This is a genomic window from Mameliella sp. CS4, from assembly GCF_019392335.1.
Lineage (GTDB): Bacteria > Pseudomonadota > Alphaproteobacteria > Rhodobacterales > Rhodobacteraceae > Antarctobacter.
On sequence record NZ_JAHXRQ010000002.1, the window covers coordinates 1 to 56,186 of the forward strand.

Below are 56,186 nucleotides of genomic sequence, written 5' to 3' on the forward strand. Positions count from 1 at the left end.
CCGCCCGCGAGACGATGTTCTCGGAGGCGATCAGCTCGATCTCGTCGCGCTGCCGGCCAAGCTCGCCGGTGATCGAGGCAAAGAGCTCTGGGTCGCGGGAGGCGAGCGACTCGGTGAAGAAACCGTCGTCGCGATGGGGGGCGTTCATGGCGCTGCTCCTTTGGATTCGAATTGCGGGGTTTCGTATCGGAAACCGCGGCTGACTCAAAGTAGGTAAAGCGACGCGCTGCGACATACCAGCGGCATGGAGGCCCGGGCACTGGTCCCTGCCGGAAGTTTGTGCTTCCATCCGCCCCGGATGGAGACGACAGGAAACCCCCGATGAGCTTAAGGATCGCCTTTTGTGCGTCCAACGCACCGATCGCGCAATCGGCGCGCGCCGGTCTGACGCGGCGTTACGGCGACCATGCCGAACGTGGCGCCGATGTGATCGTCGCCCTGGGCGGGGACGGTTTCATGCTGCACACGTTGCACCGGACACAGGAATTGGCGGTTCCGGTCTACGGTATGAACCGGGGCACTGTGGGGTTCCTGATGAACGAATATTCCGAACACGGGCTGGTTGAACGGCTGAAATCAGCCGAAGAGGCGGTGATCAACCCGCTGGCCATGCGCGCGACCTGCACCGACGGCGAGGAACACGAGGCGCTGGCGATCAACGAGGTCTCGCTGCACCGTTCGGGCAGCCAGGCGGCGCGGCTGCGGATCAGCGTCGACGGCCAGGTGCGTATGGCGGAACTGGTCTGCGATGGCGCGCTGGTGTCGACGCCGGCCGGATCGACGGCCTACAACTACTCGGCCCACGGGCCGATCCTGCCGATCGGGGCGGATGTGCTGGCCCTGACCCCGGTGGCGGCCTTTCGCCCCCGGCGCTGGCGCGGCGCGCTGCTGCCCAAGGCGGCAGAGGTCAGTTTCGAAGTGCTGGAGGCCGAGAAACGCCCGGTCATGGCCGAGGCGGACGGAGCGGAGGTGCGCGACGTTCTGGCGGTGCAAATCCGCTCGGAACCCGGGGTGGCGCACCGGGTGCTGTTCGACCCGGGGCACGGGTTGGAGGAACGGCTGATCCGCGAGCAGTTCGTCTGAGGGCGCCCCCCTCTAGGCGCCTCAGGGTTGCTGTTCCTTGAGCTCGAACTCGTCGAGTTCATAGCGCTTGCCGCAGGGGCCGGCCTCGTCCCCGTCACCGCATTGCGATCCCTTGAAGATCAGGGTCAGGACGCCGGGCTGTCCGGTGATGGCCGCATCCTGGATCGCGTTCAGGAACACGCGGCGATAGCGGCCGTCCTCCATCCCCAGCCAGAAGGACGTCAGGCAGCCGGCAGGGCCGCAGACCATGTCCGTCGTGCTGTCGCAAAGCATCGCTCCGTGGTTGATCCGCAGGTCCATCGGCTGCTTGCCGTCAATGTCGATCTGCTGCGAGAAACCATCGCTGACGCTCAGCTGACCATCCAGAACCGTGCACGCCTCGCGCATGTCACCCAGGATCTGCGCCGCAGGATCGGCCAGGGTGCGCCGTTCCAGCTCGCGCTGGTCGAAATCCGGCAGCGGGCAGTACTTCTGGACTTCGGTGATCGCCGCGTTCGACCCGATCAGGGTGAACCGGTGAATGACCGGTGCGCTGTCGGCGTTGTCCCAGACATGCAGTTGCGCTCGTATGCCGGCCTTGAGCCGGTTGATGCCGCGCAGGTGCGTTTCTTCCAGCGGGGCGTGGAAGCTTTCCAGTCCGCTGTGGCTGAAATCAAGCGACCCGGCCAGTTGGGACCCGACGAAAAGAAGACTGTCCAGGCGCGGCGCGGCCACCATGCCGGGCATGTTCTGTGTTGTCAGACGGTAGGCCAGGGGCTCTCCGGTTGAGCACCCAAGTTCAAAGCAGATCACTTCGTCGTTGCCATTGCAGACGCGGGCGGTGTGAACGGTTGCCTCTTCGCCGCCGACAAACTCCCAGTTGGCCCAGGCGGCACCGGTCCAGGCGCAGAGGCCGGCAATGGCCAGGATCAGTGCCTTGAAGGCCTTGCTTTGCATGAAGAATCTCCTTTCGCGACGTCAGGGGATGAGTCCATGCCCCGACCGGCAGGTCAAGTCACCCTTCAGATCACTTCTGCGCAAGCGGCACCCGCGCCATAGTTCGACCGGAGCGGGCGGGCACGGGGGTGAGTCGCTATTCAACTTTGCAAAATTGAACAATCATTAAAGATCACAGCAAGTATTTCGGTGGTTTGCAAATATTTGCAGGAAAAATTCGCAAACCTTCTGCGATAATCTGTCCTGACCGCCGGTAACAGACTTGCCCGTTTGGCGGTGCAGCGCCTAAGCGGATTGTCAGGGAAAAGAGGAGGCACTCTCATGGGCTATCAAGACGTATATGACGGCGCGCAGGCCGATCCGGAAGGCTTCTGGATGTCGGCGGCCGAGGCGATCGACTGGGAGAAGAAACCTTCGAAGGCCCTCTTTGACCGGGGCGATCACATGTACGAGTGGTTTGCCGACGGGATGGTCAACACCTGCTGGAACGCGGTGGACCGGCATGTCGAGGCGGGGCGTGGCGAACAGACCGCCATCATCTACGACAGCCCGATCACCCATACCAAGCGCGAGATTTCCTACGTCGAGCTGCGCAACCGCGTGGCCAACCTGGCGGGCGCGCTGCGCGCCAAGGGCGTGGAAAAGGGTGACCGCGTCATCATCTACATGCCGATGATCCCCGAGGCGCTGGAGGCCATGCTGGCCTGCGCGCGCCTGGGGGCTGTGCATTCGGTCGTCTTTGGCGGTTTTGCCGCGAACGAGCTGGCGGTGCGGATCGACGATGCCCAGCCCAAGTGCATCATCGCTGCCTCCTGCGGGATGGAGCCGGGCCGTGTCGTCCACTACAAGCCGCTTCTGGACGGGGCCATAGACCAGGCAAATCACAAACCCGAGTTCTGCGTGATCTTCCAGCGCGAGCAGGAAGTGGCGCACCTGGAAGAGGGGCGCGACTACAACTGGCACGGGTTCCAGTACGGCGTCGAGCCGGCGGACTGCGAGCCGGTCGAGGGCAACCACCCGGCCTATATCCTCTATACCTCGGGCACCACCGGCCAGCCCAAGGGGGTCGTGCGCCCGACTGGCGGACACCTGGTTGCGCTGAACTGGAGCATGAAGAACCTCTACAACGTCGATCCCGGCGACGTGTTCTGGGCGGCCTCGGACGTGGGCTGGGTCGTGGGCCATTCCTATATCTGCTACGGGCCGCTGATCCACGGCAACACCACCATCGTCTTCGAGGGCAAGCCCGTGGGCACCCCCGATGCGGGGACGTTCTGGCGCGTGATTTCCGAGCATAAGGTCAAGTCGTTCTTTACCGCGCCCACCGCCTTCCGCGCGGTGAAACGCGAGGACCCCAAGGGCGAATTCGTCGGCAAGTACGACCTGAGCGGCCTGAATGCGGTCTACCTCGCGGGCGAACGCGCCGATCCGGACACGATTCAATGGGCGCAGAACCAGCTGAAGGTGCCGGTGATCGACCACTGGTGGCAGACCGAGACCGGCTGGTGCATCGCGGGCAACCCGCTGGGCATCGAGGAGCTGCCGACCAAGCTGGGGTCTCCGGCGAAGCCGATGCCGGGCTACGATATCCAGATCCTGGATGAGGGCGGCCACCCGCTGCCGCAGGGCGAACTGGGCGCCATCGCGGTCAAGCTGCCGCTGCCGCCGGGCACCCTGCCGACGCTGTGGAATGCCGAGGCGCGGTTCAAGAAGAGCTATCTGGAGCATTTCCCCGGCTACTACGAGACCGGCGATGCGGGGATGATCGACGAGGACGGCTACGTCTATATCATGGCGCGCACCGATGACGTCATCAACGTGGCCGGTCACCGCCTGTCGACGGGTGGAATGGAAGAAGTTCTGGCCAGCCATCCGGACGTGGCCGAATGCGCCGTGATCGGCGTGACCGACCAGCTGAAGGGCCAATTGCCGCTGGGCTTTCTCTGTCTGTCGTCGGGGGTGAACCGCCCGCACGAAGAGATCGTGGCGGAGAGCGTCAAGCTGGTGCGGGACAAGATCGGGCCGGTCGCCGCCTTCAAGCTGGCCTGCGTGGTGGACCGTCTGCCCAAGACCCGGTCGGGCAAGATCCTGCGCGGCACGATGGTTTCGATCGCTGACGGCAAGGCGTTCAAGATGCCCGCCACGATCGACGATCCGGCGATCCTGGATGAGATCAAGGAAGCGCTGCAGGGGCTGGGTTACGCCAAGGACTGAGCCCGTCTGGCCGAAGAGAGTGTCGCCGCCTTCGGCGGCGATCCGCGGGGGGCGTTGCCCCCCGCTTTGCATTGTGGGGCTGCGCCCCGCAGGGTTTCCGGTGGGGGCTTTGCCCCCGCGTCTTCGACGCTCCCCCAGAGGTATTTGACGCCCAAAGAAACACGGGGTCGGGGGTGCAAACTGCGGGCGGTCCGTGAGTTTGCCGTGGAAGACAGGACGCCCGCCACAGGGAGCGACGGGCGTCCTGTCGTCTTGGCGAGGTCAGCTGTAGTGGTCGACCGGCGTGCCGGCGATGGCGGCCATGTTCAACAGGCCGCGCGCGGTGATCGAAGGCGTGACGATATGGGCGCGGTTGCCCATGCCCATCAGGATCGGGCCGACCTCGAGCCCGCCGCCTTTCATCTTGAGGATGTTGCGCGTGGCCGAGGCCGCGTCCGCGTGCCCGAAGATCAACACGTTGGCCGCGCCCTGCATCCGGTTGCCGGGGAAGAGGCGCGCGCGCAAATCGGGGTCGAGCGCGGCATCGACGTTCATCTCGCCCTCGTAGCAGAAGTCACAGCCGCGATCGTCGAGGATCTCCAGCGCGGCGCGCAGCCGCTGGCCCGAGCCTTCGGACTGGTTGCCGAACTGCGATTGCGAGCAGAAGGCGATATTGGGTTCGATGCCGAAGCGGCGGACGTGGCGTGCGGCGCCGACGGCGCTTTGCGCGATTTCCTCGGGCGTCGGCAACAGCCGAACATGGGTGTCGGCGATGAAGAGCGGCCCGTCTTCGAGGATCATCAGCGAGAGCGCCCCATGCGGGTGCAGCTTGGCCGAGCCAAGGATCTGGCGGATGTAGTTCAGGTGCCAACGGTATTCGCCGAAGGTGCCGCAGATCAGGCTGTCGGCCTCGTTGCGCTGTACCATGATGGCGCCGATGGCGGTGGTGTTGGTGCGCATGATCGCGCGGGCGAGGTCGGGCGTGACGCCGCGCCGGGCCATGATCTGGTGGTAGGTTTCCCAGTAGTCGCGATAGCGCGGATCGTTTTCCGGGTTCACGATGTTGAAATCTCGGTCGGGGCGGATTTCCAGCCCCATGCGCTCGCAGCGGGTCTCAATCACCTCGGGACGGCCGATCAGGATCGGCGTCTCGGTTGTTTCTTCCAGAATGGCCTGGGCGGCGCGCAGAACGCGCTCGTCCTCGCCTTCGGCAAAGACGATGCGGCGGCTGGCGGTGGCGGCGGCCTGGAAGACCGGCCGCATCAGCAGGGCGGATTTGTAGACCGAGGCATCGAGCCGCTGCTTGTAGGCCTCGATGTCCTCGAGCGGGCGCTGCGCGACACCGCTTTCCATCGCCGCGCGGGCCACGGCGGTCGACACGACACCGGACAGGCGCGGGTCGAAGGGTTTGGGGATCAGGTAGTCGGCGCCGAAGGTCAGCTGTTCGCCCCGGTAGGCGGCGGCGGCCTCCGCCGATGTCGTGGCCCGGGCGAGCGCCGCGATGCCCTCGACACAGGCGACCTGCATGGCATCGTTGATCTCTGTCGCACCCACGTCCAGCGCGCCGCGGAAGATGAAGGGGAAACACAGGACGTTGTTGACCTGGTTGGGGAAATCGCTGCGCCCGGTAGCGATGATCGCGTCCGGTGCCGCCTCGCGCGCGAGGTCGGGCATGATCTCGGGCGTGGGGTTCGCAAGGGCAAAGATGATCGGGCGCGGGGACATGCGCTTGACCAGTTCGGGTTTCAGAACGCCGGGCCCGGAGAGGCCGAGGAAGAGGTCGGCGCCGTCGATCACCTCGTCCAGCGTGCGCTTGTCGGACGCCTGGGCAAAGGCGGCCTTTTGCGGGTTCATGTCTTCTGCCCGGCCTTCGTAGACCAGTCCGTGAATGTCGCAGAGCCAGACGTTCTCGCGCTTGACGCCCAGTTTCAGCAGCATGTTCAGGCAGGCGATGCCCGCAGCACCACCCCCGGTCGAGACGACCTTGATATCGCCCCAGGCCTTGCCCGCGACGTGCAGGGCGTTGGTGGCAGCGGCGCCGACGACGATGGCCGTGCCATGCTGGTCATCGTGGAAGACGGGGATGTTCATCCGCTCGCGGCAGATTTTTTCGACGATGAAACAGTCGGGGGCCTTGATGTCTTCGAGGTTGATGGCGCCGAAGGTCGGTTCCAGCGCGCAGACGATCTCGGCCAGCTTCTCTGGGTCGGGTTCGTTCACCTCGATGTCGAAACAGTCGATGTCGGCGAATTTCTTGAACAGGACGGCCTTGCCTTCCATCACCGGCTTAGAGGCCAGCGCGCCGATGTTGCCCAACCCCAGCACGGCGGTGCCGTTGGTGACCACGGCCACGAGGTTGCCGCGGATGGTGTAGCGGGCGGCGGCGCTTTCGTCGGCCTTGATCTCCATGCAGGCCTCGGCGACGCCGGGGGAATAGGCGCGGCTAAGGTCGCGGCCATTGGCCAAGGGTTTGGTCGCGCGGACCTCGAGTTTCCCGGGCTTGGGGTTCTCGTGGTAGAACAGGGCCGCCTGGCGCATGGTTTCGTTGCTGGTTTCAGTCATGGGCAGGCCTTTCGGACAGAGGTAGTTCAACGGTAAACAATCGTGAACTCCGGGTGAAGACTCGTCTTTGGCGGTACAGTTTTCGGCTATTGTTGTAAATCACGAGAGAGGCCCGGGGCCGGGGTCGGCGGATTTTCTGTCCCGGGCGACCCGGCGTTCACGCTTGCAATCGGGGCGCGCCAGTTTCACGATGAAAGCCCCGAAGTCCCGGAGGTTCCATGTCCCTTGCCGATGCGGCCCGCGCCGTTCGCGAAAACGCCTACACGCCCTATTCCAATTTCAAGGTAGGGGCGGCGCTGCGCACGCCCTCGGGCGCCGTCTATGTCGGATGCAATGTCGAGAACGTCGCCTATCCCGAAGGCACCTGCGCCGAGGCAGGGGCCATCGCGGCGATGGTGGCGGCGGGCGAGACCGAGATCGCCGAGGCCTATGTCATCGCCGATAGCGCACATCCGGTGCCGCCCTGTGGCGGCTGCCGACAGAAATTGTTCGAATTTGCCAAGGGGCATACCCCGGTGACACTGGCCACGCTGGACGGGGTCGAGGAGAAGGTGACCGTGGCGGATCTGCTGCCCGGCGCCTTTGCCAACGACCACATGGACCGCGCGTGATGGACGCAAGGCGGGTCATTGCCGAGCTGCGTCGGGGCGAGGACCCGTCACCGCGCGACCTGGCCTGGTTCGCGCAGGGCCTGGCCGATGGCACGGTCAGCGCGGCCCAGGGCGGGGCCTTCGCGATGGGGGTTTGCCTGCGCGGCCTGTCCGAGGCCGGGCGCGTGGCCCTGACGCTGGCGATGCGGGATTCGGGCCATGTGCTGGACTGGGATCTGGACGCGCCGGTGGTGGACAAACATTCGACCGGCGGCGTGGGCGATTGCGTCTCGCTGGTGCTTGCGCCCGCTCTGGCCGCTTGCGGGGTCTATGTGCCGATGATTTCCGGCCGGGGGCTGGGCCATACCGGTGGCACGCTGGACAAGCTGGAGGCGATCCCGGGCTATTCGGTCGGCGTGGACGAGGCCATGTTGCGGCACGTGGTGGGGGATGTGGGCTGTGCCATCGTCAGCGCCTCTGCCGATATCGCGCCCGCGGACAAGCGGCTCTATGCGATCCGCGACGTGACGGCGACGGTCGAGAGCCTCGACCTGATCACCGCGTCCATCCTGTCCAAAAAGCTGGCCGCCGGGCTGCAGTCGCTGGTGCTGGACGTCAAGACCGGCTCTGGCGCCTTCATGAAATCGCCGGGAGAGGCGCGGGCGCTGGCCGAGGCGCTGGTGAGCACCGCCAATGCGGCGGGCTGTCCGACAACCGCGCTGATGACGGACATGTCGCAGCCGCTTGCGCCCGCGCTTGGCAACGCGCTGGAGGTCGATGTCTCGATGGCGGTTCTGACCGGAGAGGCGAAGGGGCCGCTTCTGGACCTGAGCGTGGCCTTGGGGGCGGAACTGCTGACCACCGCCGGGATCGAGGGCGGCGAGGAGAAACTGCGCAAGGCGATTGCCAGCGGCGCGGCGGCAGAACGGTTCGGGCGCATGGTCTATGCACTGGGCGGGCCGCTGTCCTTTGTCGAGGATTGGCGGCGCTTCCTGCCCGAGGCGACGGTGATCCTGGAGGTTTCCGCCCCAGCCGACGGTGTGGTGACGGCGATGGACGGCGAGGCTCTGGGTCTTGCCGTGGTCGACCTTGGCGGCGGTCGCCGGGTCGAGACTGACGTGGTTGACCCGGCTGTGGGCCTGTCGGACATGGTGCGCCTGGGCGACAAGGTGCGCCGGGGGCAGCCGCTGTGCCGTGTACACGCGGCGCGTGAGGGACAGGCGGCAGCGGCGGCTCAGGCGGTGTTGGACGCCATCACACTGGGCGAGACCGCCCCCGCCGAGATCCCGCTGGTGCTGGAACGGATAAGCTGATGCGGGCCTTTCTCGTCGTCATGGATTCGGTGGGCATCGGCGGTGCGCCGGATGCCGCCGGCTATTTCAACGACGGCGTGCCGGATACGGGGGCCGATACGTTGGGCCATATCCATGACGCCTGCGCGCGGGGCGCGGCAGAGGAGGGTCGCAGCGGGCCGTTGCACCTGCCGACCCTGGCCGGCCTGGGGCTGTATCATGCCGCCGACCTGGCCTCTGGCGGGCAGCGCGCGGGGGATCAGCCCGTGACGGGCCTCTGGGGGGCGGCCACCGAAGTCTCGAAAGGCAAGGACACGCCCTCGGGGCACTGGGAACTTTCCGGTCTGCCGGTGCCCTGGGACTGGCACTATTTTCCGGACACGGTTCCGGCGTTCCCCGAGGACCTGACGGCGCAGGTTTGCCGACTGGCAGGCACGGAGGGCGTACTGGCCAATTGCCACGGCTCTGGCACCGTGATGCTGGAGGACTACGGCGAAGAGCACATCCGCACCGGCAAACCGATCTGCTACACCTCCGCCGACAGCGTCTTTCAGATCGCCGCGCATGAAGAGCACTTCGGTCTCGACCGCCTGTTGACCCTCTGCGAGGATCTTGCGCCGACCCTGCACGCGATGAAGGTGGGCCGGGTGATCGCGCGCCCCTTTGTCGGGAAGCCCGGGAATTTCACCCGCACCGGCAACCGGCATGACTATGCCATCAAGCCGCCAAAACCGATCCTCACCAACTGGGTGCAGGAGGCGGGACGCCGTGTCCACGCGGTGGGCAAGATCGGCGATATCTTTTCCATGAGCGGCATCGACGAGGTCCGCAAGGGTGACGATGCCAGGCTGATGCGCCACCTGTCGGACCTGGTGGACGAGGCCGAGGACGGCTCGCTCAGTTTTGCCAATTTCGTCGAGTTCGACAGCCTTTACGGCCACAGGCGCATTGTCTCGGGCTATGCGCGGCACCTGGAATGGTTCGACGCTGAACTGGGCCGACTTCTGCCGCGACTGCGTGAGGGCGATCTGCTGCTGATCACTGCTGACCACGGCAACGATCCGACCTGGACCGGCACGGACCACACGCGCGAACGGGTGCCGGTGCTGATCGCGGGGCGGGGTGCCGGGACAATCGGACAGGTGGGATTTGCGGATGTGGCCGCCAGCCTGGCCGCGCATCTGAATGTACCGGCGCAAGGGCCGGGAAGGAGTTTCCTGTGACAGAAGACGAGCGTCGCCCGATCACGGACGAGGAACAGCTGGATCGCATCGCGCGCCTGCCCAAGGTCGAACTGCACCTGCATTTCGAAGGTGGCGCGCCGCCGGGCTTCATCCGTGGATTGGCCAAGCAGAAGAAGATCGACATCGCGCGGATCTTTAACGAGGACGGGTCGTACGCCTACCGCGATTTCTGGCACTTCCTAGAGGTTTACGAGGCGGCGACCTCTGTCGTGAAGACGCCCGAGGATTTCGCCCGCCTCTGCACCGCCGTGCTGGAGGAAAGCGCCAAGAACGGCGTCGTCTATTCGGAAACCTTCCTCAGCCCGGATTTCTGTGGCGGTGGCGATGTCGGGGCCTGGCGCGAATATCTGCATGCCATCCGAGAGGCGGCCGAGGCGGCAGAGCGCGACATGGGCGTGACCCTGCGCGGGGTCGTCACCTGCATCCGCCATTTCGGCCCGGAAAAAGCCAAGCGCGCCGCGCTTTGTGCGGCGGAAACCGCCGATGACTGGCTGGTGGGCTTTGGTATGGCGGGGGATGAGAAACAGGGAAAGCAACGCGACTTTGCCTACAGTTTCGACATGGCGCGCGAGGCTGGATTGCGGCTGACCAGCCACGCGGGCGAATGGAACGGCCCGCAAGAGGTGCGCGAGGCGGTCGAGGATCTGCGCGTGGAACGTATCGGCCACGGGGTGCGCGCCGCGCCCGACCTGGCGGTGGTCGACATGCTGGCCGAACGGGAAATCACGCTGGAGGTCTGTCCGGGGTCCAACGTTTTCCTGGGGGTCTATCCCTCGCTTGGAAAGCATCCGATCGACATGCTGCGCAAACGGGGGGTGAAGGTCAGTGTTTCCACCGACGACCCGCCCTTCTTTCACACCACCATGCGGAAAGAATACCTTGGCCTTGCGCGCGCTTTCGGTTGGGACGAAGAGGTATTCGCAGAGATCAACCGCACCGCCCTTGATGCCGCCTTCTGCGACGCGGCCACGAAAGAGGCGGTCCTCAAGAAACTGGAGCAGGCATGAGCGAGACCCTTACGATCGTCAAACACCCGCTGGTTCAGCACAAGCTGACCCTGATGCGCGAAAAGGATACCTCGACCGCCAGTTTCCGGCGGCTGTTGCGGGAAATCAGCCTTCTGCTGGCCTATGAGATCACCCGCGACCTGCCGCTGTCGGAACGGCGCATCGAGACGCCTCTGTGCGAGATGGACGCGCCGGTGATCGAGGGCAAGAAGCTGGCCCTCATTTCGATCCTGCGGGCGGGCAACGGTCTGCTGGATGGCATCCTGGAGCTGGTTCCTGCGGCGCGGGTCGGTTTTGTCGGGCTGTACCGTGACGAGGAAACCCTGCAGCCGGTCCAGTATTACAACAAGCTGCCGACGCAGATGAATTCCCGCCTTGCGATTGTGGTGGACCCGATGCTGGCCACCGGCAATTCCTCGGCCGCTGCCGTCGATCTGGTGAAACAGGCGGGTGCGACCGACATCCGCTTTCTCTGCCTGCTGGCGGCGCCCGAAGGCGTGCAACGCATGGCAGAGGCGCATCCGGACGTGCCGGTCGTGACCGCTGCGCTGGACGAGCGGCTGAACGAAAAGGGCTATATCGTTCCGGGGCTGGGCGACGCGGGAGACCGGATGTTCGGCACCAAATAGGGTGACACGCGGTGGGGCGGGCGCAACCCTTGGGACGGGCGTTCCGCCAGCCATGACAATCCCCGGGAAATCCTTCCCTTGTCGGCAGCCTTTGCTGTGGACAACTCTGGCAGACCAAGGTTTTCAAGGCTTTACAGGTCGTGTTTCGGCGCGGTACTCTGTCGGTTATCATCTGTGGGGACAGACATGACCTTGAAAACGCTCTCTTTTATTGCGCTTGCCGTTTCCGGATTCGGAATTTTTTCTCTGCCAGTGGCGGCGCAAACCTCGGCTCGGGACGTTCCGGCCAACTTTCCACCGGCCTCTTATACGGGACGCCAGTTCGTCGACAACAGGGGCTGTGTCTATGTGCGCGCCGGTTATGACGGGGCGGTGACCTGGGTGCCACGGGTCACGCGTCAACGCGAACAGATCTGCGGCCAGACGCCGACCTTCGGGGCGAAAAAGGTGGCCGCACCGGCCCCGCCCGCGCCAAGAACGACCAAGCCGGTCCAGATCACCGCGACACCGCCTGCCACCGCCAAGGCCCCGGTGCGCACCACCACCTCGGCGCCCGCGGTCAAGCCGCGCGCCACCGTGCGCGCCGCCAAACCGGTGACGGCGCAACCGCCGCGCGTTATCCGTCGCGTGCCCAAATCCGCCGCGCCGGTGGCGAAGAAACCCGCGCCGCAGGCGGCCCCGGGCGGTTTTGCCTGTGTGAATGGACAGACCTTCCGCGTCGTGAACGGAATGAAGCTGCGCGCCAGCTGCGGTCCGCAGACGGCCCCCCATGCCACCATCATCCGCCGTGGTGAGGCGCCCGCACCGGGCAAGAACGTCTACTACAACAAGAACAGCTGGGAGGGCAGCAGCCTGACCCTGCCGCCGGAAACGCGCATCGTGCCCAAGCACGTCTTCGAAGAGCAGGACACCCAGGTGGCGCATGTCCCGTCGGGTTATCGCCCCGCGTGGAGCGACGACCGGCTGAATCCCTACCGCGCCTGGCAGACCGTCAAGGGCCACCAGGACACGCAGAAGGTCTGGACCAACACCGTCCCGCGCAAGCTGGTCGTCCAGGCGCGCCGCCACGAGGTCAAGCCGCCGGTCATCGTCGGTCAGGCGAAGTCGCCGCTGCCGCTGACTGCCATTGTCGCCTCCAACGGCCACGCGCCCAAGGCGGCTGGCGAGCCGGAGGTCAAGGTGGGCCGCTGGATCGAGATCGGCGCCTTTACCACGTCGGACAAGGCCCGCCACGCGGCACACCGCCTGCAATCCGCGGGCCTCAGCGTGCGCATGGCAAATGCGTCTCGCAACGGTCAGGACCTGGCGCTCTTGCGGGTCGGGCCCTATGCCTCTTTCGACGAGTTGAAGATGGCGCTGCGCCGGGTTCACGGCACCGGGTATACCCAGGCCTACATCCGCTGACCGTCCCTGCACTGGCCCCATCAGCGCCCGCGTGCCATAGGCGCGCGGGCGGTTTCATGTCGTCCCGGTCTCAGGCGCCGCAGATGCCTTGCAAGCGGACCCAGTCCGCATCGCTCAGAACCTGACGGCTGCCTTCGCCGGCGCGTGGATCGGCCTCGATCAGCGCCAGCGTCCGCTCTCCGGTGATGTCCAGCGCATAGGCAAAGGGCGTGCTGCGGATCTCGGCGCGGTCAAAGGCGGCGATCAGGGGGTCGACCGGCGGCAGCGCGGGGGTGTCGGCCATGAGGTATTCGGCATAGGACGACAGGGCGCCATCGGGCAGGGCGCCCGTGGTCAAGAGCCGCAGGCTCGCCACCAGCCCCGCGTGATCCAGCAACGCGGCCAGCGGATCGGTTTCCGAGGCCCGCACCGCCTCTGCCAGCACAAAACCCGCCGCCACGTCGGGGTCTTCGAAATCCTCGACAACGCTGTGGTTCAACAGGACGATCCCGCCGGGCAGATGCGCACTGACCCGTGCGCCGCCGGGCAGCACCACGATCCTGCCGCGGTTGAGAAGCCGGCTGGCGAGCCGGTCCAGCGGTTGCTGCGCGTCGCGTGTTGTGCAGGGTTTGCCCGCCACCCGCTCGATATGGTGCAACAGGTTGTTACCGATCTCGACCCGCTTGACCGGCGGCACCACGGTCACCGCGTAGCGTTCCAGCGCATCCGGCAGCCAGAAGACCGCCGCCGCCGCGATCGCGGCCAGACTGCCGCCCGTCAGGAGGAACCGCAGCTTGCCGGGGCGCGGGCGGCGCCGGTCTATGGCGCGCAACAACCTGTCGATCCCGTTGATCATCTCGCTCTCCGACGCGGCCAGTTCCAGCGTTTCCTCGGGTGCGTTGTCGGGGTGGTAGATGGCCGGGACGTCCTTGCCGTTGGCCCGGTTGATCGCGCCCAGAGACCAATGCGCCAGCGCGGTGCCATTGATGTCCGAAAGCGTCAGCGTCGCCTCGCCCAGGGACACGATCACCTCGCGCCGCTGCTCGTCCGGCGACGGACGCCAGAGGCCTGTCGCTTCGAGACGGGAAAACTGTTTCAGGGCGGTCATCGGGGCCTGCTCTGCCTCGCGTTTTCGCGACGCTAGCACGGGGCGCGGGGCTGGGCAATCTGGCCCGCGCCGCCGATGGAAAGATCAAATTCCACTATGGCACGGATGGCAGTGGCAAAGTGGGCGCTGGGTCAGCCCAGCGACTTGGCGGCCTCCCTCAGGGCGAATTTCTGGATCTTGCCGGTCGAGGTCTTGGGCAGCTCCTGGAAGACCACGGCCTTGGGCGTCTTGAACCCGGCCAGACGTTCGCGGGCATAGGCGACCAGATCGGCCTCCGTGACCTCGTGGCCGTCCTTCAACTCGACGAAAGCGCAGGGCACTTCGCCCCATTTCTCGTCCGGCTTGGCCACCACGGCGCAGAGCAGCACCGAGTCATGGCCCATCAGAACGCCCTCGACCTCGACAGACGAAATATTCTCGCCGCCCGAGATGATGATGTCCTTGGCCCGGTCGGCGATCTGCAGGTAGTTGTCGGGATGCATCACGGCGATGTCGCCGGAATGGAAATAGCCGCCCGCAAAGCTCTCTGCCGTGGCCTTGGGGTTCTTGTAGTAGCCCTTCATCACGCCGTTGCCGCGGAACTTGATCTCGCCCTTGGTTTCGCCGTCGCGGGTCACATCCGTCCCGGCCTCGTCATGGACGGTGATATCCTCCATGAAGGGCATGGCCACGCCCTGGCGGGCCTTGATGGCGGCGCGGTCGGCGCCTTTTGTCGGTTCCCATTCGGGTTTCCAGGTGCATTCGGTGGCCGGGCCGTAGGTCTCGGTCAGTCCGTAGACCTGGGTCACGTTGAACCCCATCGGCTCGATCTTGGCCAGCGTGGCGGGGGCGGGCGGGGCGCCAGCGGTGAAGACCTCGACGATATGGTCAAAGTCGCGCCGCTCGGACTCGGGGGCATTGATGAGCGTGTTCAACACGATCGGCGCGCCACCGAAATGGGTCGCGCCCTCGTCCGCGATGGCGTCGTAGATCGCCTGGGCGCGGATCTCGCGGCAGCAGACGATGGTGCCTCCCAGCGCGGGCATCATCCAAGTGTGGCACCAGCCGTTGCAATGGAACAGCGGCACGATGGTCAGGTAGACCGGGTGCAGCGTCATTCGCCAGGACAGCACCTGTCCCATCGCGTTCAGATAGGCGCCGCGGTGGTGATAGACCACGCCCTTGGGCCGCCCGGTGGTGCCCGAGGTATAGTTGAGCGCGATGCTCTCCCATTCGTCTGCGGGCATGATCCATTCGAAACCGGGATCGCCGGTTTCCAGGAAGGCCTCGTAGTTGGTGTAATGGCCCTGGGCGTGCACACCGGCGTGGTCGTCGGGCACCTCGACGATCATCGGCGGCTCACCTTCCATGACCTCGGTTGCTTCGGCCAGCACCGGCAGGAACTGGGGATCACACAGCACGACCTTGGCGCCGCCGTGATCGAGGATATAGGCGACGGTGGTCACGTCCAGCCGCGTGTTGATCGCGTTCAGGATGGCGCCGCAGGCAGGCACTCCGAAATGCGCCTCGGCCTGGGCGGGAATGTTGGGCAGCATGGTCGCCACCACGTCGCCGGGGCGGACACCGGATTGCGCCAGGGCAGAGGCCAGCCGCGTAATGCGGTTGATGTACTGGGCATAGGTCTTGCGGTGCGGGCCATAGACCACGGCCAGGTGATCCGGCCAGATCGTGCCCGCGCGGCGCAGGAAGCTCAGCGGGGTCAGGGGAACGAAATTCGCCGTGTTCCTGCCCAGTCCGGTTTCGTCAGCGAGCCAGCCCATGAGATCCTCCGTTGCCAAGTGTCCGGCGGACTATGCGCAAGAAAGTTGCGCAAGAAAAGCCCTGTTCGGAGGAGCATTTCGCCACGGTGATCGTCCGGAACGGGGGCCGTGCAATCGCCTTCCCTCCGGATCGGATCCTGTTCTAACCTGCCACCATGATCCTCTCGCCCGGGCGCCGGTACATCTTTGTCCATATTCCCAAGACCGGCGGCACCTCGATGGCGCTGGCGCTGGAGGCGCGCGCCCATCGCGACGACATCCCCATAGGCGATACCCCCAAGGCACGCAGGAGACGCGCGCGGGCCAAGGCCTTGGCAGAGCGCGCGCGCGGAAGGATCTGGAAACATTCGACGCTGGCCGACCTCGACGGCGCGCTGACTGCGGATGAGATCGCGGGCATGTTCTGTTTCTGCCTTGTCCGCAATCCCTGGGACCGGGTGGTCAGCTATTATCACTGGCTGCGCGAGCAGGGGTTCGACCATCCCGCCGTGACCCTGGCCAAGGCGCAGGATTTCGCGGGCTTCCTGCGCGAGGGACATACGCAGGCCACGCTGCGCGCCTGGCCTTACGCACGGTACATGCGCGATGCCCAGGGACGCGAGCACGGGCATTTCCTGCGTCTGGAGCATCTCGATACCGACATGGCGCCGCTCGCCGCGCATCTTGGGTTCCGGCCCGAGGTGCCGCATGAGAACAGCTCGGACCGACAGCCGGACCATGCCGACTATTACGATGACGAGACCCGCGCCATCGTGGCCGAGGTCTGCGCAGAGGATATCGCGCGCTTTGGCTATCGGTTCGGGGCAGAGAGCTGATCCGGCCCGGAATCAGGGGCAGACACCGCCGATGTTGAGATATTTGCCATAGACCCAGCCGTTCGGGTTGGCCGTGCCCCAGAGCGGGTTCAGGCAGCGGCCCGACATGCATTGCACCTGGTACCAGTTGCCCGAACGGTTCCAGACCGAGATTTCATCGCCGAGGTACAGCTCGCCGATTTGCTGGTAGTTCGAACTGGGGCCGGTGCGCACCGCCAGGAACCCGTTTCCGGTGGCATGGTTGTACTGGCTGATCGGGCGCAGGCCGACGACCCAGCCGGTGCAATCCCCGGCCCGGGCCTGCGGGGCGGCAAAGGCCAACAAGGCCGCAGCCGCAAGGGGCAGAAAACGTGTCATATCATGACCTCCTGTCGCAGGGGCGCGCCGGAGTTGGCGCATGTGAGATCATGCACCGATTCCGGGATGTGTCCTTGACCTGCGTCAGAGAGCGGGGGCGCCCTAGCGGATCGGTTCGAACCGCGCGTCCGTCATCTTGCAGTCGCGCACAACGTCACGGCCGCAGGGCACAGGGTCCAGGTCCTTGGACAGGCAGATACGGACCTCCTGGATGTGGCCGTCCTCGCAGGTGATGGTGATCATGTCCGGTTCTAGCTGGGGGTTGGCCTTGATGAAGGCCTTTTCGACCAGAGAGGCGGGCAGGGTCACGGTCTTGTCCAGCTTGCGAAAGGCCTCGGGGCGGGTGATCCTGCCATAGGCCTCACGCGAGAGGGCATAGTATTGCGGTGCCGAAAGGCCGGAACAGACGCCGTGTTTCTTCCACTGGTGCCAGGCCAGCCCACCGGACCCCATGATATCGGTCATCTCGCCGGTCATCCGGCGCGAGGGCGCGCGTTCCACCGTCGGGCAGAAATCGGGCCAACCACGGTGATACTGCGGCCAGAGCCCGTGCAGCAGCCAGCCGGCGTCGCTCTCGCATTGATCGGCGTCGCGGGCGTCGCCCTCCAGCGCGCACCAGTTCGGGGACCAGCTGAGCGCCATGACGTAATAGTCGAATTCCCCCGCCCGGTCGCCCTCTGCACGCAAACCGGTGCCGATGGACAGGGCGGCCAGCAGCAGAACACTCATCAATCGCATTTTTACTTCCCCTTTGACTGCGAGATCACTATATAGACGCCGAGTTTCCCGACAACGGTAACCCGCTCCGCCCGCCGGAGCCGCCCTTGGCCCCAGACCGGCCTCGGGCCGCGCAGGAGGCATGCCAGCGGGTCCCGCAGACCAAGGAGTATTGAAATGTCCAAGCTGCTGCACCCCAAGGCGACTGCCGTCTGGCTGGTGGACAACACCACCATGACCTTCAAGCAGATCGCCGATTTCACCGGATTCCACGAGCTGGAGATCCAGGGTATCGCCGACGGTGACGTGGCGGCGGGGGTCAAGGGGTTTGACCCGGTCGCCAACAACCAGCTGGAGCAGGATGAGATCGGCAAGGCCGAAAACAACCCGCTGCACAAGCTGAAGCTGAAGCACAACCCGGCGGCCCGGGACGAGGAAAAGCGGCGCGGCCCGCGTTACACCCCGCTGTCCAAGCGGCAGGACCGGCCGAACGCGATTCTCTGGCTGGTGAAATTCCACCCGGAACTGGCCGACAGCCAGATCGCCAAGCTGGTCGGCACCACCAAGCCGACGATCCAGACGATCCGTGAGCGCACCCACTGGAACATCCAGAACATGCAGCCCATCGACCCGGTTGCCCTGGGCCTGTGCAAACAGTCCGAACTGGACGCAGCTGTGGCCAAGGCATCCAAGGACCTGGCCAAGGTCATGACCGACGATGAGCGTCGCAAGCTGGTCTCCACCGAGCAGAGCCTTGAAATGGAGCCGGAACCGCGCCTGCCCTCGGCCATCGAGGGGCTGGAGACTTTCAGCCTGTCCGATCCGCGTGGCGAGGAGGACGACGAGGAAGAAGACCGCAAGAGCGACAGCGACTACCTCGACGCGGACAGCTTCTTCAACCTGCCGGGCGGCGGCAAGGACGAGGACGACGAGGAAGAGGACCGCTGAGGTCCGGCAGGGCGCCGCTCCTGGCCCTATGGGCCAGATCGCCCCGCCCGCCGTCCCACCAAGGGCGCCCTCCTAGGGGCGCCTTTTTTCTTTGCGGGGTCCGTGTCAGTGGGTTTGCCCCGGGCAGCGCCTCAGAACTGCATGCCCAGCTTGATCCCCCAAGAGGTGTTGTCGTCACCGTCGCGTGAGACCTCGACGCGCCCTTTCAGACCATTGCCGCCGGTGGCAAAACTGGCCCCCAGGGCCAGGGCGTTGCCGCCGCTGACGTCGGCCGCGTCGAAGGTCGTGCTGGCGCCGCCGAGCGAAAAGGTGATTTCGTCGGGATTGCCGCCGAAGCTGGTCAGGGCCAGGTAGGGCCGCATGGACATGTCGTTCATCTGCATCGGCAGGCCCATTTCGACGCGCAGCGCGGTGGTGGTCGTCGTCCGTTCGCTGATCTTGCCGCCGGCCAGTCCGGACAGGTCGTGGCGCTCTGTCGTGTGGCGCAGATAGTCCCCCTGCATCACCAGGTCGATGCCATAACCGGCGGTCGGGTTTTGCCACAGCAAGCCGCCGCCACGCAGGCTGACGCCCAGAAGTTGGCCGTCGAAATCGGCGCTGCCGGTATGGGTGTCCGGGCTGTTGATCTTGTTGTGGGTCCGCCCGGCATAGATCGCGGCGTCATAGCTGAACCGCCCGCGCTCTCCGGTCAGGCCGAGGCCCACGAAATATGACCTGATCCGCGTTTCGGTCACGCCATCGTCCAGGTCGCTGGCGCCCTGGCCGTAGCCCACGAAGGGCGAGACCCCGTGCCAGCCGGTGCCAAAGCCGACCGCGATACCGCGTGTCGCGTAATCCGCCCCCTGGGACCTGTCCGGCGCGATGGTGCCTGCATTGGCGAAGGTGCCCAGCCACGGCCCCCGCGCCACCTGGAAATCCAGCACGCTGCCGCCGATCCCCATGCCCAGTTCCCGCGACAGCCGGTCGGGTGAGGACACCGGCGCCTCGTCGACGACGATCAGCGTCGGCGCGGTGATCACGGCGGCAGGTTTCGCCGCGGGCGCGGGGGCGGCGTTCAGCAGGACAAAGCCGCCGCCCCGAACGGTGATCGTTTCGGGCACGGTGGTGCCGAAGGTCAGCACCTGCGCCCGACGGGTCAGGACGGCCAGCGTGTCGTTGCCCGCCCCCATCTCGATGGCGCCGGAAACCGCGCTGCCGTCCAGCAGCCGCAGGATGTCGTCGCCGCCACCCAGGTTCACCGCGACACCGCCACGCCCGATCAGCGTGCCTTTGTTCACGATCTCCTGCACCGCGAGGTCGGCGGCATCGGTGTTGATGGCGATAGTGCCCTCGATGCGGCCGGTGTTCAGGACAAAGGACGGACCGGCGGCAGGCGCGTCGAAATCGATGCCGTCCTGGGCGCCCAGGCTGATCAGCCTGCCGTGATTGGTGATCTTGCCGCTGTCGAGGTCGATGGCGTCCTGGTTGCCGGTCGACTGGATCAGGCCCGAGTTGAAGATGTCGGCGAAATTGCCCGCGTTCACGCCGTCGTCGCCGGCGATCACGGTGCCGGTGTTGGTGACCTGCGCGAAATCGACGTTGACGTTGATCCCCTCGTCGGGGGCGGTGATGGTGCCGTTGTTGATGACCAGCGGGCGCTCTTCAAGCTGCAACCCATCGTCGTCAAGGCTGGTGATCACGCCGTTGTTGATCACCACGCCATCGTCGTCGATGTTGATGCCGTCGCCGCCGACACCGATCACGGTGCCGTTGTTGGTGACATGCACATCGTTGTCGCCCTGGATGCCGTGATCGCCCGGGCCGCGCACCGAGCCGTCATTGACGATGACCACATCGTCATCCACCCGCAGCCCCCGGTCGCCGCCATCGATCACGCCCGTCGAGGTGACGGTGATGGTGCCATCGTCGAAACTGCCATCCTCGATGCCAAGGCCGGTGCCGGCGCAGATGACATCGTCACCGTCCGCGGGATTGGACGGTACGCAGGCGGATTGGGCAAAGGCGCCGGCAGGCAGGAGCGCCATCAGCGCGGCAACAAGGGCGAGGGGGGAAACGCGATTCATGGAAATACCTGGACTCACTTGGTGAAAATCGGAACGGGGCCAAGACCCCTTTTCGGTCCGGCGGCTACGCGGCCAGTGTAACAGTTTCATGTGCGCACTCATGGACCCTGTGACCCTGTTGTCCGGTGCGGCAAACGGGCAACGTGGGCGGCCATGTTACAACCGCTTGCGCGCGTTCAGGGCGGCGGTGATCGTGCCGTCGTCCAGGTAGTCCAGTTCGCCCCCGATCGGCACGCCCTGCGCCAGAGAGCTCAGCTGGATGCCCCGGTCTTCCAGCTGGTCGGCGATGTAATGCGAGGTGGTCTGACCGTCGATCGTGGCGTTCAGGGCCAGAATCACCTCTGTCACGCCCTCGGCCTCGATCCGTTGCAGCAGTTGCGGGATACGCAGGTCCTCGGGGCCGACGCCGTCCAGCGCCGAGAGCGTGCCGCCCAGAACGTGATAGCGCCCCTTGTAGGTGCCGCCGCGTTCCATCGCCCAGAGGTCGGCGACCTCTTCGACGACGCAGAGCAGCCCGTTGGCCCGTCCCTCGTCGGCGCAGATCGGGCAGATGTCGGAGGTGCCGACATTGCCGCAATTCAGGCATTCGCGGGCGCGTTCGGCCACATCCGCCATCGCCTTGGCCAGAGGGGCCAGCAGGATCGCGCGCTTGCGGATCAGGTGCAGCACCGCGCGGCGGGCAGAGCGGGGCCCAAGGCCGGGCAGGCGCGCCATCAAGTCGATCAGGTGTTCGATCGGGTTGGCATCGCGGGCCATGTCAGGGCGCCTCGCCCGGCAGCGGGACACGGGTCACGTCAAAACCCTCGGCCCGCAGCAGTTCGATCATGCCGTTTTCGCCGGGCAGGTGGAAATTGCCGACCCCGATGAAGACCCCGCCGCGGGTCAGCGCATCGCGGGCGGCGTTCACGAAATCCTCGTTGCGTTCATTCACCAGGTAGTCGGTCATCCGGGCATAGAGCGCGGGCCCCTCGTTGCCGAGCGCGGCGGTGACCTGTGCCTTGTCCCAGGCCATCATCAGCCCGACCTGGCCGGTCCGGTACAACGCCAGCGCAGAGGCGCGGGCCTCTGGCGTGGCGCCGGGCAACAGGTAGACGGCGTAGGTGCCGATGATCGCTCGGGCCAGATCCTCGTTTCCGGGGGTGTTCAGCTTGGCCGACAGGCGGTCGCTGTTTTCCAGCGGCAGGACGGGGATGCCCTCGATATGGGCGAGCGTCTGCAGATAGCTGTCCTGAGAGGGCAGGACCCCGGCAGAGAAATCCTCGCAAGGGTCATAGAGCAGAAGTTCGGCCAGGGTGCCCAGCTTGAGTTCCGGCAGGGCGTCGCGCGACCAGCCCAGAGCGCCCAGTCGGGTCACAAGATGCTGTTCGAACCGTTCCGGCAGCTCCAGATCGCGGTAGGCCGTGACCGAGCCGTCGGCGCGATAGACATCGTCGCCGCGCATGTAGGCGTCATGGCTTTCACGGTCCGGAAAGGTCGGGTCGATCTCCAGGCCCAGTTGGTCCGCGCCGGTCAGCGCCTTGCGCACCGTATCGGGCAGGTCCAGCACGCTGCGGTGGCTGCTGTGCATCGTCCCCCAGAGGTAAGAGACAGCGCCATCCGGCGCCATGATGCGCCAGAACCGCCCGGTGGCATTGGGGATCGCGGCGGCGCGCGCCTCCAGTTCGGCCCGGCCCTCGGGGGCAAAGACCTCGTCGTGGATCTCGATCCAGGGCGGAAAGCAGAGATCGCGCGTGGCCCAGTCCTGCGCCACGGCCGGGGCCGCGGCGGCAAGCAGGCCAAGGCAGGCGAGCCCGCCGCGCAGCAGATCCCGAACCCGCCCCGTCATGGATCAGAACGGCAGTTTCATGTCGGCGGGCAGGCCCATTTCCTGGGTCAGTTTCTGCATCTCGGACTGGGCGCGCTCACTGGCGCGGGCCTGTGCGTCCTTGATCGCGGCCAGGATCAGGTCCTCGGCCACTTCCTTTTCCGAGGGCACAAAGATGCTGGGGTCGATTTCAAGGCCCGTCAGCTCGCCCTTGGCGGTGGCGGTCGCCTTGACCAGGCCGGCACCGGATTCGCCGGTCACGGTCATGCTGGCCAGCTCTTCCTGCATCTCGGCCATCTTGGCCTGCATTTCCTGCGCCTGTTTCATCATCTTGGCCATGTCGCCAAGCCCGCCCAAACCTTTCAGCATGTTCTGTCTCCCGAGTAGATGGACCGCCGACCTGATGGCGCGGTGAAAAGAATGCTTGGTCTACATATCGCAGCCACGGCGCCAATGAACAAGCCGCTGGCGCGTCGTCAGGCGGTGTGAGCGGCGAATAGGTGCGTCATTCCTCGAAGGGATCCCATTCGTCCTCGACCTCTGGCAGGGCTTCTTCCAATGCCTCGGTCGCCGCCTCCTGCGCGGTGCGGATGTTCGTGATTTTCGCAGAGGGAAAGGCCGCCAGCGCGGCTTGCACCAGGGGGTGTTCCTGCGCCTCGGCCTTGAGCGCCAATTCGGCGGCATCGCGGCGTTCGACCACCGTTGGCGTCTCGCAACCGTTGACCAGGATCACCGCCCAGCGGTTGCCCGTCCAGCGTTGCAGCGCCGCGCCAAGCCGTTGGGCCAGATCGGGGGTGGCATTGTCCGTCGGGGTGAACTCGATCCGGCCAGGCTGATAGGCGGCGAGCCGCACCGACCCTTCGACCTCGACCAGAAGTTTGACGTCGCGATTGGCGCGGATCAGTTCAAGCACATGGTCGAAGGTGGGGTAGCGGGCCAGCGCCTCGACGGCCTCGGCGGCAAGGGCGGTCACCGTGCCACCACCGGGGGCGCCGCCACCACGCGGTGCATGGGCCTGCGGTGCATGCGTCATGCCGCCAGCGGGACCGGCGGGCGCGCCGCCGGGGCCGCCGTTCGGCGCGGGCGGTGGTGGGCTGTCCTGCAGCCTGCGCATCAGTTCCTCGGGCGAGGGGCCCTCGGCCACATGGGTCAGCCGGATCACCGCCATCTCGGCGGCCATCATCGCAGAAGGCGCGTTCGCGACCTCCTCGATCGCCTTCAGAAGCATCTGCCAGGCGCGGGCCAAGGCGCGCATCCCCAGGCCATCGGCAAAGGCTTGTCCGCGCCCGCGCTCATCGGGCGAGACGGTGGGATCGTCGGCGGCCTCCGGCGTGATCTTGACCACGGAGATCCAGTGCGTCAGCTCGGCCAGGTCGCGCAGGACCGCCAGCGGGTCGGCGCCATCGGCATATTGCGCCGACAATTCCTCCAAAGCGCCCGCCGCGTCGCCGCGCATGATGCGTTCGAACAGGTCCATGACCCGTCCCCGGTCGGCCAGGCCCAGCATGGCGCGCACCTGCTCGGCGGTGGTCTCTCCGGCGCCGTGGGAAATCGCCTGGTCCAGCAGTGAGGTCGCATCGCGGGCCGAGCCTTCGGCGGCGCGGGTAATCAGCGCCAGCGCCTCCTCGGTGATCTCGGCCTCTTCGGCCTTGGCGATCTTGCGCAAGAGGCCGATCATGTCCTCGGGTTCGATCCGGCGCAGGTCGAACCGCTGGCAGCGGGATAGCACCGTGACGGGCACCTGCCGGATCTCTGTCGTGGCGAAGATGAATTTCACATGGGCCGGCGGTTCTTCCAGCGTCTTCAAGAGCGCGTTGAACGCGCTCTTGGACAGCATGTGCACCTCGTCGATGATGTAGATCTTGTAGCGCGCGCTGGCCGCCCGGTAGTGCACGCTGTCGATGATCTCGCGGATGTCGCCCACGCCGGTCCGGCTGGCGGCGTCCATTTCCAGGATGTCGACATGGCGGCCTTCCATGATCGCCACGCAATGTTCGCATTTCCCGCAGGGCTCGGTCGTCGGCCCGCCGTTGCCGTCCTCACCGATGCAGTTCATGCCCTTGGCGATGATCCGCGCGGTGGTCGTTTTCCCGGTGCCGCGGATGCCGGTCATGATAAAGGCCTGGGCGATACGGTCGGCGGCAAAGGCGTTTTTCAGCGTGCGCACCATCGCGTCCTGCCCGACGAGATCGGCAAAGGTCTCGGGGCGGTACTTGCGGGCGAGCACCTGGTAGGCGGGGGCGTCGGTCATGGGGGTCCTGTCTGGTCTCGCGGCCAAGGTAAGCGCTGCGCGCCGGGCCGTCCACCGCCCTCTGACCGCAAGAGCGCAGGAGTGGCTTGATTTCCGCGCGGTGACGCGGCACATCTTGGACAGGCCGCTTGCCGGGGGCCTCCTGATCCGCGGAAAGCACCTGCGCCGGCCGATACGGAAGACCACCGATCATATGGTTTTCTCTGGCCCGACTTGGCGGATCGCGGGCCGTGACGGAGGAACCCGATCATGACCGAGCTTTCGCTCGATTGCCTTCGCTTTGAGGCCAAGCGCCTGCACCGTGCCTATATCGCACGTGAGGTCTGGGCCGTGCAGCGCGTGCAACAGCACCCGCCAATGCGCGATCCCGACAGCCTGCGGCGGGCCGATTTCCTGCATGTGATCGCGCAGGAAAACGGTTTTGCCAGCTGGCCGCGCCTGAAACTCGCCGCCGAGACGACGGGGCTGGACCGCGCCGCGAAACTGCAGCGGCTGAAGATCGCGCTGTTTCACGGCCAGACCCCGGTTGCCGAGGCGCTGTTGACCGATACGCCGGACCTTGCCGATGGGGCCTTTGGCCTGGAATGCGCGCTTTACCGGCGTCAGGCGGTGGCTGCGGCACTGGCCCGCGATCCGGGCCTTGCCACGCGGACCCTGGGCCCGCGCCGCCCGATCCTGCACCTGGCCTATTCTCGCTGGATCAAGGCCCGCCCCGAGTTGGAAACCGACATGCTGGCGGTGGCGGACCTGTTGCTGGCGCATGGGGCCGATGTGAACGACGGCTTTCCCGCCGCCGAGGGCGAGGATCACCTGCTGTCGGCGCTTTACGGGGCAATCGGTCACGCGGACAACATGGTTCTGGCCCGCTGGCTGCTGGATCACGGCGCCGACCCGAACGACAACGAGTCGCTCTATCACGCCACCGAACTGGGCCATCATGACGGCTTGCGGATGTTGCTGGAGGCCGGGGCCGATCCGCGTGGCACCAACGCGCTGCTGCGGGCAATGGATTTCCATGATCGCGAAGCGGTCGATATGCTGCTGGCGCATGGCGCGCGGCCGGATGACTTCAACCCCGAAGAGGTGGGTGGCGAAGCGCCCTGGGTCGTGCCTGCCTTGCACCAGGCGGCCCGTCGTGGATGCGACCGGCGCATGGTGGACATGCTGCTTGAGGCGGGTGCCGACCCGAGCCACAGATACCTGGGCGCCACGGCCTATGCCTTTGCCCGCGTGCATGGCAACCGCGCCGTGGCCGAGGCGATCGAGGCGCGCGGAGCGGCGACCCCGCTCAGCCGCGAGGAGAGCCTGTTGGCCCGCGCCGCCGAGGGGCAGGACAGCCCGGGCGAATACATCGACCCGGCGCGCCTACCCGCCGCATATGCCAACATCCTGCGCGAGACGCTGCACCTGCCGGACCGGCTGCCGGTGCTGGAACGGCTTGTGGCGCTGGGTCTGCCCTGGGATCTGCCGGATGGCCTGGGGATCACCCCGGTGCAGGCGGCGGGCTGGGAGGGGCTGCCCGATGTGATGGGGTTCTTTCTGCGGCTGAAACCCGACCTGTCCCACGTCAATGGCTATGGCGGCACGCTGCTGTCCACCATCCTGCACGGGGCCGAGAATGCGCCTGACCGCGACAGCCGCGATCACATCGGTTGTCTCGAAATGGCGCTGGCTCACGGCGTCGCCCTGCCTCGGCGCGAGATCGGCTTTGCCGGACGCGAGGACATTCGCGCCTTCCTGGAGGACTGGGCCGAGTCGCATCCCGGGCAGGTGGTCTGAGCCGGGCTGCGCCTTCGGGCGCGGGCCTTTCCGTGGCATTCTGAACGCACTACGTGAAAAATTGGCCGCAAGTGCCCGACTCTGGTGGGGATTGCCCGGGTTGGCCTGTCCGAATCGCTAGGCCGGTCCGGACAGGCGTGTATTATCCCCGGTGGCGGAAATCCGCGACCGTGGGGGCGGTCGTCGGCACCGTCGCTGCCGATTGGGGAGACATCGCATGGTCGAGGATGAGCAGAAAGCAGCCGGCACCGCCGGACCTGTCGTTCTGCATGTCCTGCCCGTGGGGGGCGGCATCGTCGCCTTTTCCCAGCTGCCCGGCGCCGGGGGCGACTATCGCGGCGATCTCGAACACCTGTCCAGCTGGCGTCCGGCGATGGTGATCTCGCTCGTCAGCCATGTCGAGATGCTGGAGGCCGGGGCCAAGACCCTGGGCCAGGACGTTCAGGACAAGGGCACGCGCTGGGTGCATATGCCGATCAAGCGCGGCGAGGCGCCCAATGCCACTGTCGAAGAGGCCTGGCCAAAGGTCAGCACCCAGGTGCGCAAGGCGCTTTTGGGCGGTGGGCGCGTCATGCTCCATAGCCGTGACGGCAAGGGCCGGTCGGGCATGATGGCCTTGAGGCTGATGATCGAGGCGGGCGAGGCCCCGGACGAGGCCGAGGCGCGTCTGCACTCGGTCCAGCGGGGGGCCTTTCTCGAATCCTGGCAGCGCAACTGGTCGCTCAAGGCCGAGCGTGAGCCGGTGCCCTTCGTGAGACACGCCCGGTCGGGCTGATTTTCCTGTTTTCGGTCGGGTTGGAAAGGCAACGGCCCGGCGCTTGCGCACCGGGCCGATTGAGGTGAGAGATTGTAACGACCCAAGCGGGGCTCGTTACGGCTGCTTCCTTCCGGACCTGACCGGGTTGGCGAGGCGCTTGCCCGCACAACCTCTCGACCGTCTATCTAAGACCCCGGCGCGGATTTTGCAATGGGGTGCGATGCACTCTCCCGTTTGCCGCGCGCTGCGTTTATGAGGGCGGGATGGATGAGACATTCGAGATTTTCGCAAGCGTGCCGCCGGGGCTGGAACCGCTCCTGCTGGACGAGGTCCGCGCGGCGGGATTCGCGCAGCCTGCGCAGGTGCCGGGCGGCGTGACCTTTCAGGGCGGCTGGGCCGAGGTTGCGCGGGCCAACCGGGAATTGCGTGGCGCCGGGCGTGTCTTGGCGCGCTTTGCCAGCTTCCGGGCGATGCATCTGGCGCAACTGGACAAACGGGCGCGGAAACTGGACTGGGGCGCGGTCTTGCGGGCCGATGTCCCGGTGCGTGTCGAAGTGACCTGCCGGAATTCCAAGATCTATCACGACCGTGCCGCACGGCAGCGCGTCGAAGGCGCCATCGCCGAGACGGTGGGGGCGCCAGTTCTGAAAGAGGCCTCGGACGAGGCGGTGCGGATCATGCTGCGGATCGAGGACGACCTGGCGGTTTTCTCGGTCGATACCTCGGGAGAGCCGCTGCACCGGCGGGGCCTGAAGCAGCAGGTGGGCAAGGCCCCGATGCGCGAGACGCTGGCGGCGCTGTTCCTGCGCGCCTGCGGCTATGACGGGACAGGGCCGGTGGTGGACCCGATGTGCGGCTCTGGCACCTTTGTCATCGAGGCGGCGGAAATCGCCGCCGGGCTGGCGCCGGGCCGGGCGCGGAGCTTTGCCCTCGACCGTCTGGCGATCCCTGTGCCGGAGGCGCCGCAGCAGGTGCGGCGCGAGGTCGGCGCCCGGTTCTTCGGGTCGGATCGGGATGACGGGGCGATCCGGATGAGCCAGGCCAATGCGGACCGGGCCGGGGTGGCCGACCTCTGCACCTTTACCCGCGCGGCGATCAGCGATCTACAGCGGCCCGAGGGGCCGCCGGGGCTGGTCATGGTGAACCCGCCCTATGGCGCGCGGATCGGCAACCGCAAGCTGCTGTTTGCGCTCTATGGCAGTCTTGGCGCCGTCTTGCGGGACCGGTTTGCGGGCTGGCGGCTGGGCATGGTGACCTCTGACGGCGGGCTGGCCAAGGCCACGGGCCTTGACCTGACAGCCGGCCCGCCGGTGAGTTTCGGCGGGCTCAAGGTCAAGCTTTACCAGGCGTATCTGTAACGGCGCGGACCCGGCCTCACTCGACCTTGTCGAAGGCCTGGGTAAAGGCGGATGTGACCATCTCGATCATCTGCGCGTGCAGGTCAGCGCGGGGCTGGCCGGTGCCGTCGGGACAGATCGGGTCCTCGATGCCCTGCGCCAGTGCCGTTTCGGCGGCGCCCGGCTTGCACGCGGGGAACATGTCGGCGTGGGTGGCGCCCTCGATCACCGCGTAATCGGCCCCGGGGATGCCCTGTGCCAGCGGTGCCGCCCGCAGCGTCGCGGGAATGTCGGCTTCCTGGCCCAGGTTCACCAGCGCGACCGGCACCGCCACCTCTGCCAGGCTGTCCGCCGCAAAGACATCCGCCGGGGCCGGGTCTATCGCCATGACGAAGCCGATCCGATCGTCCGAGTTGTCGCGGCCCGCCACCGACATGTCCATCGCGTGCAGGTCGACGCCGCTCATCCGGACCCAGGCGCAAAGCGAGGGGTTGCGGTCCTCGGCGTCGCAATACCCGGCCAACAGTTCCGGGTCGAGCCGGGGACCGGCCAGCCCCAGGGCGCTGTTGCCGCCCATCGACAGGCCCAGGGCACCGATCCTGTCCGGATCGGCATGGGCCTGCAGATCCGGCGCCGCTTGCAACGCGTCCAGCGCGCGCGACAGGTCTGCCGGGCGTTGCCACAGCTTCATTGTCTGTTCCGCCGACCGCTCTGGCCCGGTGTTGCCGGGATGGGTGGGGGCGGCGACGATGAACCCGGCCTCGGCCAGCGGGGCGGCAAGCCAGCTTGCCGCCGAAGGGCGTCCGCCCAGGCCCGCGCCATGCGACAGCAGGATCACCGGATGTTGGCCGGGCGCAATCGGCGCGCCTTGCAGGGAGGCGGTGCCCTGGAAAAACAGGGTTTCGCCCAGCGTGACGGGGCTGCCGCCGCTTGCCGCGGGATACCAGACCGTGACGTCCAGCTCTGTCCCGCGCTCCGCCGAGGGGACGGTGAGTGTCCGCACACCCGCGGCAGGGTCATCCGCGAATGCCGTGCCGGCGGCAAGCGACAGGGACAGAGCGGCAGTCAGGGCCGCGCAGGCCCTGGATACTGGGATTGAAATACTCATTACTGGCCTTTTGGTTGGTGTCCTACCGTCGTCATCGCGGCAGCCTGCAGTCACACAGCTATGTGGCCCGCTCCCGTCGTGCAATGGCGGACACGGCCCCGCGTCAGCCTATTCGCGGCTCAGCCCGCCGGGGCAGAAGAACCGGGTATAAAGACCGTAGCAGGTGGCCGTCATCTTGTAGCCCTTGATGTCGATCCGCGCATAGAGGTAGCGGTCCTCATAGGTCAGGTCGATGCCCGACATCAGCAGATCGGTACAGGCGCGGTTATCGGCCCGGCACAGCAACAGCGCCGCCGCGTCCAGGCCGGACTTGCCGTCCAGCTCCTCGTTCGCGACGGTCAGTTGAACCTGGCGCCGCAATTCCGCCTCGGCGGCCTCTGGACCGGGCTTGGTGAGATAGGCGCCGATCAGCGCCATGACGATCATGCCGAGAAGAAAACGATACATGGCGGTTCCATTGTGTGACCTGGTTGCCTGATGGAGTAGGCGAGCGCGCGGCTCTGCGCAAGCGCGTCAGAGCAGGCCCGCCAGCTCTGCCCCCTGCAGCAGGTCATCGGCCAGGTGGTGCGCGTGCCGCCCCGACGGGGGCACAAGGTCGGGCACCTGCACCACGGTCATACCGGCGGCAAATCCGGCCTCCGCGCCGGTGTTGCTGTCCTCGAAGACAAGGCAGCGGCGCGGGTCCGCACCCAACCGGCTGGCGGCCAGCAGGTAGGGTTCGGGTGCCGGTTTGGGCAGGTTCACACAATCGCGGGTGACGACTACCTCGAACCGCCGGGCAAGATCGGATTGCGCCAGCTTGTGTGTGGCAGAGGCGCGGCGCGACGATGTGGCGATGGCCACCGGCGTTGCCTGCGCCGCAAGCCGGTCCAGCAGGTCGATCGCGCCGGGTTTGAGCGGGATGCCCTGATCCGTCCGGCGGCAGTCCTCTTCCAGCCAGTCGGCGTGGATCGCGTCGAAATCCAACGCGCCGAAATGCTGTTCCAGGATCGCGCGTCCGGTGTCATTGGCGGTGCCGACCAGCTGCAGAAAAATCGCCTCTGTAAGGTCGGCGCCGTGGCGGGCCAGCACCCGGCGCCCGGTGACGAAAGCAAGGCTTTCGGTATCGACCAGCGTTCCGTCCAGGTCAAAGATCACGGCATCATAGGGCATCTGGTTTTCCGGTTCGCGCATTTTCGGCCAAGGCCTAGACGGAAAACGGGCGGCCCGTAAGCCGCCCGCCATAACGTTTCGTGTCGTGGTCTTACAGCTGTATGCGGAACAGCGCGAAGCCGTCGGCGCCTTCGCCCGCGTCCTCGATGGTCACGCCCTTGACGTCATCGGCATAGTCGCGCGCCTTGGGGCCGGTCTCGAACAGGACCGTGGTGCCCTCCATCGGTTTGAAGGACCAGTTGGCATCGGCGGAGGGGTTGATGGTGCCCTGTTCGACGATGTAGCGCACGATCACGTCGCGGTTGGTGTCGGGCGCCTCGAAAATAACCGTGTCGCCCTTGGCGCCGGGGAAATCTCCGCCGCCCGAGGCGCGGTAGTTGTTGGTGGCGATCACGAATTCCATGTCCGCCGTCACCGGCTCGCCGTTGAACATCAGGTTGACGATGCGGTTGGCGTCCGGGTTTTCCAACGCGCCCTTGGGGCCGAATTTCGACGGTTGGCTGAGGTCGATCTGGTAGGTCACGCCGTCGATCACGTCGAAGTTGTAGGACGGGAAGGAGGGGTTCAGGAGCGGTGCATCGGTTGCGCCCGGGTCGACCTGGTTGAACATCCCCGCCGAACGTTCCAGCCAGTCCTTGACCTGTGCACCCGTCACCTTCACGGCACGCACGGTGTTGGGATAGAGGTAGAGGTCGGCGACGTTCTTGATCGCCACGGCGCCCGTCGCGACGTCGGTGTAATACTCCGGTCCGCCCCGGCCCCCGGCCTTGAAGGGGGCGGCGGCCGACAGGATCGGCAGGCCCTCGTACTCGGTCCCCTGCATCATCTGTTCGATGTACCATTTCTGCGCGATCGAAACGATCTGGACCGAGGGATCGTCGGCCACCAGCGCGAAATAACTGTGCAGCGGCGCCGAGGTCTGGCCCACGGCACGGCGGACGTAGGCCAGGGTTTCCTCATGCTCCTTTTGTGTCGCGTCGATCACCGGCTGGTAATCGTCCACAAGCGCGGTGATGGACCGGTCCTCGTTGCGTTTCGAGATCGGGCGCGCCTCGGACATGGTGTTGACCACGCGCCAGGTGTTGCCGTCGCGTTCCAGCAGAAGGTCGATCAGCCCCATGTGCGAGCCCCAGAAGCCGCCCATGACCGCGGGCTTGCCGTGGATCGTGCCCTTGTCCGCGTCGACGGCGGCGAAATCGGCATAGGTGGGCGAGGGGAAGACAAGGTGCGAATGTCCGGTCATGACCGCGTCGATGCCCTCGACCCCGGCCAGCGGAACGCTGGCGTTCTCCATGCCGTCCGTGTGATCGGCGGACCCGATGCCCGAGTGCGACAGGGCCACGATGATTTCCGCCCCCTGTTCCAGCATCTCGGGGACGTAGGATTTCGCCGTCTCGACGATGTCGCGGGCGGTCACGTTGCCATCCAGATGCTTGCGGTCCCAGTTCATGACCTGCGGCGGGGTAAAGCCGATCACCCCCACCTTTATCGGATGGGTCTCGCCAGCGCCATCGGTCAGCATCCGGTCGAGGATGACATAGGGTTTGAACAGCGTCTCGTCCTCGCGCGCGGTCGCGCCCTGGGACTTGGCGATGTTCGCCAGGACCACCGGGAAATCGGCGCCCGCCATGCTCTTCATCAGGAAGTCGAGGCCGTAGTTGAACTCATGGTTGCCGATGGTGGCCGCGTCAAAGCCCAGCGTGTTCATCGCGGTCACGACCGGGTGCATGTCGCCCTCTTTCATGCCGCGTTCATAGGCGATGTAATCGCCCATCGGGTTGCCCTGCAGGAAATCGCCATTGTCCAGCAACATGGTGTTGGTCGCCTCGGCGCGGATGCCCTCGATGATCGAGGCGGTGCGCGACAGGCCGACGGTGTCGCGCGGCTTGTCGGCGTAATAGTCGTAAGGGTGGACGTGGACGTGGATGTCCGTGGTTTCCATGATGCGCAGATGCGCCTGGTTGGCCGCCGCATGGGCCGAATAGGGATGCAAGACGATCAGGGCGGCCCCGGCGGTGGAGCTGGCAAGGAACTGGCGCCGCGTGAGACGTGCATCAAAGGACTGTGACATGGTTTTTCCCAAAGTTTGGCTGCATGACGGGTTTGATCCGGAAATTCCAACAGTGATGTGACGCTAGCACGATTCTTTCGGACCGCGATGGGCTTACCTGGGGGAAATCGCACCGGCTTTGGGTTTGCATCCCGGTCCCGGGCGGGCAAATGTGCGGGGCGCTGGAACGGGGGACAGGATGCGGCACGCGGAAGAGGTGACATTCGGGGGATCCGGGCTGGATCGCGCGGCAGAGATCCGGGGCGACATCGGTGCGCTTGCCGCCGCGATGCAGGACGCGCGGGCGCGCACGATCCTCATCTGGCGCGGCAAGCCGCTGGTCACGGGTGAGGGAATGATGGAGGCCATGCGCCTGCCTCTGGATCACCCGATCCTGGCCGAGGCCGGCAGCCCACCGATCCTTCTGGGTCGTGAAGAGGGCGCGGCGGTCTTCTCGCATGACATTTCGGGCTGGACCCCACCGGAATTCGACGCCGAAGCACAGGCGAGCTTTCTCGATCCCAGCGAATACAGCCACCCCAGCTGTCCCGAGGCCCGCTTTGCCGAGCTGCGCCGGATCATGACCCGGCTGACGCCACGCGACGCCGAATTGGCGGCCACGGCCAAGGCGGTGCACGGCTGGCACGGCAGTCACCGGTTCTGCTCGCGTTGCGGCGCCGAGTCCGAGATGCACCAGGCCGGCTGGACCCGGATCTGCCCGGCCTGCGGCGGGCAGCATTTCCCGCGCACGGACCCGGTGGTGATCATGCTGATCACCCGGGGCAACCGCTGTTTGCTGGGCCGCTCTCCGGGCTGGCCCGACGGCATGTATTCCTGCCTCGCCGGTTTCGTCGAACCGGGCGAGACGATCGAGGCCGCGGTACGGCGCGAGACCTGGGAAGAGGCGGGCATCCGCGTCGGCCCTGTCCGCTACCTTGCCAGCCAGCCCTGGGCCTTTCCGGCCTCGCTGATGTTCGGCTGCCACGGCGAGGCGTTGAGCGACGAGATCACGGTGGACCCGGCAGAGCTTGAAGACGCGATCTGGGTCACCCGCGAAGAGGTGGCCGAGGCGGCGGCGGGCCTGCGCGAAGGGTTGCTGCCCGCGCGCAAGGGCGCCATCGCGCATTTCATGTTGCTTAACTGGATGGCGGATAGATTGGACTGAGACGCGGCTTGGGGTAGGGTGCCGAAAACAGCCGGACAAGATGAGGCAAGAGCAGGCAGATGGAACTCACGGCACGCGAAGATATCGAAGCCCCGCAGGACCGGGTCTTTGCCATGATGGCGGATTTCGACACCATCGAACGGCAGGCCATGCGGCGCGGCCTGGACGTGACCCGCACCGGGGATGGTCCGGGCGCTGGGATGGCCTGGGACGTGGCGTTCCAGTTTCGCGGCAAGCGGCGCGCGGCCGCGATCACCCTGACCGACTACCAGCCGCCGGAGCGGATGGTTTTTGACACCCTGTCGGGTGGGCTGGACATAAAGCTGACGCTGGATGTCGTGGCGCTGTCGCCCACGCGCACCCGGATCAACGTGACCACGGTCATGGCCGCGCGGACCCTGTCGGCCCGTCTGTTCCTGCAATCGATGAAACTGGCGCGCGGCGGCATGGACAAACGGTTCCGCAAGCGGGTGGCCGAACTGGCTGGCGAAATGGAAACAAGGCTGCGCGGCGCGGCCTGATCCCGTTGCGTTGACGTGGCAGGGCGCTAGATTGCGGCAAAAGGCACAAAGGAGCGCCGGATGTTGCGATTGACCTGGGTCCTGGCCCTGCTGGCCGGGCCGCTGTCGGCTCATGAATTCTGGATCGAGCCTGAGGGCTTCGTGATCCCCGACGAAGCGCCTGTCCTGGCGCAGACCCTCGTCGGAACAAAGCTGAAGGGCGCGACCTATAGCTACAACCCCCGCAACTTCAAACGCTTCGATATAGTGACCTCCGCAGGGGTCGAACCTGTCGAGGGGCGGTTGGGCGATAAACCCGCGCTGAACATGGTGCCCGAGGGCACGGGGCTGGCGACAATCGTGCATGTCACCCGCGACTACAGCCTGACCTATACCGAGTGGGAAAAATTCCTCACCTTCGTCGAGCACAAGGATTTCACCTGGGCGCTTGACCGGCACCTTGAACGGGGGCTGGGCCAGGAACGCGTGCGCGAACGCTATTCCCGCCACGCCAAGAGCCTGGTGGCATTGGGTGATGGTACGGGCGCTGACCGCGAGGTGGGGCTCCTGACCGAGATCGTGGCCGAGGCGAACCCCTACACTGACGACCTCTCCGGCGGCCTGCCGGTGCGCGTACTCTACCAGGGCGCGCCGCGCGTGGACGTTCAGGTGGAACTGTTCGAACGGGACCCGGCGGGCGAGGTGACGATCCGCCTTTACCGAACCGACGACAAGGGGCGCGCGACGGTCGAGGTGAAGCCGGGGCATTTCTACCTGGTCGATGCCGTGGTCATGCGCGAACTGGAGATCGAGGACGACAAGGACCCGGCCTGGGAAAGCCTCTGGGCCTCGCTGACTTTCGAGGTGCCGCAATGAGCCTTGTCGAGACGCTGCGCGCCGAGCTGGACGCGGCCGGTGTCCTGACCGGCGAGGACATGGCCGCCTGGTCGCGTGACTGGACCGGACAATATGCCTGGACGCCGCTCTGCGTGGCACGCCCCCGCAGCACAGCAGAGGTCGCCGCCGTCTTGCGCGCGGCCCATGCGGACCGGGTCCCGGTGGTGACGGTCTCGGGCCATACCGGGCTGGCGGGCGGAACCTCGGGCGAGGGGGCGGTGATGCTCTCGCTCGACCGGATGACGCGGATCGAGGAGATCCGCGCCCCCGCAAGGCTGGCGGTGGTCGAGGCGGGCGTGATCCTCAGCGATCTGCACGCCGCCGCAGAGGCCGAGGGGCTGAGCTTTCCGATGACCTTCGGCGCCAAGGGCTCTGCCCGGATCGGCGGCATTCTCGCCACCAACGCGGGCGGGTCCAATGTTCTGCGCTACGGCAACACCCGGGACCTGGTGCTGGGGCTGGAGGCGGTGCTGGCCGATGGCCGCGTGGTCGACCTGATGTCGGAACTGCACAAGAACAACACCGGCTATGACCTGCGCCACCTGCTGATCGGCTCCGAGGGGACGCTGGGTGTCATCACCCGGGCGGTGCTGAAACTGGTGCCGCAGCCGCGCGCCTATGCCACCGCGATGGTGGCAACGGACTCGCTGTCGGGGGCGCTGGAGGTGTTGAATCGACTGCAGGACGTGACCGGCGGCGCGGTCGAGGCCTTTGAATTCATGTCGCGATTTTACATTCAGCAATACGCGCGGATGCACCCCGAGGCGCGGCCGGTCCTCGACAGCGACCATGAGGTGACGATCCTTGTCGAACTGGGCGCCACCGCCCCGCGCGACGCCGAGGTCGGTCCCGACGGGGAGGTGCCGATCGCCGGCTACCTCGAAGAGGTCCTGGGCGAGATGCTGGAAGAGGGCGCGGTTCTGGACGCCGTCGTCGCCCAAAGCGACGCGCAGCGCGAGGCCATGTGGGCGCTGCGCGAGGCGGCGGCCGAGGTGTCCCTGTCGCATGTGCCGCTGGTCAACAACGACATCTCGGTGCCCCTCGACAAGGTCGAAACCTTCCTGGAACAGGCCGGCGCACGGTTGGCCCAGATCGATCCCGCCGCCCAGCCGGTCGTCGTCTCTCACCTCGGCGATGGCAACGTGCATTACCCGGTCTGGATCGGCGACGCTGGCCAGAAGGACGCGGTGATGCAGGCGGTGGAGGACGTGGTTCTGGGCCTCGGCGGATCGTTTTCCGCCGAACATGGCATCGGCCTGGCCAAGCGCCCCTCCATGGCGCGGCGCAAGGATCCCGTGGCGCTCGAGGTGATGCGGGCGATCAAGGCGGCGCTGGACCCGGAGGGGATTTTGAACCCGGGCAAGCTGCTGCCCTGACGGTGGGACGGCGGGGTAAACCCCGCCCTACGCCCTGGCGCGGCGGCAGCACCCGGTCCCGCCCTCGGAGGTGGGGGCGCTGCCCCCGTCGCGCTACGCGCGACTCCCCCGGAGGTATTTGGAGAGAGAAGAAACCTTGGCTCCGGACCCTGGTTTCTTCTCTCTGAAAATACTCGAAAGCCACCTTGTGGCCGGGCGCCTCAGGCGTCGCGCCGGGCGATCCAGTCGTGATCGGGGTGGTTCTGGAACCGCCACTTGCGCATCGGGCCGGCCATGACGTTGAGGTAATACATCTCGTAACCATAGGGCGCGCCGCAGGGGTGATGCCCTTTCGGCACCAGCATCACGTCGTGGTCCTTGACCGACACCGTGACATCCAGCGAGCCGTCCTCGGTAAAGACCCGCTGGTGGCCGTAGCCCTGCGCCGGGTTCAGCCGGTGGTAGTAGGTTTCCTCGAGATAGGTCATCTCGGGGAAGTTGTCTTCGTCATGCCGGTGCGGCGGGTAGGAGGACCAGTGTCCGGACGGCGTGTAGACCTCTGTCACCAGGAGCGAGGAGGCCACGTCGCGTTCCTCCATTGCGATGGGGTGGATGTAGCGCGTGTTGGTGCCACGCCCGCGTTCCACTAGGTCGATGCCCCCGGGACCGATCTGCGCTGCCGGGTAGTCGGCGGTGGCGGGCGCCGAGCAGACGGCCAGAGTGCAGGCCGTGGTGGCCGTTGCCGTCCAGTCGCTGCCCGCAGGCAGGTAGACCGCGTGCGGCGGGAGGCGGTCAAAGACGCTCGTGCGCGCGCCCAACTCGCCGAAGTCCTGGCCGCCGCCGCTGATATGCGCCTTGCCCTCGACCAGCACCAGGATCACCTCACGGTCGCCGGTCTGGCCTTCGGCGCGCTGGTCGGCGGTCAGCCGCCACAGGTCAAAGCCGACATAGCCCCAGTCAGGGCTTTCCGAGGTGCGGGCATTGTTCACGGTGATCTCGTGGACCTTGCCGCTGGTGCCGGTGGGTTTGCGGAGAAGCTGGGTCATCTTGTCCTTCCTGGGGTCAGGGCTGGCGGCGGGCGTCCTGGTCTGCAAGCGCCTGCGCAAAGGCCTCGGGCGAGAGCTCTTCGGACAGGGCGCGGTGGAACAGGGCGTTCTGGGTTTCGGGGGCAAGCCCGCCCAGCGGCGGGTCGCTGTCGAGGTTGGTGGGAAAGGAATAGCCTTCGGCGGCGGCGGCCACGGCGGCGGCAAGGGACTCGTCCCCCAATCGCCCCGCAGCGCGCAGCGCCTGGATCGCCGGGTAGAGCGTGCGGCACATGGCCGTGCGATCCACAGTCTCCATCGCCCGGCCAAACGCCGAGGAGACCTGAAGCAGGTTCGCCATGCGCTCGATATCGCCGCTGCGGTTCTCGCCCGCCGCGTGGAACAGCGCGGGGTTGAAAAAGACCGCATCGCCCTTTGCCAGCGGCAGCTGGATATAGTGTTCCTCAAAGAAGTCGCGGAAATCCTCGCGCCGGTAGGCCATGTATCCGGGGCGGAACAGCTGCGAGAAGGGCAGCAGCTTTGTCGGGCCGCTTTCGATGGGCATGTCGCAATGGGCCACGGCGCCCTGCAGGGTCATCACCGCTGACAGGTCATGCACATGCGCCGGGAAACGCGCCGCCACCTCGGCGGTCTGAAAGCCAAGGTGATAGTCGCGGTGCGCCGATTGCGCCTGTCCGCCTGGGCGGACCAGGTTCACTTGCGCCGTCATCTGGTAGAAGGGGCCCAGCCAGGCCTCGCAGACGGCGGCAATCGCGGCATTGCCGTAGTAGAGCGCGAAGCCTTCCGGGTCTTCCATGCAGTGTTTCTGCAGCGAATTCCAGATCCGCGCATTCGACCCCGCCTTGGCGAAATGATCGCCCGCGCCCAGCCCGGCCTCGCTCTCGCGCGCGATGATGCTCTCAAAGACCACTGTCGCCGCGTCGATGGGGGCGGTGTCGGCAAAAGCGCCTTTCAGCGCCAGGACACCCGCCGACTGGCCCAGGACAAAGCCCCATTCCGCCAGCAGTTCGGCGCGCTGGGCGGGATCGCCCAGCGTTGCCTGCAAGGAGGCCACGTCATAGACCGGCACGTTCTGCTCCACCGCCGAGGCAAACCGCAAGTCCGAGGCAGAGAGGCTTTGCCCGGTCAGCCGGGCGAATTCTGCAAGGTCACAGGACGTGACGTCGAAATAGGCCGTATCTTTCATGACGATCCTCCCTCGTCGGTGTATTTCTTCCGGATCGCCTCGGCGTCGAAGGCGACAAAGAACTGGTGCGCGCAATAGGACCCGATGGCGCCGAACAGGATCGACCAGCCGGGATTGCCCCAGCTGAGTTCCAGCAGCGCCCAGCCCAGGCAGGCGGCCACCACTGCGATGCGGCGCCAGAGCGGGATGAAGAAGGGGTGCTGGACGTCGAACATGGGTCAGCCCCTGTCCAGCCCGGTGGCGCGGGCCGTGTCCCGCAGCGTCGTCAGGCCAAGGGTCTGGTATTTCACCGGGTTGCGCAGATCCGGGTCCTGTTCTGCCTCGATCACCAGCCAGCCGTCATAGCCGGTGTCGGCCAGGATCTGCAGGCAGGGGGCAAAGTCGATTGCGCCCTCGGCATCGCCGGGCACGGTAAAGACACCCCGGCGGACGCCTTCGAGAAAGGTCAGATCCTCGCCCCGGACCTGGTTCATGACGTCCTCTCGGACGTTCTTGGCGTGGAAGTGGCGCACGCGCGCGGCGTGGCGGGCCAGCACCTCTGCCGGGTCGCCACCGCCGAAAAAGCAATGCCCGGTGTCAAAGAGCAGATGCGTGGCGGGGCCGGTGGCCGCCATCAGCGCGTCGATGTCTTCGGGGCTCTCGACGATGGTGCCCATGTGATGGTGATAGACCAGCGTCAGGCCCTGCTCGGCGGTGAACTGTGCAATCTCTTCGAGCCGGGCGCCGTAATCGGCCATGTCCCGGGCCGAGAGCCGAGGGCGCTGCGACACGGGCGTGTCCTGCGAGCCATGCACGGTGTTTGAACATTCCGCCGCGATGCAGACGGTACAACCGTTCACTTTCAGCATGTCCAGGTGGGGTTGAATTGCCTGTTTCTCGTCCTCGACAGAGCGCGCGCAAAGTTCCAGCGAATACCAGGCAGAGGGCAGGACAAGGCCGTGGCTGCCCAGCAGCTCCTTGAGCGCCTGCGGATCGGAGGGCCAACGGTGGCCGCCCTCGATCCCCTCGAACCCGATTTCGGCGGCCTCGGACAGGATCTGGTCGGTGGGGATATGGGCGCCAAGCGTCTGGTCGTCGTCGTTGGCCCAGGCGATGGGGTTGGTGCCGTAGCGGATCATTGGCGTGTCTTTCCTTTGGGGCCCTTGGGGGCGGGGCAAGCCGGGCAGGGGCCCGGCCTGCAACATGGGTCAGGTGCGTTCCTTGAGCCGGGCCTCATAGCCCTTGCGGGCTTCCATCACTTCCTCGCGGGGCGAGACCTCGGGCACGGCCACGTCCCACCAGTGACCGCCGTGCGGTGTGCTGGGGTAAGGGTCGGTGTCGATCACCACGACAAAGGGACCGGTGGCGTCGGCGGCCCGTTTCAGAGCCTCTTCGAGTTCGGCGATGGTCTGAACATGGACCGCAGCCGCCCCCATGCTGGCCGCATGGGCGGCGAAATCGATGTTGCTCTGCGCCACGCTGGAGTGGTCGAAGAGGTTGTTGAACTCGGCCCCGCCGGTGCCCATCTGCAGCCGGTTGATGCAGCCGAAGCCGCGGTTGTCGGTCACGACCACGGTGATCTTGATCCCCATCGCGACCGCTGTCGCCAGCTCGGAGTTGGCCATCATGTAGCTGCCGTCGCCCAGCATGCAGACCACGTCGCGCCCGGGTTGGGCCAGTTTGATCCCCATCGCGCCGGCGATCTCGTAGCCCATGCAGGAGAACCCGTATTCCATGTGATAGGCGCCGGGGCGCGGGGCCTTCCACAGCTTGTGCAGCTCTCCGGGCATGGTGCCGGCGGCGCACATCACCACCGTATCCGGCCCGCTGGCACGCTGCACCGCCCCGATCACATGTTGGTCGGTGGGCAGTTCGTTGCCATCGGCGGGCGCATCGGTCAGCGGGTCGACGGCGGCGAACCAGTCTTGTTTCAGCTGCGCCGGGACATCCTCGGCCCGGTAGGAGGTCAGTTCCAGCGCCAGGTCCGTCAGCCCGGTGCGCGCGTCCGCCTGCAGGGGCAGCGCACCATGTTTCACCGCGTCATAGGCGTTGACGTTCAGGCTCACCAGCGTCGCAGCCGGGTTCTTGAACACCGTCCAGGACCCGGTGGTGAAATCCTGAAACCGCGTTCCGACGCCCAGCACCAAGTCCGCCTCGGCGCAGATCGCATTGGCCGACGACGCGCCGGTCACGCCCACGGGGCCCAGGTTCAGCGGGTGATCCCAGGCCAGCGCCGACTTGCCCGCCTGCGTCTCGACCACCGGGATGTTATGCGCCTCGGCAAAACCCTGCAGGTCGCCGCAGGCCTCCGCGTAATGCACGCCACCCCCGGCGACGATCACCGGGTGTTTCGCGGCGCGGATCTTTTCCACCACCCGGTGCAGCTCGTGGTGATCGGGGCGGATGCGGCGGCGATACCAGACGCGCGGCTCGAAAAAGCTTTCAGGGTAGTCAAACGCCTCTGTCTGCACGTCCTGGCAAAAGGCGAGGCAGACGGGGCCGCATTGCGCGGGATCGGTCATGGTGGCCATCGCGCGGGGCAGGGCGGTCAACAGCTGTTCGGGCCGGGTGATCCGGTCGAAATAGCGCGAGACGGGGCGGAAACAGTCATTGGCCGACACGGTGCCGTCCTCGAAATCCTCGACCTGTTGCAGCACCGGGTCCGGGCCGCGGCCCGCAAAGACATCGCCGGGCACCAGCAGCACCGGCAAGCGATTCACATGCGCCAGCGCGGCGGCGGTGACCATGTTCGTCGCTCCCGGCCCGATCGAGGATGTCACCATCATGGCCCTCTGCCGCCCGCTCTGCTTGGCAAAGGCAATTGCGCAATGGGCCATCGTCTGTTCGTTGTGGCCGCGAAAAGTGGGCAGCTCTTCCCGTACCTGGTACAGCGCCTCGCCCAGCCCGGCGACATTGCCGTGGCCGAAAATGCCCCAGCAGCCGGCAAGGAACCTCTCGCCATCCTCGGTCATCTGCGCCGAAAGATAGCGCACCAACGCCTGTGCGGCGGTCAGTCGGATCGTCGTCATGTCTCAGTCCTCCCCGCGTGCGGCATCCCAGTGGCCGCAGAGGCGTGCGAAATTGTCCGTCATCTGCGCCACCGCGTCCGCGTCACTCATGGCGCCCGTCATCCAGGCCTTCGCCGCATCGGCAAAGATCGTGCGGCCCACGGCAAAGCCTTTTACCAGCGGATAGCGCGCCGCGACCTCGAAACTTTCCTTCAGCGCCGCCTCTTCGGCCCCAAGGCCCAGAACCACGATACCACGGGTGTTGGGATCGTTCTCCTCGATTGCCTGCACCGTCTTTTGCCAGGCCGCGTCCGAGGTCATCGGCTCCACCTTCCACCAGTCGGGATAGACGCCCAAGCCGTAGAACCGGCGGATCACCTGCGCCGTGGTTTCGTCATCGACCGGTCCCGCCTTCGAGGGGATGACCTCCAGCAGGAATTCCAGCCGGTTGCGGCGCGCGGCATGGAACAGGCGGGTCACGGTCGCCTCTTGTTCGGCGCGCATCTCGGCCGGGTCGTCGGGATGGTAGAAACACAGGACCTTGACCACATGTTCCAGCGGCCATTCGTTCAGCCCGCCGAAATCCGGCCCGATCTCGGGTTCCAGTGTCAGCGGGCGCGACCCGGGCCATTCCACAGGGCGCCCGATCCACAGGCCGGTGCCCGCGGCCTTGTAGAGCGCATCGCGCCCCAGGCGGCTGTCACAGAGCACCCCGTAGCCGCGCTGCCCATTCGCGACCTGCGCGCAGGCGTCCAGGCAGAGAGACTTGAACTGGCCGATCTTTTCCGGCGTGGCGCCGTCCAGCTCCTCCATCTGCATCCGGTGGTCAAAGGCAAAGACCCGCATGGTCGACCAGTCGCCCTTGCGGTTGGTGGCCCAATGGACCTGTTCCAGCTCGGCGTCCTTGCGCAGGGCCTTTTCCTTGACGCCGCGTTGCAAAAAGAACTCCAGCTCGGCCCAGGACGGATAGGCCGGGGTGCAGCCGTGGCGCGAGACCGCGAAGGCGCCGCAGGCGTTGGCATAGGTCAGCGCCGTGGGCCAGTCCCGGTCGGTCAGCCAGCCCTTGAGCAGGCCGGACATGAAGCCGTCACCCGCGCCCAGAACGTTGAAGACCTCGATGGGAAAGCCGGGGCCGCTCTGGCCCTCGTCCAGTGTCTCTGCGATCTCGTCGGCAAAGGCGACGGCGCCCATCGGTCCCCGCTTGCAAACCAGCGTCGCGGTCGAGACCTTGCGGACATTGCGCAGCGCCTGGATCGTGTCCGTGGTGCCCCCCGCGATGTGGAACTCTTCCTCGGTGCCGACGATCAGATCGAACAGATGCAGCGTGCTTTGCAGCGTTTCCGTCACCTTGTCCGAGGCGATAAAGCGTTCCTCGCCGGCGCCATGTCCGGCCAACCCCCAGAGGTTCGGGCGATAGTCGATGTCCAGCGCCGTCTGCATCCCGTTCTCGCGGGCGATCCTCAGCGCCTTCAGCACCGCCGCCTCCGTGCGCGGGTGGCTGAGGTGCGTGCCTGTGGCGACAACGGCGCGGGCCTGCGTGATGAACCCCTCGTCGATGTCCTCTTCGCACAGCGCCATGTCAGCACAGTTGTCGCGGTAGAAGATCAGCGGAAACTGTTCCTGATCCCGGATGCCCAGCAGCACCAGCGCGGTCAGGCGCTCCGGGTCGGTCACCACGCCGCGCGTGTCGACGCCCTCTTTCCGCAATTCCTCGGTGATGAAGCGGCCCATGTGCTCATCCCCGACACGGGTGATCAGCGCCGATTTCAGACCCAGTCGCGCGGTCCCGGCGGCAATATTGGTGGGCGAGCCGCCGATATACTTGTTGAAGCTCGCCATGTCTTCGAGCCGCCCGCCGATCTGCGCGCCATAGAGGTCCACCGAGGACCGGCCAATGGTGATCACATCCAGGGTCTTGCCCATGCCTATCTGCCTTTCCGGACCGTCGAAACATCCATGCCGCTCTCCTCAGCGCGGCACATGTTGGCGCAAACCTGAGCCGAGAGGGGCCACGTGGTCAATTCCCCGCAACCCGAATCCTCTCATTCGTGAGGGGGTTTGAGAGGGCGGCAGAGAGGGTTTTCTGCCAAATGAGATGAAACGTATCAGTCAGGGCTGTGGTGGACCGTTTTGACCCAAAGGCCCCGACGTGATCGGGGCGTTCTGGCGACCGGGTGTCGGCACATCCTGACGGGGTGGGGTCGCGGGTCCGAGGGTTTTGTACAAAAGTCAGAAAACGCCGTACGTTTTGTACAAAACGTACAAGGCAAACCGGTGTTGCCCGCCCGGTCAAACCGACTCTGGCAGGTAGAGATCGGGACGCAGGAAATGCTGCCCGGGGGTTGGAGTTTCCTGCTGTTGAACGGCGGCAACCATCAGTGCCACCGTGTCGTTACAGAGCTGTTCCAGCGGCGTGGCAATCGACATTTCCGCGTAGCGGTCGGCCAGCGCGGCGCGCGATTCCGGGATCAGCTCGTGCAGGATCAGCGTCACCTGGCCGGGCGCCCGTGCCTCACGCAGGGCGGCAATGGCCCCCTCCATGCCGCCCCCCGAACAATAAAGCCCCTTGAGATCCGGATGCCGCTGCAACAGCTCCAGCGTGGTCTCGTAGGTCAGTTGCCGCGTCTCCAGGTTCACCATCGTGTCCAGAATGCGGAAATCCGGGGCGAACTCTCTGAAATAGCTTCTGAATCCCGTCTCGCGCAGCTCGTGCCCATGCCAGCGATAGCCGCCGACGAAGACCGCCAGCTTGCCCGGGCTGCCGACGGTGCGGAACATCATGTGGGCCGCGATGCGCCCCGCCTTCATGTTGTTCAGCCCGATGTACCCTTGCCGCACGCCTTGGGCGAAATCGTTGAGCATGGCGAAACAGGGCACCCCCTGCGCCTGCAACTGGGCAACGGTATCGGTGATCTGGACGTGGTTGACGGCCGAGGCCGCCAGCGCATCGCAACGGTCGGCCAGGCCCGTCAGCAGGCCCGCGATGTCGCCGGGGCTTTGCGAGGGCGCGAATTCCACCGCGATCGAGCCGCGAATGCCCGGCGCCCGCGCCACCGCCGCCTCCATCTCGCGCGCGACATTCTGCCAGAACGGCTGCCGCGCCTTGGGAAAGACAAAGCCGAACCGCACCTCCGGCAGATCCGCGAACATCCGTTGCCCGATCAGCGCGGCGGCATGGTAGCCGATGCGCTGGGCGGCCTCGTAGACGCGGCGTGCGGTTTCCTCGCGCACCTTGGCCCGTCCGTTCAGCACGCGGTCTACGGTGGCGACGCTGACCCCGGCCTCTAGAGCCAGGTCTGTGATGGTCGGACGCTTGGCCATGTCATGTCCTGCCAGTTGATGAATTGCCCGCGCGCATCATGAGGGATTTTGCAAGAAATCCAATCCCCCGGCTGCAATCTCTCTGGGACGAATCGCGTCACGCGGCTAGGGCTGGGACACCAAGGGGAGGGCATCATGGCAGGATTGGGGATCGGATTGATCGGGACCGGGTTCATGGGCAAGACCCATGCGCTGGCCTGGGGCGCCGCGCGGGCGGTTCTGGGGCGTGACCTGCCGGAAGTGCGGCTGGAGATGCTCTGCGATACACCCGATGACCGGGCGAGAGAGATGGCGGATCAGTTCGGTTTTGCCCGCGCGACCGGGGACTGGCGCGCGCTTGTCGCCGATCCGGCGGTCGACGTGGTCTCGATCACCACGCCGAACAATCTGCATCATGAAATGGCCTGCGCCGCGCTGAAGGCGGGCAAACATGTCTGGTGTGAAAAGCCGATGGCGCTGACCCTGGCCGAGGCCGAAGAGATGGCCCGGGCCGCGCAAGAGGCCGGGACCGTCACGATGGTGGGTTACAACTACATCCGCAACCCGGCTTTTCTGCACGCGAAAAAGCTGATCGAAGAGGGGCGCATCGGTCGCGTGGTGCATGTGCGCGGCTGGGTGGACGAGGACTACCAGGCCGATCCCGACCTGCCCTGGACCTGGCGCGCGCGGCTGCAGGACGCGGGCCTTGGCACGCTTGGCGACCTGGGGTGCCACCTTGTGTCGATGGTCGTGGGCCTTGCCGGGCCGATCGAAAGCCTGGTGGCCGATATGCAGATCATCCACGAAACCCGACCGCTGCCCGACGGATCGGGCCGGGCCGCGGTCGAGAACGAGGATACGGCGACGGCGCTCTTGCGTTTTGCCAATGGCGCGCATGGGTCGATTTCCAGCTCTCGGTCAGCCTGGGGCCGCAAGAACAAGCTCGACTGGGAAATCCACGGCACCAGGGGCATGATCTGCTTTGCCCAGGAGCGGATGAACGAATTGCAGGTCTACCTGAACGACGGACCGAAAGCGGAACAGGGGTTCCGCACGATTCTGACCGGGCCAGAGCACCCGCCCTTTGGCGCCTTTGTGCCGGCACCGGGGCACCAGCTGGGTTTTGGCGACCTCAAGACCATCGAAGCAGGGGACCTGCTGGCGGCGATCCGGGACGGCGGACGGGCCTACCCTTCGATGCAGGACGCGCTGGATTTTGAACGTGTGATCCACGCCGTCGCCGACAGCGCCGGGCAGGGCTGTACTCGGGTAACGTTCTAGGGCCAGTTCAGACGCTCGGGTCCTCCGCCGCCTTTTCCAGCGTGTCAAATGTCTGCATCAGAAGGTCTAGCTGGCTTTCGTTCAGGTAGGCGCGCAGCGCCTTCTGGCGGGCCTGCATCCTTGGCATGGTGCGTGCGAATATTCCGCGCCCTTTGTCGGTCAGATCCAGGTGAAGCGCGCGGTTGTCGGTCTGGTCACGGGTCACGGTCAGGTAGCCTTCGGCACTCAGCGACTTGACGTTGCGGCTGATCAGGCCCTTGTCCATCGCCGTCATGCGCGACAACTGGGCCGAGGTGCACCGCCCGCCATCGCCGATCACCGCGATGATGCGCCATTGGGTGATGGTGACGCCGGAGTGTTCCCGCAGGATGCGCGAGGCCTGCGCATTGAGCTTGGACTGTACCCTGGCAAAGCGATAGGTGAGGAAATTGGCCAGCGGGGCCCGAAGTGACCCGCCCGTGTCGTTGTTGGAATTCATTCGAAATTCGGTCCTTGCCCGGAAGGAAATGTCCAGAGGCTGCGCGCCCACCACAAGGTAGCGGCGCCCTTCCCGGGCAGGCAAGTGTCAAACTGCGCTAATCGCGATCATTGCTGCGCGACGGTTGACGTTATGCGCCCCGCCCTGTTGCGGGCGAGGCGCCTTGGGTCAGTATTGGCAGACCTGGGTTGCGGTCTGCAGGACAGCGCCCGGCGTGTTGGGTAGGCGCATGAAGGTCACGCGGCGGTTTTCCGGTGCGTCGGGGTAGGCCTCGTTCTTGAGGACGTATTCGCCCCATCCGACCGGGTAGAGCGGCACGCCCACGTACGCCCCTTCGAGGATCCGCGTCACCGAGGCCGCGCGGCGCAGGCTGAGGTCACAGTTGTACCCGTCGGACCCCACGGCGTCGGTATGGCCGACAACCGCATAAGAGGTGCCCTGCAGCGCCGGATCGTTCAGCGCGGCGATCAGCGTGTCGATCTTGCCGCTCTGGTCCTGCCGGACCTTGTCGCTGTCATAATCGAACTCGATCGTGATCGCGACCGAAGGCAGAACCACCTTGCCGGTCTTGGGCGGCTCCGGCGCGTCGTATTTCGGCGGCTCGGGCGGGGGGGTCTTGCTGACGACGACCTTGTTGTTGTCAAGGTCCAGCACCAGCGTTTCGTATTCAACGCCAGGCCCCGCGCTTTCCAGCGCGATCCCGTCCGGGTCGATATCGACACCGGCACAGTTGCCCGCGTTCGAGTTCAGAAGGCACCGTGCCATCGGGCTTTGCGGTTCGGGTTTGAACGACATGATGGGGTCGTCACCCTGGATGAATATTTCGCCCTGCTGCGCAAGGCCTGCCACAGGGGGCAGGCCAAGGCAGAGAGCGACGCCAAGGAAAAGCTTTCGCATCGCTCTCGTCTCCTCAGTAATCGCGGACCACGACCGAGATCTGGGCCTTGGTCACGTCGGGGTTGTGCTTGGACACGGCGCGGTAGTCTACGCCGCTTGCGGTATGCTTCTTGTCCTTGGCGTCTGCGTCGAGGTCAAGAATGAGGGTTTCCTTGACGATGCCCTCGTAGTGATCCTTGGAGACGGTCTTGTGACCGGCTGCGCAGGACACCTTGGAGGTATCGCGGGTCGCCTTCTTGATGGCCGCGTCGCCACCGTTGCAGATCGCCAGGATTGTCTCCAGCCCCGGTTCGGAGGTGCGCAGCGCGCCCTTCGGCGGGAAGACGTACTGGGTGCCGCCCGGGATGACGATGTCATCGAGGCCCGGGAAGGGGTACAGCACGCAGCTGTCATGATCGTCGTCGATCGAGATCAGCGTCAGGCGGCAGTCGTGGCGCGGTTCGATGAAGACCCGCAGTTCGTCGCCGACCTTGTAGGTGGGCTTGTCGGTGTAGACGGTCAGGTGGCTCTGCGCCGCGGCCGAGTGCTGGACCGGATCATAATCGTCGCCGTACTTCTTGGCGTCGTCATGCGTCTTGATCGGTTCCTTGCCGGTCACGACATAGTCCTTGTCGGTGGGCGTGTAGTCGGCGTCTTTCTTGACGACCTTGGTGTCCACATAGCCATCGTCCTTGACCACTTTCACCTTCTTGGCCGGCGGCTCATAGTCGGTGTCCTTGACGACCTGCTTGACCGAGTAGGACAGATCCGCCGTCACGACATGGTCGGTCTTGTACGGGTGGTAGTCCGTCAGTTTTTCAAGCAGGACCGGGTAGGCCGCCGTCCATTCATCCCGCGCGATCGGCGAGGTGTCGAGACGGGTCAGCAGGCTGGCCATCTCGTGCCCGGCAAAGGCCATGCGGCTGCGCAGCGCGTCCGAGGTCAGACCCAGTTCGTTGGCTGCCTGGTCGAAGTCGATGAAGTAATCGACGTGGTAGACAAAGAGACCACGCACCGGCTCCAGACCGGCGGCCTTGGTGTCGGGTTCGATCCCGGCGCTTTCCAGGGTGGCCAGGAAGGCCTCCATGTCGCGCTGGAAATACTCGTTCACGACATCCTTGCCCGGGTAGATCGCGTCGATGGTCTGACGCGCCGAGGCCGGCAGGGACAGGTTGTTCAGGGCGACGTCACGCACGGTGTCGTCGTTGAACCGCATGCCCTTGGAGTGGCACGAGATGCAGGAGATGCCGTTGACCACCTCGCCAGTGCCGTCGGGATAGTCGGTGTCGCGCACGATCGAGGTCGGGCCGACGTTCAGGCGATCACCTTCGGCGGTGTTGAGGTAATAGGCGTGAAAGCCGTTGGGCAGGGTAAAGATCGACTCGCCGCCGTCATGGTTGAAGGCGAGATCGGGACCGTAGGCATCGGTCGGACCCAGCGGGAATTCGAAGAAGCTCTGACGTTTTGCCGAACCTGCAAAGTCATACGAGGTCCAGAAAAAACCGGTGCCCATCGGGTGCCGTTCGATCAGGCGGTTGTGCGTTGACACGCCCGAGTCCTGAAAGCCGGCGCGGACGACCTGCTCGTTCAGGATGTTCTTCTTCATGTCGAGGTTCAGCAGCTTTTCCAGTCCATGCACCGTGTCCGGCAGGCCCAGCATGTCATAATACATGGGCGAAACCGATGCGGTCGCGGCGAACCAGTCGGCGCGGATGACCGGGATCTTGGTGCCGGCAAGGTGCTGCAGCGAACCCAGGTACGGGTCGGTGTCGCTTTCCATGCCGTAGGGATACTGGGCCTCCATGTAGCCCCAGGTTTCATGCGTCCAGTCGAGATCGGGCAGGAAGACGCGCAGCAGGATGCCGTGGTCGTCGACCTTTTCGAACTTGTAGACGTTGGGGTTCCAGCTCAGTGCATTCAGCAACTTGACCGTTGCCGCCAGGTAGGCGGTGTAATTTTCGTCGGTGACGTCCGGGTCGTTCCACATCGGCCGCATCGAGATATAGCGGACGCGGTCGCGGCGGTTGGTCGGCAGGCTTTGCATGTCGGCATGGGCCATCGCGTACATGTCCGCGAGCGAGATGTAGGTGCGCGGCTCGGGCGCGGTATCCCCCAGAGCGACGATCCAGTCCTGAAGCAGTTGCAACTCGGCCTCGTTCGGCACGCAGCTGGGATCCCAGCAGTTGTCCGGCATCGCCGGCGCGCCGCCGGTGATGACCTGGTACAGCTTGGATTGGGCCGGCTCACCGACCGAGACGAACTTGGGGTCGTGGGCGAGACGGCGCAGATCGAGGACATGGCCGAAGCCCGCCTTGGGAGTCGTCAGGCCATCGCCAAGCGCGCCTTGCTGGTGACAATCCGAACAGTACTTGTTCAGAACATCATACGCGGCCTTTTCCTGGGCGGTCGCATCGGCGGGCAGGGCATAATCGACGTCTTCAGGATCAATCAGCTTGGTCTGATCCTGCGCCAAAGCTGGCAGGGCGAAGGCGGCGGTCAGGGCGATGACGCTCACCTTCATCAGGGTGTTGGGTTGCATAACATCTTCTCCTGTTCAAAGAGGGATTGGGGTGGAATACGGGTTATTGGCACCGGATCGAGAGGTACTTTTTCGAGGCCCAGCCGGTCACGCCGCCGCTGCCTCGGTGAGGATTGCGGCACTGTCCCGAGAGGCAGCGGACCTGGGCCCAGTTTCCGCTCTGGTTCAGCACCTTGAGGGTGTCGCCGAGATAGGTCTCGGAGACGATCCGGCCGCGCGTACTGGCTTGGGTCCGGATATTCAGGAAGCCGCTCCCGTCACGGCGGGTATGGCTGTTGTAGCGGTTCAGGTTCACCACGGTGGCGGTGCACTGCGTCACCGGACGCTGGCGCGGCTTGTCCGAGGCCAGGTAGTGGTTCGAGACCCAGCCGTCCTGACCGTTCGACAGGCGCACGTTGTTCCATCCGCCGCTCTGGTTCAGCACCGTCACCTTGTCGCCAAAGTCGATCCGGTTGACCACGCCGTATTGCGTGCCCGGGCCAGAGCGGACGTTCAGGTGATCGGTCCCGGTGACATACATCGGGAAGGTGTGGCTGGGCGGCGGCGTCACCACCTTTTCCGGGGTCTTGAGATAGGTGATCCGCTCGATCACCACGCGTGAGATGCAATCGGGATCGGCGCCGCAGCGGTCGCGGCTGTTGATGCGCCAGCTCTGCTGCTCGGAGGCGCTGACCGGGCGGGCGGGGTTCTTGTAGGCGCGCTCCATCTCCTCGTCGAGACCGGCAAGATAACGGTCGCCGCAGATCGTGCGTTCGGTCGTGTTGAGGTTGGGCGAGGTGCACCACCACAGCAGAGGTTCGTCCGGGCGGGTGTCCACGACCGGCGGAACCGGCTCTTCGGGCGTCTCTGCGACGGTGCACTGGCGCGCGACATAGGACTTGGCCAGGATCGAATAGCCGTGGTCGCCGCAGACCTGCAGGTAGGCCTCGTAGGCAAAGCACTCGTCGAATTCCTTGGCCTCGGCATAGAGCGCGTCGCAGAGCGCCAGTTCCGGGGCGATGTCTTCCGGGGGCAGCGGTTTGCCGCTGCCTTCATCGCCGGGGGCGGGGGGCGGAGGCGTGACGGGATCCGGGGCGCCCGGCACAACAGCGGCCTTGAGCACCGAGGACTGGGCCAGGATATCGGCCATCGGGATGGCATAGTTGACGGCATCGCGGTTCGACCCGGCGTGATGCAGGCCGACGACCTTCTGCAACGAGGCGTCGATCACCGGCGAGCCGGAGTTGCCCGGCAGCGTGTCGCAGGTGTGCAGCAGTTGCTTGTTCGACAGGGCCGGCGCATTGGCGCGGCATTTTTCGCGGCTGATGCGCTGGGCCTCTCCCATCGGGTGGCCGATGACCCAGTAAGGATCGTTGTCCTGCGGGGTGATGGCGGCCAGGTCCAGTGTACCGAAGTCGGCGGAGGGATCGCCGATCACCTCGAGCACCGCATAGTCCAGATCCTTGGAGGTCTCGACCGGCGTCGGCACGACGGTATAGCGCCGGGTGCCCTCGTCGACGCCGGGCTGGCGGTAGCCGGCCACAAAGAGGATCGAGTCGATCCGCGTGGCGCCGGCGCGTTCATTGTCCAGGATGCCGGGCACGCAATGATGGTTGGTCAGGATATGTTTCTTGTCAACGATGAAGGCGGTGCAGGGGTAGACGCCGGTATCCGTCAGGATATCCAGGCGGCCCACGGCCAGCCCCATCTTGGAAAAGACGCTATTGGGCGAGTAGTTCAGGATCGGTTCGTTGTTGTAGTCGCCGACCGCCAGTTCGAAGTTGATGTCGCTGCCGCCGCCGGCCGCCTGGTTGCGGCGCAGGACCACGCTGCCAAAGCTCGTCCGGTCGAAGCCGACGAACTCCTGCGCACGGGTCGGGGTGGGCGTCGTGGCCGCCAGTCCCAGCGCAGTAATCAGTGTGGCCAATGCAGCGGCGGTACGCACGGTATCGATCCTTCGAAAAAAGGTTTGTCATCAAGATGATTTCAGTTTGTTCAGAAGGGGCCGTTGCGTCAACGAAGGAAAACCCGACCCTGTGAAAAGTCGGGCAAATTCCGGTGTTTGAGAGGGGGCGGGCGGGGTCGGACCGCCCAATGCCTACAAAACGCGGGACAGGAAGGCCCGCGTGCGGGCCTCTTGCGGGTCGCCGAAGACCTGCGAAGGTGGCCCGGATTCGAGAATGCGGCCCTGGTCGAGAAAGCAGACCGTGTCCGCCAGCTCGCGCGCAAACCCCATTTCGTGGGTGGCCAGGACCATTGTCATGCCCTCGGCCCTGAGGTGCCGCAGCACGTCCAGAACCTCGCCCACCAGCTCCGGGTCCAGCGCCGAGGTGATCTCGTCGAACAGCATGATCTCGGGGCGCATTGCCAGTGCCCGCACGATGGCGACCCGTTGTTGCTGCCCGCCGGACAGCTGGTCGGGGTAGTGCTGCATCCGGTCGCCCAGCCCGAAGCGGGTGAACAGGTCGGCAAGGCGCGGCTCCAGTTCCGCCCGGCTGTGGCCGTGGATGCGTCGGGGGGCCAGCATGGCGTTGTCCATTGCCGTCATATGCGGGAACAGATTGTAGCTCTGGAATACCATGCCGATACGCTGGCGGACCGGTTGCGGGTTGAAGCCGGGTTCGGAAATATCCGTCCCGTCCAGGGTGATGGTGCCGTCGTCGATGGGTTCCAGCAGGTTCAGGCAGCGCAGCAGCGTGGACTTGCCGGACCCCGACGCGCCGATCAGGCAGATCATCTGGCCGGTGGTGACCTCCAGGTCGATGCCGCGCAGCACATCATTGCCGCCAAAGCTCTTGCGGACGTTCTTCAGGGTCAGTGTCGGCATCAGCTGCGGGCCTTGCGCTGGCGGTTCATCAGATGGTCGGCGTAGCGGGTCGCGGGGATGGTGATCGCCAGAAAGATCAGCGCGGCGCCGACATAGGGGGTGAAATTCGCCAGCAGCGACTTGTAGACGCCCGCCTGTCGGAAAATCTCGACCGGGCCGATAAAGCTGAGCAGGGCCACGTCCTTTTGCAGGGCGATGAAGAGGTTCATGTTGGCGGGCACCACGCGGCGGATGGCCTGCGGCAGGATCACGAACCGCATGCTGTCCGATGAGGACAGGCCCAGAGACAGCGCCGCCGCGCGCTGGCTTTCGTGGATCGACTCGATGCCGGACCGGATGACCTCTGCCACGTAGGCGGCATAGACGAGGATCAGCGCCAGAGACCCCCAGATATAGGGTGAATTCCAGGGGCGCGGCAGACCGAGGCCGGGAATGCCGAAGCCGATCAGGTAGATCACCAGGATCACCGGCAATCCGCGAAAGATGTCGGTGTAGAGGATCGCGGCCAGTTTCACCGGGTAAAGCGCCGGTGTGCGCAGGTCGCGCGCAACAGCCACCGCAAGCCCCAGTGCTGCGATGATCGGCGCGCACCAGGCAAAGATGGCGATGTCCAGCAGGAAGGCCTCGAGCAGGCCGGGAAAGGTCTTGGCAAAAACCTCTCCGTTGAAAAAGCTGCGCTGGACGCGATCCCAGCCGGGGGCAAGTGGCACCAGAACCACGATGGCCAGGACAACCGCCAGGGTCGAGCCGGCGGCAATCAGGTTGGCGCGTCGGCGCTGTCGGGTTTCGAAGACTTGTCTGCGTGTGGGCATCGGACGTCCGTCAGGCGGGGGCGCGCGTGGCTACCCCCGCATGTTTCCAGTGTAAAGTGGGGGTGTCCCCTTGTGGCCGGTTATTCGATGACCGGGACCCCGGTCGCGTCCTGCAGCCACTCCGCCTCGATCGCGGCCAGCTTGCCGCTGTCTTTCAACGCGGCCAGGGCCTCGTTGACGCAGGTCTTGAGCGGGCTGCCTTCCTCCATCAAAAGGCCGAACTGATCGGGGCTTTCGCTGCGTTCGGGCGGGAACTGGCCGAGGATGGTGCCGTTTTCGACCACCACCGCCGACAGGTACAGTGCGGTGGGCAGGTCAAAGAGCGCGGCGTCGATCTGGCCCGCCTGCATGGCGGCGGTCACGTCGACGTTGTCGCCGTAAAGCATCGGTTGCTTGTCGGGGCCGATGAGGTCCATCAGCATCGGCACGGCGGTGGTATTGGCGTCAGCCCCCCAGAGCAGGCTTTTCAGGCTGGCAACGGTCGGTTTGGCGCCTCCGTCCACCACACCCTGCGTGGTCAGGACCGCCATCGCGGAACTGTAATAGGGGTCAGAGAAATCGACGACCTTCTCACGTTCCTCGGTGATCGAGAACTGCTGCATGTTGATGTCGAAATTCTTGGCGCCGGGCTGGATCGACTGGTCGAAAGAGGTGCGCACCCAGGTGACCTGGTCGCCAGAAAATCCCATTTCCTCGGCCAGCGCATAGGCCACCGCGGCCTCGAAGCCCTTGCCGCTTTCCGGTGCGTCGTCCAGCACCCAGGGATAATAGGCAGGGTTGCCGGTTGCGACGGTCAGCACGCCGTCTGTCAGGGTCTTGCCGGCGGCGCAATCGCCCTGGGCCAGCGCGGCGCTTGCGAGGCCGCAGGCAAGCGCGGTGAAAGTCATGAGTTTCATCGGAAATACCCCTGTCGGTTCTTTGGTTGGCTGCAGAGTTGCCGCCCTCGCGCCGGTTGTCAATTTGCCGGTGCCCTTGGCCTGCATGCAAATGACCTGCACGCCGCAGATGCGCGCCATCTGTCAACGGCCCGCCTGTCGTGATCCTGTAACCCGGCTGTCATAGGGTTGTGCCGATTCGGGCGGGGGTTGTGTCATGAAATTCATCCATATGTCGGATATTCACCTTGGCGTGCCGGGCATGCTGATCGAGGGGATCGACCCGCATGAACGCCTGGCCCGCGCCTTTGGCCATATCGCCGAGCATCACTCGGACGCTGTGCGACTGGTCATCACGGGCGATCTCACCCATTGGGCGGACCCCGAGGCCTATGCGGCGCTGAAACAGGCGCTGCGGGTGCTGCCCATGCCGGTGCGCCTGATGGTGGGCAACCACGACGATCGCGAGGTCTTTCTGCAGCAATTCCCCGAGCATCCGCGCGACGAGGCCGGTTTCATCAACCATGCCGAGGATCTGCCCGAGGGACGGTTCATCTATTGCGACACGGTGCAGCCGCAGACCCATGTCGGCCATTTCTGCGTAGCGCGGCTGGACTGGCTGCGGGCGCAGCTGAACGGCTGCGACCGTGCCTTCCTGTTCTTTCACCATAACCCGCTGCACCTGGGCGATCCCTCCTCGGACATGCTGTCTCTGAACGACCGCGACCAGGCGGGGCTGAGGATGCTCTTGAAGGCGCATCGCAACAGGATCGTGCACATCTTTTTCGGTCATGTGCACGAGCCGCTGTCGGGCACGCTGGCGGGCATTCCCTTTTCCGGCGTGGCCTCGACGGTGCACCAGGTGATCCCGAACCTGTCTCCCTCGAAACTGTCTGGGATGGGCCCGCTGGAGCCGTCCTATCGCGTGATCCTGATGCGGGGTGAGGACGTGGTGGTGCACCAGATCCCCTTTGCCTGGGAGGGCGAGGTGATCTGGCACGGCAACGACTGGGACAACTGGGCCAAGGAGGCCTGAACCGGGGCGGCGGGGTAAACCCCGCCCTACGCCCTTGGCGACCTCAGCCGGGCCTGTAGTCGCGGTTGGCCTCCGGGTCCTCGTCCGAGAAGGGCAGTTTCGACAGGTCGTCCCAGAGCGCCTCT

General features: G+C 65.8%; 49 protein-coding genes, 1 other RNA gene and 1 pseudogene (1 of these 51 running past the window's edge). 19 read left to right on the forward strand and 32 right to left on the reverse strand.

Annotated features, from left to right (window positions below; translation table 11 throughout):
- A pseudogene (gene glyA / locus KZZ07_RS03280) lies at positions 1-148 on the reverse strand (serine hydroxymethyltransferase); the annotation flags it as partial.
- A gap of 173 nt (positions 149-321) precedes the next feature.
- On the opposite strand from glyA, the gene KZZ07_RS03285 reads away from it, so the two are divergent.
- Positions 322-1,083, forward strand: a complete 762-nt coding sequence (locus tag KZZ07_RS03285) for an NAD kinase (RefSeq protein WP_219512266.1) — start codon at positions 322-324, stop codon at positions 1,081-1,083.
- A 21-nt stretch (positions 1,084-1,104) separates the two neighbouring features.
- Here KZZ07_RS03285 and KZZ07_RS03290 read toward each other — a convergent pair whose 3' ends face one another.
- A complete protein-coding gene (locus KZZ07_RS03290; RefSeq protein WP_219512267.1) occupies positions 1,105-2,019 on the reverse strand; it encodes a hypothetical protein in 915 nt (304 codons plus the stop codon).
- 321 nt (positions 2,020-2,340) lie between these two features.
- On the opposite strand from KZZ07_RS03290, the gene prpE reads away from it, so the two are divergent.
- Positions 2,341-4,233, forward strand: a complete 1,893-nt coding sequence (gene prpE / locus KZZ07_RS03295; protein WP_219512268.1) for a propionate-CoA ligase PrpE — start codon at positions 2,341-2,343, stop codon at positions 4,231-4,233.
- 261 nt (positions 4,234-4,494) lie between these two features.
- On the opposite strand, the gene KZZ07_RS03300 is transcribed toward prpE, so the two are convergent.
- The gene (locus tag KZZ07_RS03300) at positions 4,495-6,774 is read right to left on the reverse strand and encodes an NADP-dependent malic enzyme (RefSeq protein WP_219512269.1); all 2,280 of its coding nucleotides are present in this window, start codon (positions 6,772-6,774) and stop codon (positions 4,495-4,497) included.
- A gap of 218 nt (positions 6,775-6,992) precedes the next feature.
- On the opposite strand from KZZ07_RS03300, the gene KZZ07_RS03305 reads away from it, so the two are divergent.
- The 6 genes from KZZ07_RS03305 (at position 6,993) to KZZ07_RS03330 (ending at position 12,940) form a co-directional block, all read left to right on the forward strand.
- Positions 6,993-7,385 (forward strand): cytidine deaminase, encoded by a 393-nt coding sequence (locus KZZ07_RS03305; protein WP_219512270.1) that lies wholly within the window; start codon positions 6,993-6,995, stop codon positions 7,383-7,385.
- Positions 7,385-8,677 carry a thymidine phosphorylase gene (locus tag KZZ07_RS03310; RefSeq protein ID WP_219512271.1) on the forward strand — a complete coding sequence of 431 codons (1,293 nt, stop codon included), beginning with the start codon at positions 7,385-7,387 and terminating at the stop codon, positions 8,675-8,677. The genes KZZ07_RS03305 and KZZ07_RS03310 overlap by 1 nt, the downstream gene beginning before the upstream one ends.
- Complete coding sequence (locus KZZ07_RS03315) at positions 8,674-9,879, forward strand: phosphopentomutase (RefSeq protein WP_219512753.1); 1,206 nt, start codon at positions 8,674-8,676, stop codon at positions 9,877-9,879. The genes KZZ07_RS03310 and KZZ07_RS03315 overlap by 4 nt, the downstream gene beginning before the upstream one ends.
- Complete coding sequence (locus KZZ07_RS03320; protein WP_300534332.1) at positions 9,876-10,907, forward strand: adenosine deaminase; 1,032 nt, start codon at positions 9,876-9,878, stop codon at positions 10,905-10,907. The genes KZZ07_RS03315 and KZZ07_RS03320 overlap by 4 nt, the downstream gene beginning before the upstream one ends.
- Positions 10,904-11,536: a uracil phosphoribosyltransferase gene (gene upp, locus KZZ07_RS03325; protein ID WP_043135834.1), complete on the forward strand. Its 633-nt coding sequence runs from the start codon at positions 10,904-10,906 to the stop codon at positions 11,534-11,536. Before KZZ07_RS03320 ends, upp begins: the two co-directional genes overlap by 4 nt.
- Before the next feature lie 186 nt (positions 11,537-11,722).
- A complete protein-coding gene (locus KZZ07_RS03330) occupies positions 11,723-12,940 on the forward strand; it encodes an SPOR domain-containing protein (protein ID WP_219512273.1) in 1,218 nt (405 codons plus the stop codon).
- A 70-nt stretch (positions 12,941-13,010) separates the two neighbouring features.
- Here the strand turns inward: KZZ07_RS03330 and KZZ07_RS03335 are convergent, their stop codons facing one another.
- Both KZZ07_RS03335 and KZZ07_RS03340 read right to left on the reverse strand, forming a co-directional pair.
- Positions 13,011-14,027, reverse strand: coding sequence for a hypothetical protein (locus KZZ07_RS03335; protein ID WP_219512274.1), 1,017 nt, complete (start codon positions 14,025-14,027; stop codon positions 13,011-13,013).
- 131 nt (positions 14,028-14,158) lie between these two features.
- Positions 14,159-15,787: an AMP-binding protein gene (locus KZZ07_RS03340; protein WP_219512276.1), complete on the reverse strand. Its 1,629-nt coding sequence runs from the start codon at positions 15,785-15,787 to the stop codon at positions 14,159-14,161.
- A 155-nt stretch (positions 15,788-15,942) separates the two neighbouring features.
- Between KZZ07_RS03340 and KZZ07_RS03345 the strand changes: the two genes are divergently transcribed.
- A complete protein-coding gene (locus KZZ07_RS03345; RefSeq protein WP_219512277.1) occupies positions 15,943-16,602 on the forward strand; it encodes a sulfotransferase family 2 domain-containing protein in 660 nt (219 codons plus the stop codon).
- A gap of 12 nt (positions 16,603-16,614) precedes the next feature.
- Here KZZ07_RS03345 and KZZ07_RS03350 read toward each other — a convergent pair whose 3' ends face one another.
- Together KZZ07_RS03350 and KZZ07_RS03355 are read right to left on the reverse strand one after the other, a co-directional pair.
- Positions 16,615-16,959: an SH3 domain-containing protein gene (locus KZZ07_RS03350; RefSeq protein WP_219512278.1), complete on the reverse strand. Its 345-nt coding sequence runs from the start codon at positions 16,957-16,959 to the stop codon at positions 16,615-16,617.
- Between the two features lie 102 nt (positions 16,960-17,061).
- On the reverse strand, positions 17,062-17,697 hold the full coding sequence (locus KZZ07_RS03355) for a ribonuclease T2 family protein (RefSeq protein WP_219512279.1): 636 nt from the start codon (positions 17,695-17,697) through the stop codon (positions 17,062-17,064).
- A 156-nt stretch (positions 17,698-17,853) separates the two neighbouring features.
- On the opposite strand from KZZ07_RS03355, the gene KZZ07_RS03360 reads away from it, so the two are divergent.
- Positions 17,854-18,624 (forward strand): DUF1013 domain-containing protein, encoded by a 771-nt coding sequence (locus tag KZZ07_RS03360; protein ID WP_219512280.1) that lies wholly within the window; start codon positions 17,854-17,856, stop codon positions 18,622-18,624.
- A 131-nt stretch (positions 18,625-18,755) separates the two neighbouring features.
- On the opposite strand, the gene KZZ07_RS03365 is transcribed toward KZZ07_RS03360, so the two are convergent.
- The 5 genes from KZZ07_RS03365 to KZZ07_RS03385 all read right to left on the reverse strand — a co-directional run bounded on the left by KZZ07_RS03365 (position 18,756) and on the right by KZZ07_RS03385 (position 24,742).
- Complete coding sequence (locus KZZ07_RS03365) at positions 18,756-20,687, reverse strand: autotransporter outer membrane beta-barrel domain-containing protein (RefSeq protein WP_219512281.1); 1,932 nt, start codon at positions 20,685-20,687, stop codon at positions 18,756-18,758.
- A 156-nt stretch (positions 20,688-20,843) separates the two neighbouring features.
- The gene (gene recR / locus KZZ07_RS03370; protein WP_219512282.1) at positions 20,844-21,443 is read right to left on the reverse strand and encodes a recombination mediator RecR; all 600 of its coding nucleotides are present in this window, start codon (positions 21,441-21,443) and stop codon (positions 20,844-20,846) included.
- A 1-nt stretch (position 21,444) separates the two neighbouring features.
- Positions 21,445-22,512, reverse strand: a complete 1,068-nt coding sequence (locus KZZ07_RS03375; RefSeq protein ID WP_219512284.1) for a TraB/GumN family protein — start codon at positions 22,510-22,512, stop codon at positions 21,445-21,447.
- 3 nt (positions 22,513-22,515) lie between these two features.
- Positions 22,516-22,860, reverse strand: coding sequence for a YbaB/EbfC family nucleoid-associated protein (locus KZZ07_RS03380; protein ID WP_219512286.1), 345 nt, complete (start codon positions 22,858-22,860; stop codon positions 22,516-22,518).
- A gap of 136 nt (positions 22,861-22,996) precedes the next feature.
- Positions 22,997-24,742: a DNA polymerase III subunit gamma/tau gene (locus tag KZZ07_RS03385; RefSeq protein WP_370631065.1), complete on the reverse strand. Its 1,746-nt coding sequence runs from the start codon at positions 24,740-24,742 to the stop codon at positions 22,997-22,999.
- Between the two features lie 249 nt (positions 24,743-24,991).
- Here KZZ07_RS03385 and KZZ07_RS03390 point away from each other — a divergent pair, with 249 nt between their 5' ends.
- A complete protein-coding gene (locus tag KZZ07_RS03390; protein WP_219512288.1) occupies positions 24,992-26,521 on the forward strand; it encodes an ankyrin repeat domain-containing protein in 1,530 nt (509 codons plus the stop codon).
- Positions 26,522-26,738: 217 nt separating this feature from the next.
- Positions 26,739-27,296, forward strand: coding sequence for a protein-tyrosine phosphatase family protein (locus KZZ07_RS03395; protein ID WP_219512289.1), 558 nt, complete (start codon positions 26,739-26,741; stop codon positions 27,294-27,296).
- Positions 27,297-27,356: 60 nt separating this feature from the next.
- On the opposite strand, the gene ffs is transcribed toward KZZ07_RS03395, so the two are convergent.
- An RNA gene (gene ffs / locus KZZ07_RS03400) (signal recognition particle sRNA small type) lies at positions 27,357-27,456 on the reverse strand.
- 85 nt (positions 27,457-27,541) lie between these two features.
- Here ffs and KZZ07_RS03405 point away from each other — a divergent pair.
- Positions 27,542-28,636, forward strand: a complete 1,095-nt coding sequence (locus tag KZZ07_RS03405; protein WP_219512290.1) for a THUMP domain-containing class I SAM-dependent RNA methyltransferase — start codon at positions 27,542-27,544, stop codon at positions 28,634-28,636.
- 16 nt (positions 28,637-28,652) lie between these two features.
- Here KZZ07_RS03405 and KZZ07_RS03410 read toward each other — a convergent pair whose 3' ends face one another.
- The 4 genes from KZZ07_RS03410 to KZZ07_RS03425 all read right to left on the reverse strand — a co-directional run bounded on the left by KZZ07_RS03410 (position 28,653) and on the right by KZZ07_RS03425 (position 32,946).
- Positions 28,653-29,723 carry an alpha/beta hydrolase family protein gene (locus tag KZZ07_RS03410; protein WP_219512291.1) on the reverse strand — a complete coding sequence of 357 codons (1,071 nt, stop codon included), beginning with the start codon at positions 29,721-29,723 and terminating at the stop codon, positions 28,653-28,655.
- A gap of 108 nt (positions 29,724-29,831) precedes the next feature.
- Positions 29,832-30,170, reverse strand: a complete 339-nt coding sequence (locus tag KZZ07_RS03415; RefSeq protein ID WP_219512292.1) for a hypothetical protein — start codon at positions 30,168-30,170, stop codon at positions 29,832-29,834.
- Positions 30,171-30,236: 66 nt separating this feature from the next.
- Positions 30,237-30,875 carry an HAD family hydrolase gene (locus KZZ07_RS03420; protein ID WP_219512293.1) on the reverse strand — a complete coding sequence of 213 codons (639 nt, stop codon included), beginning with the start codon at positions 30,873-30,875 and terminating at the stop codon, positions 30,237-30,239.
- A gap of 91 nt (positions 30,876-30,966) precedes the next feature.
- Positions 30,967-32,946, reverse strand: a complete 1,980-nt coding sequence (locus KZZ07_RS03425) for a bifunctional 2',3'-cyclic-nucleotide 2'-phosphodiesterase/3'-nucleotidase (RefSeq protein WP_219512294.1) — start codon at positions 32,944-32,946, stop codon at positions 30,967-30,969.
- A gap of 178 nt (positions 32,947-33,124) precedes the next feature.
- On the opposite strand from KZZ07_RS03425, the gene nudC reads away from it, so the two are divergent.
- The 4 genes from nudC to KZZ07_RS03445 are packed head-to-tail and all read left to right on the forward strand — an operon-like array spanning position 33,125 to position 36,863.
- Entirely contained in the window at positions 33,125-34,090 is a 966-nt protein-coding gene (gene nudC, locus KZZ07_RS03430; protein WP_219512295.1) for an NAD(+) diphosphatase, read from the forward strand.
- 59 nt (positions 34,091-34,149) lie between these two features.
- Positions 34,150-34,611, forward strand: a complete 462-nt coding sequence (locus KZZ07_RS03435; RefSeq protein ID WP_219512296.1) for an SRPBCC family protein — start codon at positions 34,150-34,152, stop codon at positions 34,609-34,611.
- 60 nt (positions 34,612-34,671) lie between these two features.
- Complete coding sequence (locus KZZ07_RS03440) at positions 34,672-35,466, forward strand: DUF4198 domain-containing protein (RefSeq protein WP_219512297.1); 795 nt, start codon at positions 34,672-34,674, stop codon at positions 35,464-35,466.
- The gene (locus KZZ07_RS03445) at positions 35,463-36,863 is read left to right on the forward strand and encodes an FAD-binding oxidoreductase (RefSeq protein WP_219512298.1); all 1,401 of its coding nucleotides are present in this window, start codon (positions 35,463-35,465) and stop codon (positions 36,861-36,863) included. The genes KZZ07_RS03440 and KZZ07_RS03445 overlap by 4 nt, the downstream gene beginning before the upstream one ends.
- A gap of 200 nt (positions 36,864-37,063) precedes the next feature.
- Here KZZ07_RS03445 and iolB read toward each other — a convergent pair whose 3' ends face one another.
- From iolB to KZZ07_RS03480, 7 genes are all read right to left on the reverse strand, one after another.
- Positions 37,064-37,888 carry a 5-deoxy-glucuronate isomerase gene (iolB, locus tag KZZ07_RS03450; protein WP_219512299.1) on the reverse strand — a complete coding sequence of 275 codons (825 nt, stop codon included), beginning with the start codon at positions 37,886-37,888 and terminating at the stop codon, positions 37,064-37,066.
- A 16-nt stretch (positions 37,889-37,904) separates the two neighbouring features.
- On the reverse strand, positions 37,905-39,071 hold the full coding sequence (locus tag KZZ07_RS03455; protein ID WP_219512300.1) for a phytanoyl-CoA dioxygenase family protein: 1,167 nt from the start codon (positions 39,069-39,071) through the stop codon (positions 37,905-37,907).
- Positions 39,068-39,286 carry a hypothetical protein gene (locus tag KZZ07_RS03460; RefSeq protein WP_219512301.1) on the reverse strand — a complete coding sequence of 73 codons (219 nt, stop codon included), beginning with the start codon at positions 39,284-39,286 and terminating at the stop codon, positions 39,068-39,070. The genes KZZ07_RS03455 and KZZ07_RS03460 overlap by 4 nt, the downstream gene beginning before the upstream one ends.
- Positions 39,287-39,289: 3 nt before the next feature.
- Complete coding sequence (gene iolE, locus KZZ07_RS03465) at positions 39,290-40,189, reverse strand: myo-inosose-2 dehydratase (RefSeq protein WP_219512302.1); 900 nt, start codon at positions 40,187-40,189, stop codon at positions 39,290-39,292.
- 69 nt (positions 40,190-40,258) lie between these two features.
- Complete coding sequence (gene iolD, locus KZZ07_RS03470; protein WP_219512303.1) at positions 40,259-42,079, reverse strand: 3D-(3,5/4)-trihydroxycyclohexane-1,2-dione acylhydrolase (decyclizing); 1,821 nt, start codon at positions 42,077-42,079, stop codon at positions 40,259-40,261.
- A 3-nt stretch (positions 42,080-42,082) separates the two neighbouring features.
- Positions 42,083-43,981: a bifunctional 5-dehydro-2-deoxygluconokinase/5-dehydro-2-deoxyphosphogluconate aldolase gene (locus tag KZZ07_RS03475; RefSeq protein ID WP_219512304.1), complete on the reverse strand. Its 1,899-nt coding sequence runs from the start codon at positions 43,979-43,981 to the stop codon at positions 42,083-42,085.
- A gap of 366 nt (positions 43,982-44,347) precedes the next feature.
- Complete coding sequence (locus tag KZZ07_RS03480) at positions 44,348-45,379, reverse strand: LacI family DNA-binding transcriptional regulator (RefSeq protein WP_219512305.1); 1,032 nt, start codon at positions 45,377-45,379, stop codon at positions 44,348-44,350.
- A gap of 135 nt (positions 45,380-45,514) precedes the next feature.
- Here KZZ07_RS03480 and KZZ07_RS03485 point away from each other — a divergent pair, with 135 nt between their 5' ends.
- Entirely contained in the window at positions 45,515-46,639 is a 1,125-nt protein-coding gene (locus KZZ07_RS03485) for a Gfo/Idh/MocA family protein (protein ID WP_219512306.1), read from the forward strand.
- 7 nt (positions 46,640-46,646) lie between these two features.
- On the opposite strand, the gene KZZ07_RS03490 is transcribed toward KZZ07_RS03485, so the two are convergent.
- From KZZ07_RS03490 to KZZ07_RS03520, 7 genes are all read right to left on the reverse strand, one after another.
- Positions 46,647-47,117 carry a MarR family winged helix-turn-helix transcriptional regulator gene (locus tag KZZ07_RS03490; RefSeq protein ID WP_219512307.1) on the reverse strand — a complete coding sequence of 157 codons (471 nt, stop codon included), beginning with the start codon at positions 47,115-47,117 and terminating at the stop codon, positions 46,647-46,649.
- Positions 47,118-47,285: 168 nt separating this feature from the next.
- Positions 47,286-48,014: an OmpA family protein gene (locus KZZ07_RS03495; RefSeq protein WP_255564145.1), complete on the reverse strand. Its 729-nt coding sequence runs from the start codon at positions 48,012-48,014 to the stop codon at positions 47,286-47,288.
- Positions 48,015-48,027: 13 nt separating this feature from the next.
- Positions 48,028-50,532, reverse strand: coding sequence for a DUF4384 domain-containing protein (locus tag KZZ07_RS03500; RefSeq protein ID WP_219512309.1), 2,505 nt, complete (start codon positions 50,530-50,532; stop codon positions 48,028-48,030).
- Between the two features lie 43 nt (positions 50,533-50,575).
- Positions 50,576-52,456 (reverse strand): SH3 domain-containing protein, encoded by a 1,881-nt coding sequence (locus tag KZZ07_RS03505; RefSeq protein WP_219512310.1) that lies wholly within the window; start codon positions 52,454-52,456, stop codon positions 50,576-50,578.
- A 153-nt stretch (positions 52,457-52,609) separates the two neighbouring features.
- Positions 52,610-53,338 carry an amino acid ABC transporter ATP-binding protein gene (locus KZZ07_RS03510; protein ID WP_219512311.1) on the reverse strand — a complete coding sequence of 243 codons (729 nt, stop codon included), beginning with the start codon at positions 53,336-53,338 and terminating at the stop codon, positions 52,610-52,612.
- Positions 53,338-54,150, reverse strand: a complete 813-nt coding sequence (locus KZZ07_RS03515; RefSeq protein ID WP_219512312.1) for an amino acid ABC transporter permease — start codon at positions 54,148-54,150, stop codon at positions 53,338-53,340. The genes KZZ07_RS03510 and KZZ07_RS03515 overlap by 1 nt, the downstream gene beginning before the upstream one ends.
- A gap of 80 nt (positions 54,151-54,230) precedes the next feature.
- A complete protein-coding gene (locus KZZ07_RS03520) occupies positions 54,231-55,046 on the reverse strand; it encodes an ABC transporter substrate-binding protein (RefSeq protein WP_219512313.1) in 816 nt (271 codons plus the stop codon).
- Between the two features lie 196 nt (positions 55,047-55,242).
- Between KZZ07_RS03520 and KZZ07_RS03525 the strand changes: the two genes are divergently transcribed.
- Positions 55,243-56,061, forward strand: coding sequence for a metallophosphoesterase (locus KZZ07_RS03525; protein ID WP_219512314.1), 819 nt, complete (start codon positions 55,243-55,245; stop codon positions 56,059-56,061).
- Between the two features lie 43 nt (positions 56,062-56,104).
- Here the strand turns inward: KZZ07_RS03525 and KZZ07_RS03530 are convergent, their stop codons facing one another.
- On the reverse strand, positions 56,105-56,186 hold the 3' portion of the coding sequence (locus tag KZZ07_RS03530; RefSeq protein ID WP_219512315.1) for an aldo/keto reductase. It continues 881 nt past the right edge of the window; the window shows 82 of its 963 coding nt (coding positions 882-963); the start codon falls outside the window, past its right edge; the stop codon is at positions 56,105-56,107.

Bases quoted from the DNA above. Each gene is read 5' to 3' on its own strand.
- KZZ07_RS03285 (WP_219512266.1), top strand. From the start codon at position 322: ATGAGCTTAAGGATCGCCTTTTGTGCGTCCAACGCACCGATCGCGCAA.
- KZZ07_RS03290 (WP_219512267.1), bottom strand. From the start codon at position 2,019: ATGCAAAGCAAGGCCTTCAAGGCACTGATCCTGGCCATTGCCGGCCTC.
- prpE (WP_219512268.1), top strand. From the start codon at position 2,341: ATGGGCTATCAAGACGTATATGACGGCGCGCAGGCCGATCCGGAAGGC.
- KZZ07_RS03300 (WP_219512269.1), bottom strand. From the start codon at position 6,774: ATGACTGAAACCAGCAACGAAACCATGCGCCAGGCGGCCCTGTTCTAC.
- KZZ07_RS03305 (WP_219512270.1), top strand. From the start codon at position 6,993: ATGTCCCTTGCCGATGCGGCCCGCGCCGTTCGCGAAAACGCCTACACG.
- KZZ07_RS03310 (WP_219512271.1), top strand. From the start codon at position 7,385: ATGGACGCAAGGCGGGTCATTGCCGAGCTGCGTCGGGGCGAGGACCCG.
- upp (WP_043135834.1), top strand. From the start codon at position 10,904: ATGAGCGAGACCCTTACGATCGTCAAACACCCGCTGGTTCAGCACAAG.
- KZZ07_RS03330 (WP_219512273.1), top strand. From the start codon at position 11,723: ATGACCTTGAAAACGCTCTCTTTTATTGCGCTTGCCGTTTCCGGATTC.
- KZZ07_RS03335 (WP_219512274.1), bottom strand. From the start codon at position 14,027: ATGACCGCCCTGAAACAGTTTTCCCGTCTCGAAGCGACAGGCCTCTGG.
- KZZ07_RS03340 (WP_219512276.1), bottom strand. From the start codon at position 15,787: ATGGGCTGGCTCGCTGACGAAACCGGACTGGGCAGGAACACGGCGAAT.
- KZZ07_RS03345 (WP_219512277.1), top strand. From the start codon at position 15,943: ATGATCCTCTCGCCCGGGCGCCGGTACATCTTTGTCCATATTCCCAAG.
- KZZ07_RS03350 (WP_219512278.1), bottom strand. From the start codon at position 16,959: ATGACACGTTTTCTGCCCCTTGCGGCTGCGGCCTTGTTGGCCTTTGCC.
- KZZ07_RS03355 (WP_219512279.1), bottom strand. From the start codon at position 17,697: ATGCGATTGATGAGTGTTCTGCTGCTGGCCGCCCTGTCCATCGGCACC.
- KZZ07_RS03360 (WP_219512280.1), top strand. From the start codon at position 17,854: ATGTCCAAGCTGCTGCACCCCAAGGCGACTGCCGTCTGGCTGGTGGAC.
- KZZ07_RS03365 (WP_219512281.1), bottom strand. From the start codon at position 20,687: ATGAATCGCGTTTCCCCCCTCGCCCTTGTTGCCGCGCTGATGGCGCTC.
- recR (WP_219512282.1), bottom strand. From the start codon at position 21,443: ATGGCCCGCGATGCCAACCCGATCGAACACCTGATCGACTTGATGGCG.
- KZZ07_RS03375 (WP_219512284.1), bottom strand. From the start codon at position 22,512: ATGACGGGGCGGGTTCGGGATCTGCTGCGCGGCGGGCTCGCCTGCCTT.
- KZZ07_RS03380 (WP_219512286.1), bottom strand. From the start codon at position 22,860: ATGCTGAAAGGTTTGGGCGGGCTTGGCGACATGGCCAAGATGATGAAA.
- KZZ07_RS03385 (WP_370631065.1), bottom strand. From the start codon at position 24,742: ATGACCGACGCCCCCGCCTACCAGGTGCTCGCCCGCAAGTACCGCCCC.
- KZZ07_RS03390 (WP_219512288.1), top strand. From the start codon at position 24,992: ATGACCGAGCTTTCGCTCGATTGCCTTCGCTTTGAGGCCAAGCGCCTG.
- KZZ07_RS03395 (WP_219512289.1), top strand. From the start codon at position 26,739: ATGGTCGAGGATGAGCAGAAAGCAGCCGGCACCGCCGGACCTGTCGTT.
- KZZ07_RS03405 (WP_219512290.1), top strand. From the start codon at position 27,542: ATGGATGAGACATTCGAGATTTTCGCAAGCGTGCCGCCGGGGCTGGAA.
- KZZ07_RS03410 (WP_219512291.1), bottom strand. From the start codon at position 29,723: ATGAGTATTTCAATCCCAGTATCCAGGGCCTGCGCGGCCCTGACTGCC.
- KZZ07_RS03415 (WP_219512292.1), bottom strand. From the start codon at position 30,170: ATGTATCGTTTTCTTCTCGGCATGATCGTCATGGCGCTGATCGGCGCC.
- KZZ07_RS03420 (WP_219512293.1), bottom strand. From the start codon at position 30,875: ATGCCCTATGATGCCGTGATCTTTGACCTGGACGGAACGCTGGTCGAT.
- KZZ07_RS03425 (WP_219512294.1), bottom strand. From the start codon at position 32,946: ATGTCACAGTCCTTTGATGCACGTCTCACGCGGCGCCAGTTCCTTGCC.
- nudC (WP_219512295.1), top strand. From the start codon at position 33,125: ATGCGGCACGCGGAAGAGGTGACATTCGGGGGATCCGGGCTGGATCGC.
- KZZ07_RS03435 (WP_219512296.1), top strand. From the start codon at position 34,150: ATGGAACTCACGGCACGCGAAGATATCGAAGCCCCGCAGGACCGGGTC.
- KZZ07_RS03440 (WP_219512297.1), top strand. From the start codon at position 34,672: ATGTTGCGATTGACCTGGGTCCTGGCCCTGCTGGCCGGGCCGCTGTCG.
- KZZ07_RS03445 (WP_219512298.1), top strand. From the start codon at position 35,463: ATGAGCCTTGTCGAGACGCTGCGCGCCGAGCTGGACGCGGCCGGTGTC.
- iolB (WP_219512299.1), bottom strand. From the start codon at position 37,888: ATGACCCAGCTTCTCCGCAAACCCACCGGCACCAGCGGCAAGGTCCAC.
- KZZ07_RS03455 (WP_219512300.1), bottom strand. From the start codon at position 39,071: ATGAAAGATACGGCCTATTTCGACGTCACGTCCTGTGACCTTGCAGAA.
- KZZ07_RS03460 (WP_219512301.1), bottom strand. From the start codon at position 39,286: ATGTTCGACGTCCAGCACCCCTTCTTCATCCCGCTCTGGCGCCGCATC.
- iolE (WP_219512302.1), bottom strand. From the start codon at position 40,189: ATGATCCGCTACGGCACCAACCCCATCGCCTGGGCCAACGACGACGAC.
- iolD (WP_219512303.1), bottom strand. From the start codon at position 42,079: ATGACGACGATCCGACTGACCGCCGCACAGGCGTTGGTGCGCTATCTT.
- KZZ07_RS03475 (WP_219512304.1), bottom strand. From the start codon at position 43,981: ATGGGCAAGACCCTGGATGTGATCACCATTGGCCGGTCCTCGGTGGAC.
- KZZ07_RS03480 (WP_219512305.1), bottom strand. From the start codon at position 45,379: ATGGCCAAGCGTCCGACCATCACAGACCTGGCTCTAGAGGCCGGGGTC.
- KZZ07_RS03485 (WP_219512306.1), top strand. From the start codon at position 45,515: ATGGCAGGATTGGGGATCGGATTGATCGGGACCGGGTTCATGGGCAAG.
- KZZ07_RS03490 (WP_219512307.1), bottom strand. From the start codon at position 47,117: ATGAATTCCAACAACGACACGGGCGGGTCACTTCGGGCCCCGCTGGCC.
- KZZ07_RS03495 (WP_255564145.1), bottom strand. From the start codon at position 48,014: ATGCGAAAGCTTTTCCTTGGCGTCGCTCTCTGCCTTGGCCTGCCCCCT.
- KZZ07_RS03500 (WP_219512309.1), bottom strand. From the start codon at position 50,532: ATGCAACCCAACACCCTGATGAAGGTGAGCGTCATCGCCCTGACCGCC.
- KZZ07_RS03510 (WP_219512311.1), bottom strand. From the start codon at position 53,338: ATGCCGACACTGACCCTGAAGAACGTCCGCAAGAGCTTTGGCGGCAAT.
- KZZ07_RS03515 (WP_219512312.1), bottom strand. From the start codon at position 54,150: ATGCCCACACGCAGACAAGTCTTCGAAACCCGACAGCGCCGACGCGCC.
- KZZ07_RS03520 (WP_219512313.1), bottom strand. From the start codon at position 55,046: ATGAAACTCATGACTTTCACCGCGCTTGCCTGCGGCCTCGCAAGCGCC.
- KZZ07_RS03525 (WP_219512314.1), top strand. From the start codon at position 55,243: ATGAAATTCATCCATATGTCGGATATTCACCTTGGCGTGCCGGGCATG.